54 protein-coding genes and 1 tRNA gene (2 of these 55 only partly in view) are annotated in these 57,671 nt (G+C 45.8%); 22 read left to right on the forward strand and 33 right to left on the reverse strand.

Annotated elements, in window-relative coordinates; genetic code table 11:
- On the reverse strand, positions 1 to 366 hold the beginning of the coding sequence (locus tag CSH92_RS01655; RefSeq protein ID WP_100655860.1) for a CheR family methyltransferase. 471 nt of this gene lie to the left of the window's left edge; the window shows 366 of its 837 coding nt (coding positions 1–366); the start codon lies at positions 364 to 366; its stop codon lies off the left edge, out of view.
- A 15-nt stretch (positions 367 to 381) separates the two neighbouring features.
- Entirely contained in the window at positions 382 to 1,302 is a 921-nt protein-coding gene (locus tag CSH92_RS01660) for a chemotaxis protein CheV (RefSeq protein ID WP_100655861.1), read from the reverse strand.
- Between the two features lie 159 nt (positions 1,303 to 1,461).
- On the opposite strand from CSH92_RS01660, the gene flgA reads away from it, so the two are divergent.
- The 3 genes from flgA (at position 1,462) to flgN (ending at position 3,091) form a co-directional block, all read left to right on the forward strand.
- The gene (flgA, locus tag CSH92_RS01665; RefSeq protein WP_100655862.1) at positions 1,462 to 2,178 is read left to right on the forward strand and encodes a flagellar basal body P-ring formation chaperone FlgA; all 717 of its coding nucleotides are present in this window, start codon (positions 1,462 to 1,464) and stop codon (positions 2,176 to 2,178) included.
- A gap of 120 nt (positions 2,179 to 2,298) precedes the next feature.
- A complete protein-coding gene (flgM, locus tag CSH92_RS01670) occupies positions 2,299 to 2,634 on the forward strand; it encodes a flagellar biosynthesis anti-sigma factor FlgM (protein WP_100655863.1) in 336 nt (111 codons plus the stop codon).
- Between the two features lie 22 nt (positions 2,635 to 2,656).
- Positions 2,657 to 3,091, forward strand: coding sequence for a flagellar export chaperone FlgN (flgN, locus tag CSH92_RS01675; protein WP_100655864.1), 435 nt, complete (start codon positions 2,657 to 2,659; stop codon positions 3,089 to 3,091).
- A gap of 72 nt (positions 3,092 to 3,163) precedes the next feature.
- Here flgN and htpX read toward each other — a convergent pair whose 3' ends face one another.
- The gene (gene htpX, locus CSH92_RS01680) at positions 3,164 to 4,036 is read right to left on the reverse strand and encodes a protease HtpX (RefSeq protein WP_100655865.1); all 873 of its coding nucleotides are present in this window, start codon (positions 4,034 to 4,036) and stop codon (positions 3,164 to 3,166) included.
- 139 nt (positions 4,037 to 4,175) lie between these two features.
- A complete protein-coding gene (locus CSH92_RS01685; RefSeq protein ID WP_100656286.1) occupies positions 4,176 to 4,637 on the reverse strand; it encodes an LPP20 family lipoprotein in 462 nt (153 codons plus the stop codon).
- A gap of 385 nt (positions 4,638 to 5,022) precedes the next feature.
- On the opposite strand from CSH92_RS01685, the gene CSH92_RS01690 reads away from it, so the two are divergent.
- Positions 5,023 to 6,225 carry a flagella assembly protein FlgT gene (locus CSH92_RS01690; protein ID WP_240612704.1) on the forward strand — a complete coding sequence of 401 codons (1,203 nt, stop codon included), beginning with the start codon at positions 5,023 to 5,025 and terminating at the stop codon, positions 6,223 to 6,225.
- A gap of 44 nt (positions 6,226 to 6,269) precedes the next feature.
- Positions 6,270 to 6,345: transfer RNA gene (locus tag CSH92_RS01695), tRNA-Arg, on the forward strand.
- A 6-nt stretch (positions 6,346 to 6,351) separates the two neighbouring features.
- Here the strand turns inward: CSH92_RS01695 and CSH92_RS01700 are convergent.
- On the reverse strand, positions 6,352 to 7,752 hold the full coding sequence (locus CSH92_RS01700) for a sugar porter family MFS transporter (protein ID WP_100655866.1): 1,401 nt from the start codon (positions 7,750 to 7,752) through the stop codon (positions 6,352 to 6,354).
- Between the two features lie 122 nt (positions 7,753 to 7,874).
- Here CSH92_RS01700 and smrA point away from each other — a divergent pair, with 122 nt between their 5' ends.
- On the forward strand, positions 7,875 to 8,486 hold the full coding sequence (gene smrA / locus CSH92_RS01705) for a DNA endonuclease SmrA (protein WP_100655867.1): 612 nt from the start codon (positions 7,875 to 7,877) through the stop codon (positions 8,484 to 8,486).
- Between the two features lie 3 nt (positions 8,487 to 8,489).
- Here smrA and CSH92_RS17085 read toward each other — a convergent pair whose 3' ends face one another.
- On the reverse strand, positions 8,490 to 8,654 hold the full coding sequence (locus CSH92_RS17085; protein WP_164084628.1) for a hypothetical protein: 165 nt from the start codon (positions 8,652 to 8,654) through the stop codon (positions 8,490 to 8,492).
- A 193-nt stretch (positions 8,655 to 8,847) separates the two neighbouring features.
- Entirely contained in the window at positions 8,848 to 12,738 is a 3,891-nt protein-coding gene (purL, locus tag CSH92_RS01710; RefSeq protein WP_100655868.1) for a phosphoribosylformylglycinamidine synthase, read from the reverse strand.
- Between the two features lie 151 nt (positions 12,739 to 12,889).
- On the opposite strand from purL, the gene mltF reads away from it, so the two are divergent.
- Positions 12,890 to 14,308, forward strand: a complete 1,419-nt coding sequence (mltF, locus tag CSH92_RS01715; protein WP_100655869.1) for a membrane-bound lytic murein transglycosylase MltF — start codon at positions 12,890 to 12,892, stop codon at positions 14,306 to 14,308.
- A gap of 360 nt (positions 14,309 to 14,668) precedes the next feature.
- On the opposite strand, the gene tadA is transcribed toward mltF, so the two are convergent.
- Entirely contained in the window at positions 14,669 to 15,181 is a 513-nt protein-coding gene (gene tadA, locus CSH92_RS01720; RefSeq protein ID WP_100655870.1) for a tRNA adenosine(34) deaminase TadA, read from the reverse strand.
- A gap of 212 nt (positions 15,182 to 15,393) precedes the next feature.
- Between tadA and CSH92_RS01725 the strand changes: the two genes are divergently transcribed.
- Positions 15,394 to 15,642, forward strand: a complete 249-nt coding sequence (locus tag CSH92_RS01725; protein ID WP_100655871.1) for a hypothetical protein — start codon at positions 15,394 to 15,396, stop codon at positions 15,640 to 15,642.
- 82 nt (positions 15,643 to 15,724) lie between these two features.
- Here the strand turns inward: CSH92_RS01725 and CSH92_RS01730 are convergent, their stop codons facing one another.
- The gene (locus CSH92_RS01730; RefSeq protein ID WP_420807486.1) at positions 15,725 to 17,668 is read right to left on the reverse strand and encodes a monovalent cation:proton antiporter family protein; all 1,944 of its coding nucleotides are present in this window, start codon (positions 17,666 to 17,668) and stop codon (positions 15,725 to 15,727) included.
- Between the two features lie 183 nt (positions 17,669 to 17,851).
- Between CSH92_RS01730 and CSH92_RS01735 the strand changes: the two genes are divergently transcribed.
- Complete coding sequence (locus tag CSH92_RS01735) at positions 17,852 to 18,784, forward strand: GGDEF domain-containing protein (protein WP_100655873.1); 933 nt, start codon at positions 17,852 to 17,854, stop codon at positions 18,782 to 18,784.
- Between the two features lie 5 nt (positions 18,785 to 18,789).
- On the opposite strand, the gene tilS is transcribed toward CSH92_RS01735, so the two are convergent.
- The 17 genes from tilS to rpsB form a co-directional block, all read right to left on the reverse strand.
- Positions 18,790 to 20,205: a tRNA lysidine(34) synthetase TilS gene (gene tilS / locus CSH92_RS01740; protein WP_100655874.1), complete on the reverse strand. Its 1,416-nt coding sequence runs from the start codon at positions 20,203 to 20,205 to the stop codon at positions 18,790 to 18,792.
- On the reverse strand, positions 20,192 to 21,148 hold the full coding sequence (gene accA, locus CSH92_RS01745; RefSeq protein WP_100655875.1) for an acetyl-CoA carboxylase carboxyl transferase subunit alpha: 957 nt from the start codon (positions 21,146 to 21,148) through the stop codon (positions 20,192 to 20,194). Before accA ends, tilS begins: the two co-directional genes overlap by 14 nt.
- A gap of 41 nt (positions 21,149 to 21,189) precedes the next feature.
- Positions 21,190 to 24,609 carry a DNA polymerase III subunit alpha gene (gene dnaE, locus CSH92_RS01750; RefSeq protein ID WP_420807487.1) on the reverse strand — a complete coding sequence of 1,140 codons (3,420 nt, stop codon included), beginning with the start codon at positions 24,607 to 24,609 and terminating at the stop codon, positions 21,190 to 21,192.
- An 81-nt stretch (positions 24,610 to 24,690) separates the two neighbouring features.
- Positions 24,691 to 25,278: a ribonuclease HII gene (rnhB, locus tag CSH92_RS01755; protein ID WP_100655876.1), complete on the reverse strand. Its 588-nt coding sequence runs from the start codon at positions 25,276 to 25,278 to the stop codon at positions 24,691 to 24,693.
- A gap of 3 nt (positions 25,279 to 25,281) precedes the next feature.
- The gene (gene lpxB / locus CSH92_RS01760; RefSeq protein ID WP_100655877.1) at positions 25,282 to 26,472 is read right to left on the reverse strand and encodes a lipid-A-disaccharide synthase; all 1,191 of its coding nucleotides are present in this window, start codon (positions 26,470 to 26,472) and stop codon (positions 25,282 to 25,284) included.
- Between the two features lie 3 nt (positions 26,473 to 26,475).
- Complete coding sequence (gene lpxA / locus CSH92_RS01765; RefSeq protein WP_100655878.1) at positions 26,476 to 27,249, reverse strand: acyl-ACP--UDP-N-acetylglucosamine O-acyltransferase; 774 nt, start codon at positions 27,247 to 27,249, stop codon at positions 26,476 to 26,478.
- The gene (gene fabZ / locus CSH92_RS01770; protein WP_100655879.1) at positions 27,250 to 27,696 is read right to left on the reverse strand and encodes a 3-hydroxyacyl-ACP dehydratase FabZ; all 447 of its coding nucleotides are present in this window, start codon (positions 27,694 to 27,696) and stop codon (positions 27,250 to 27,252) included.
- Positions 27,697 to 27,840: 144 nt separating this feature from the next.
- A complete protein-coding gene (locus CSH92_RS01775) occupies positions 27,841 to 28,356 on the reverse strand; it encodes an OmpH/Skp family outer membrane protein (protein ID WP_100655880.1) in 516 nt (171 codons plus the stop codon).
- Positions 28,357 to 28,414: 58 nt separating this feature from the next.
- Positions 28,415 to 30,895: an outer membrane protein assembly factor BamA gene (gene bamA, locus CSH92_RS01780; RefSeq protein ID WP_100655881.1), complete on the reverse strand. Its 2,481-nt coding sequence runs from the start codon at positions 30,893 to 30,895 to the stop codon at positions 28,415 to 28,417.
- Positions 30,896 to 30,939: 44 nt separating this feature from the next.
- Complete coding sequence (gene rseP, locus CSH92_RS01785) at positions 30,940 to 32,292, reverse strand: sigma E protease regulator RseP (protein ID WP_100655882.1); 1,353 nt, start codon at positions 32,290 to 32,292, stop codon at positions 30,940 to 30,942.
- The gene (gene ispC / locus CSH92_RS01790; protein WP_100655883.1) at positions 32,285 to 33,472 is read right to left on the reverse strand and encodes a 1-deoxy-D-xylulose-5-phosphate reductoisomerase; all 1,188 of its coding nucleotides are present in this window, start codon (positions 33,470 to 33,472) and stop codon (positions 32,285 to 32,287) included. The genes rseP and ispC overlap by 8 nt, the downstream gene beginning before the upstream one ends.
- A complete protein-coding gene (locus CSH92_RS01795; RefSeq protein WP_100655884.1) occupies positions 33,472 to 34,335 on the reverse strand; it encodes a phosphatidate cytidylyltransferase in 864 nt (287 codons plus the stop codon). Before CSH92_RS01795 ends, ispC begins: the two co-directional genes overlap by 1 nt.
- Entirely contained in the window at positions 34,329 to 35,096 is a 768-nt protein-coding gene (gene uppS, locus CSH92_RS01800) for a polyprenyl diphosphate synthase (RefSeq protein ID WP_100655885.1), read from the reverse strand. The genes CSH92_RS01795 and uppS overlap by 7 nt, the downstream gene beginning before the upstream one ends.
- Before the next feature lie 17 nt (positions 35,097 to 35,113).
- Positions 35,114 to 35,671, reverse strand: a complete 558-nt coding sequence (gene frr / locus CSH92_RS01805; protein ID WP_100655886.1) for a ribosome recycling factor — start codon at positions 35,669 to 35,671, stop codon at positions 35,114 to 35,116.
- 15 nt (positions 35,672 to 35,686) lie between these two features.
- Positions 35,687 to 36,424 (reverse strand): UMP kinase, encoded by a 738-nt coding sequence (gene pyrH / locus CSH92_RS01810; RefSeq protein ID WP_100655887.1) that lies wholly within the window; start codon positions 36,422 to 36,424, stop codon positions 35,687 to 35,689.
- A 151-nt stretch (positions 36,425 to 36,575) separates the two neighbouring features.
- The gene (gene tsf / locus CSH92_RS01815; RefSeq protein WP_100655888.1) at positions 36,576 to 37,448 is read right to left on the reverse strand and encodes a translation elongation factor Ts; all 873 of its coding nucleotides are present in this window, start codon (positions 37,446 to 37,448) and stop codon (positions 36,576 to 36,578) included.
- A 95-nt stretch (positions 37,449 to 37,543) separates the two neighbouring features.
- Positions 37,544 to 38,275 carry a 30S ribosomal protein S2 gene (gene rpsB / locus CSH92_RS01820; protein ID WP_100655889.1) on the reverse strand — a complete coding sequence of 244 codons (732 nt, stop codon included), beginning with the start codon at positions 38,273 to 38,275 and terminating at the stop codon, positions 37,544 to 37,546.
- 353 nt (positions 38,276 to 38,628) lie between these two features.
- On the opposite strand from rpsB, the gene map reads away from it, so the two are divergent.
- Genes map through dapD form a run of 3 tightly spaced genes read left to right on the forward strand, consistent with a single transcriptional unit; the run spans position 38,629 to position 42,919 of the window.
- Positions 38,629 to 39,420 carry a type I methionyl aminopeptidase gene (gene map / locus CSH92_RS01825; protein ID WP_100655890.1) on the forward strand — a complete coding sequence of 264 codons (792 nt, stop codon included), beginning with the start codon at positions 38,629 to 38,631 and terminating at the stop codon, positions 39,418 to 39,420.
- 12 nt (positions 39,421 to 39,432) lie between these two features.
- A complete protein-coding gene (gene glnD, locus CSH92_RS01830) occupies positions 39,433 to 42,102 on the forward strand; it encodes a [protein-PII] uridylyltransferase (RefSeq protein ID WP_100655891.1) in 2,670 nt (889 codons plus the stop codon).
- A complete protein-coding gene (gene dapD / locus CSH92_RS01835) occupies positions 42,092 to 42,919 on the forward strand; it encodes a 2,3,4,5-tetrahydropyridine-2,6-dicarboxylate N-succinyltransferase (RefSeq protein ID WP_100655892.1) in 828 nt (275 codons plus the stop codon). Before glnD ends, dapD begins: the two co-directional genes overlap by 11 nt.
- A 56-nt stretch (positions 42,920 to 42,975) precedes the next feature.
- Here the strand turns inward: dapD and CSH92_RS01840 are convergent, their stop codons facing one another.
- Positions 42,976 to 43,419 (reverse strand): flavodoxin, encoded by a 444-nt coding sequence (locus tag CSH92_RS01840; protein ID WP_100655893.1) that lies wholly within the window; start codon positions 43,417 to 43,419, stop codon positions 42,976 to 42,978.
- The gene (locus CSH92_RS01845; RefSeq protein WP_100655894.1) at positions 43,416 to 44,177 is read right to left on the reverse strand and encodes a pseudouridine synthase; all 762 of its coding nucleotides are present in this window, start codon (positions 44,175 to 44,177) and stop codon (positions 43,416 to 43,418) included. The genes CSH92_RS01840 and CSH92_RS01845 overlap by 4 nt, the downstream gene beginning before the upstream one ends.
- Before the next feature lie 60 nt (positions 44,178 to 44,237).
- Between CSH92_RS01845 and CSH92_RS01850 the strand changes: the two genes are divergently transcribed.
- Positions 44,238 to 45,311: a DUF3549 family protein gene (locus tag CSH92_RS01850; protein WP_164084629.1), complete on the forward strand. Its 1,074-nt coding sequence runs from the start codon at positions 44,238 to 44,240 to the stop codon at positions 45,309 to 45,311.
- Complete coding sequence (locus CSH92_RS01855) at positions 45,308 to 45,613, forward strand: DUF3301 domain-containing protein (protein WP_100655896.1); 306 nt, start codon at positions 45,308 to 45,310, stop codon at positions 45,611 to 45,613. The genes CSH92_RS01850 and CSH92_RS01855 overlap by 4 nt, the downstream gene beginning before the upstream one ends.
- Before the next feature lie 685 nt (positions 45,614 to 46,298).
- Here the strand turns inward: CSH92_RS01855 and CSH92_RS01860 are convergent.
- Positions 46,299 to 46,940: a GNAT family N-acetyltransferase gene (locus CSH92_RS01860; RefSeq protein WP_100655897.1), complete on the reverse strand. Its 642-nt coding sequence runs from the start codon at positions 46,938 to 46,940 to the stop codon at positions 46,299 to 46,301.
- A 145-nt stretch (positions 46,941 to 47,085) separates the two neighbouring features.
- Positions 47,086 to 47,454: a DUF3192 domain-containing protein gene (locus CSH92_RS01865; protein WP_100655898.1), complete on the reverse strand. Its 369-nt coding sequence runs from the start codon at positions 47,452 to 47,454 to the stop codon at positions 47,086 to 47,088.
- A gap of 333 nt (positions 47,455 to 47,787) precedes the next feature.
- Between CSH92_RS01865 and CSH92_RS01870 the strand changes: the two genes are divergently transcribed.
- On the forward strand, positions 47,788 to 48,117 hold the full coding sequence (locus CSH92_RS01870) for a hypothetical protein (protein ID WP_100655899.1): 330 nt from the start codon (positions 47,788 to 47,790) through the stop codon (positions 48,115 to 48,117).
- On the opposite strand, the gene syd is transcribed toward CSH92_RS01870, so the two are convergent.
- Complete coding sequence (gene syd, locus CSH92_RS01875) at positions 48,118 to 48,660, reverse strand: SecY-interacting protein (protein ID WP_100655900.1); 543 nt, start codon at positions 48,658 to 48,660, stop codon at positions 48,118 to 48,120. It abuts the gene before it with no gap.
- A gap of 66 nt (positions 48,661 to 48,726) precedes the next feature.
- On the opposite strand from syd, the gene queF reads away from it, so the two are divergent.
- The 7 genes from queF (at position 48,727) to CSH92_RS01910 (ending at position 56,413) form a co-directional block, all read left to right on the forward strand.
- Positions 48,727 to 49,572, forward strand: a complete 846-nt coding sequence (queF, locus tag CSH92_RS01880) for an NADPH-dependent 7-cyano-7-deazaguanine reductase QueF (protein ID WP_100655901.1) — start codon at positions 48,727 to 48,729, stop codon at positions 49,570 to 49,572.
- Positions 49,573 to 49,662: 90 nt separating this feature from the next.
- On the forward strand, positions 49,663 to 51,195 hold the full coding sequence (locus CSH92_RS01885; protein ID WP_100655902.1) for a GGDEF domain-containing protein: 1,533 nt from the start codon (positions 49,663 to 49,665) through the stop codon (positions 51,193 to 51,195).
- 12 nt (positions 51,196 to 51,207) lie between these two features.
- Positions 51,208 to 52,590, forward strand: a complete 1,383-nt coding sequence (ppnN, locus tag CSH92_RS01890) for a nucleotide 5'-monophosphate nucleosidase PpnN (RefSeq protein WP_100655903.1) — start codon at positions 51,208 to 51,210, stop codon at positions 52,588 to 52,590.
- A 63-nt stretch (positions 52,591 to 52,653) separates the two neighbouring features.
- Positions 52,654 to 53,028, forward strand: a complete 375-nt coding sequence (locus CSH92_RS01895; RefSeq protein ID WP_100655904.1) for a DUF3192 domain-containing protein — start codon at positions 52,654 to 52,656, stop codon at positions 53,026 to 53,028.
- 215 nt (positions 53,029 to 53,243) lie between these two features.
- On the forward strand, positions 53,244 to 54,689 hold the full coding sequence (locus tag CSH92_RS01900) for an HDOD domain-containing protein (RefSeq protein ID WP_164084630.1): 1,446 nt from the start codon (positions 53,244 to 53,246) through the stop codon (positions 54,687 to 54,689).
- Between the two features lie 103 nt (positions 54,690 to 54,792).
- Positions 54,793 to 55,800, forward strand: a complete 1,008-nt coding sequence (locus CSH92_RS01905; protein ID WP_100655906.1) for an isocitrate dehydrogenase — start codon at positions 54,793 to 54,795, stop codon at positions 55,798 to 55,800.
- A gap of 298 nt (positions 55,801 to 56,098) precedes the next feature.
- The gene (locus CSH92_RS01910) at positions 56,099 to 56,413 is read left to right on the forward strand and encodes a ComEA family DNA-binding protein (RefSeq protein WP_100655907.1); all 315 of its coding nucleotides are present in this window, start codon (positions 56,099 to 56,101) and stop codon (positions 56,411 to 56,413) included.
- Between the two features lie 196 nt (positions 56,414 to 56,609).
- On the opposite strand, the gene galU is transcribed toward CSH92_RS01910, so the two are convergent.
- Together galU and CSH92_RS01920 are read right to left on the reverse strand one after the other, a co-directional pair.
- Positions 56,610 to 57,506 (reverse strand): UTP--glucose-1-phosphate uridylyltransferase GalU, encoded by an 897-nt coding sequence (gene galU, locus CSH92_RS01915; protein WP_100655908.1) that lies wholly within the window; start codon positions 57,504 to 57,506, stop codon positions 56,610 to 56,612.
- Positions 57,503 to 57,671, reverse strand: partial view of a UDP-glucose dehydrogenase family protein gene (locus CSH92_RS01920; RefSeq protein WP_100655909.1) — the final stretch only. It continues 1,178 nt past the right edge of the window; 169 of the gene's 1,347 nt are visible here — the last part of the coding sequence; the start codon falls outside the window, past its right edge; its stop codon occupies positions 57,503 to 57,505. The genes galU and CSH92_RS01920 overlap by 4 nt, the downstream gene beginning before the upstream one ends.

Raw genomic sequence — 57,671 nt, forward strand, 5'->3', positions numbered from 1 at the left:
GGCGATTGAATAGGCTTCTTGTCCCGTTGAACATGCCGCACTCCATATCCGGAGTTTAGAAACGGAGCCAGCCAATTCAGGCAAAATGGAATGTTCTAGCAGTTTAAATGGGTAGGAGTCTCTGAACCATAAGGTTTCGTTGGTAGTCATTGCATCGAGCACACGCGTGCGCAACACCCGATCGCTCCCTTGCAGCGTAAGGTCAATGATCCCGTCCAATGACAACTCAGGATAATCGTGCAGTAACCCGACCAGTCTACTTCGCACCAGGTACTGTTTTGATTCTCCGAGGACAATGCCAGTTTCAGCTTCCAAAAACGCGCGAAACTTTTCGTAACTGCGTGGAGAAACTTCCCGATCGTTCAATCTGATTATGTTCCGTTAATCACGCAGCCATTTCTGCACGGCAGTGGCCAATTCATCAGGGTGGAACTTAGCGATAAAATCGTCCGCGCCAACCTTTTGCACCATTGCTTGGTTGAACACCCCACTGAGAGATGTATGTAATACAACGTTGAGTTTTTGCAGTTCAGGGGTATTTTTAATCTCCGCGGTAAGGGTATAACCATCCATTTCAGGCATTTCAATATCAGATACTAAAACCCCAACTCGGTCTGTTACATCTCCCGTTTCCGCAGCAATTTCTTTCAAACGATTAAGTGCTTCGAGACCGTTTTTGGCGGCTTCAATTTCCAACCCCAGTGCCGTCAGTGCCTTTTTAACCTGATTTCGCGCTACCGATGAATCATCAGCAATGAATATAATCTTACCTTCACTCTTACCAACATCAACATGACCGGCAACCTCCTCACTGACATCGGTGTTCAATGGAGAAATCTCATTGAGAATTTTCTCAACGTCGAGGATTTCAATCAGTTCATTGTCAACTTCGGTAACTGCGGTGAGATAACTCGCTCGTCCAGTACCCTGCGGCGGTGGCATGATCGCATCCCAATTGGTGTTGATGATACGCTCTACCGAACCAACCAAGAAGCCCTGAACCGAACGGTTATATTCAGCAATGATAATAAAGGCAGTCTTCAAATCCTCGATGCGTTTACCACCAGTTGCCATACTTAAGTCGATAACTGAAATGGTTTGCCCACGTATATGCGCAACCCCCCGAACAAGCTTGTTCAGCTTGGGCATTGAGGTTAATGGTGGGCATTGCAATACTTCTCGTACTTTAAATACGTTGATGCCAAAGCGCTGACGCCCATTTAATCTGAATAGCAGCAATTCAAGCCGGTTCTGGCCTACCAATTGTGTTCGTTGATTGACCGAATCAAGAATTCCTGACATACATCACCCCTTTGTCAAATTTAGGCACGATCGTTGCGTTACAGACCATATTATCGGTCGCAAACCCATAAGGTTTAAAAATGTGCCTGTAAATTGACACATGGTCAACCGAGTTACAGACATTATCTTTAATCATAGTCAAAATGCAGGATAGTGAACATGAAAAATACTATTAAAAGAAAAATAGTCGCAATTGCACTAATTTTCATCTCCACAGGCTCTACTACTTTAGCGGAGCCAAAGTTATCGCTGCACCAATTGATCGAGCAACAAAGTGAAGCATTTATTCAAAGTGTGGTAGAGCAGCAATTAATGGCCGAAAACGGCGCTGCTGTTTTTGTTGATGTGTTTCCACTTGATGAACGTGTGAATGTCGCAGAGTGCACTGCACCGTATACCTACGAATTGCCAGACAATGCCTTAAGCAATGGTTATGCTGCCGTTAAAGTCAGTTGCCCTGACAATTCTTGGTACCTGTTTATCAACGCAAAAATTGAATTGACCCAACCAGTAGTGGTTACCGCTGACTCACTGAGTCCAGGGACTATTTTGACTCAACAAAATCTGCGTATCGCCGATAAACCAAGCAAGTCTTTGCGGTTTAGCACTTTTGCCGAAATTGAGCAGCTGTTAGGCGCAAGAATTAAATACCGCGTCAGACCCGACCAGCCCATAAAACCCAATATGGTTTGCTTTGTCTGCAAGGGAGACCTTATCACCTTGAGCGCTCGCACGAGCGGCCTAAATATCAGTACCAAAGGCGTAGCGCAAGAAGATGGGAACGTCGGAGATACTATAGCGGTGATGAACCGACGGTCGGAAAAAATCGTTCTTGCCAAGGTTGAAGGTGTGGACCAAGCGATCGTAGAAATATAGGAATATCAGTCGGTTATAAAATACATGCAAGAAAAAAGATTTTTTTGCTAAATTTCGTTAAAGTATCAAGTGTGCTCGCCGATAACATGACTGAGGATATAAAGGTAGTGGATTTTTATTATGGCTATTAACAACATTAACAATGGGTTGCCGAAAACGCCCATTGACAATCAGAAGGTAGCTCAGCAGCAGACTCAAACCAACGGGAATGCGGCTCAGCAAGCTGCACAACAAGCGGCAGCGCAATCTGCACCGCGTCAAGACTCAGTGTCATTAACACAGTCTGCGCAGCAGCTATCGCAAGCGCAAAAGAAAGGTGCATCTGAAGCACCAGTAAATCAAGAAAAAGTTGATCGTTTGAAGAAAGCCATTCAGAATGGTGAGTATCGTGTGAATCCAGAAGTGCTGGCTGACAAAATCGCCAAACTAGAAGGGCAGATTTTTGGCTCCAGGTAACTGGTAAAACCAAAGTCAAAATATGCCTAATATAGAAGAAGCACTCGCAGAACAACTCCACAACCTCAAGCATCTTCAGCTTCTTCTTGAATCAGAACTCCATTTAATCAGCTCTCGCGATGCCGAGAGCTTGATTAATCTGCTCGACGAGAAGCAGCAAACTCTCGACGCTATCCAATCCAAAGACGAGCAAATCAACGTTCTGCATGCTGAACTAGAGAAAGCCGGTCAATTACCATTAAGTAATGTTGCAACCGCGCAACTCGAAGAAGCGCAAACATTACTTGAGCAATGTAAATTCCGCACATCGATCAATCAAAAAGCGGTCGAACAAGGTCAGCTCAAGTTAGAGCACCTACGACATCTATTGCTTGAAACTCGCGCCAAAGAATCGCTGACCTATGATCGTTCAGGGAAACCGCATGGCGGATCTAAAGGCAAAGGTATCAGTGCATAGGGCGCTGTGTCGAAATACGCCTTTAGTCTCGAAACGAACTAATCATCCTTTAAGGTTTGGCATGTACTGTCATTAGCGTTGTTGTAACGCGGCGATGCGCTCAGCTAACGGTGGATGACTGGCAAAGATTTTTTGGATCTTTCCTGCATTGATTGCAAACGCCGCCATATTCTCTGGAATTGCCGGTGCATCCTGTTCACGTTGCAGCGCCCGAAGCGCAGAAATCATATTCCCCTTCCCAGCTAACGCGGCACCACCGGCATCTGCTCGATATTCACGGTACCGAGAAAACCACATAACAATTGCCATAGCTAAAAACCCTAAGACAATTTCCGCCACAAATGAAACGATCCAAAATGCTGGCCCATGACCACGTTCAACCTTAAAAATGACTCGGTCGACTACATGACCAATGACCCGCGACAAGAAAATCACGAAGGTATTCACTACGCCTTGGATAAGCGCCAATGTAACCATATCGCCATTGCGTACGTGACTTATTTCATGCGCTAGCACTGCTTCAACCTCGGCTTTGTTCATGGCTTGCAATAAACCGGTACTAACCGCAACTAAGGCATTATTTTTGTTCCATCCGGTGGCAAACGCATTTGGTGAAGGGTGCTGAAAAACCCCGACTTCGGGCATCGCAATTCCTGCTTGCTCAGCCTGCCGCGCAACTGTTTCTACCAACCAACGCTCGGTCTGTGTTTGTGGCTGCTGAATAACCTGCACACGCATGCTTCGCTTGGCCATAAATTTGGATAAGAATAGCGAGATTAGCGAACCGCTAAAGCCAATAACTGCCGCATAAACTAGCAATGCAGAGAGGTCCAATGAAACGCCATTTTGCTGCAGTAAGCCATCAATGCCTAGTAAGCTAAAGGTAATACTGAGCAATGCCAAAATAGCGATATTAGTGCCGATAAACAGCGCAATACGTAACATATGAATACCTGGAAAGTTTGCCTATAAAATAATATATAGGCGCAATAACCTCGTCCCAAGGTATATGCACTCAATTATTTCACGTGAACTGCACAACTTTGGTCTAATTGAAGGTGCTAATGCCTGACAACAACTACTGTTAGTAGTATCTAACGTCTTTGATCCGCTTAGGCTTCGCCGTGGATAGATAGATGTCATAGACCTCTTTAAAATCCAACTCCATTTCTGTTGCATAAGTATCATCTCCTACAGGGTAGGATTTAACCACTCGCGCGCCGCGAATAACGCCCTCTACAGAGGACTGCAATTGAGTATCTGCAAGCACCAAGTTCTGCAACGACTGATTGCCATCCACTCTCTGACCGTATACCTGTTCAGCAAGTTCTCGATATGCCTCCAGCTTTGAAGCTTTAATCGCCATTAGCATTTTCGCTGAGTCAGTCGATGCTTGTTGAGCAGCAATTGGGGCATATCCTACCGCTCGGATCACGGGGTACTCATCCGGCTCAATCGTCTCCCACTCAACATGCTTGGTAAATAGGCTTGAGCAGCCAGACAACAGTCCGAGCGCACCCAGTAAAATGATCAGTCTGAAAAACATAAACTCTTTCACTTACCACCTCTTCCAACCGCCAAAACACTTTACTTTGTGAGTATTCTTGGCGTTGACGTTAATTGATTATTTGGTTTTATCTAAGCAGAATTTGCGCCAAGTTGGAGAAAATCGCATGAATTGTGTGGCGAGAATTCGTCTCTTGCTCGTTTCATTAATGTATTCACGAGCAACGCCAGCTTGGACTAGATAAGAAAGTTAAAAGTGCAGGTTAAAACACCATAACACCCGACAAGTTTCTGTGACGTGCTTTCATATTTATTGGCACAGGCCTTGAATAGATAACCACACAACAATTGAAATTAGTCATTTGTTTGACGCTAAATAAATAATTATCACCGTGAGTCGTCAAGTAAAAGATGAGGTTACCACAATGAAATCAGCTTGGTTGTCTATGTGTCTGGAGGTTACCCATGCCCAGAGATACTGTGCGAAAGCGCTGCTGACGTTTTTAACTATCTTATTAGTCGGCGTACACGGGCAAAGTTATGCCGCTTGGTATCAGGCCAGTGGTCAAGCACTGATCGTTGATGGTGATAAAGTTACTGCGAAACAGCTTGCCACGAAAGAAGCAATTAAGCAGGCGCTACTATTTGCCGGCGCGTCAGTTACCAGCATTCAACAACTTGCGAATGGACTGTTACAAGATGACCATTTAGAAATTCGAGCGATTGGCGAAGTCAATCAACTGGAGTTAATCGACGAAATCTATCACGACGACTATGTAACAGTTTCAATTCGCGCCGACATTTTCCCTCAACAAGTGCATTGCAGTGCATCGACTTATCGTAAATCAGTAGTGACTACATTAATGACCATCAATGCACCGCAACACACGCAAGATGGAAAAATTTACGCGCTTTCTCAAGCGATTCCAAATAAATTGCCAGCGCTATTTGCCGAGCAATCAATGCACCTGGGATTACAGCCCATTGTACCAACCCGCTTCAATTGGGAAATGTCTTCAATCCAAGCCCAAGCATACCAGCTAGCGCAAGACAATGATGCGCAGTACGTGTTGGCACTTTCTGCTGACGATCTGAGCGTGCATAGGCCTGAATCGACCTGGGCGTTTTGGCAAGATTCCGGCGCACAACGCCAGTTTAAATTGCGCGCACGAGTGTTTGACGCCATGTCTTCCACTGTAATAATGGATCAAACCTATTCAACCCAAGCGCCATGGAGCTTTGACAAATTCACCGACGTTGATGTGTTTAGCACCGAATTTTGGGAATCTCCATACGGCAAATCCATTCTGCAAGAACTCAACAATTTAGTTGCAGAATTGGATGAAGTGCTCAGTTGTGAACGCTCAATCGGTCGAGTTCTGCAAGTCGCTAACAATCAATTGCAAATAAACTTAGGTCAACAACATGCGGTGAAATCAGGCGATGAATTAGTGGTATTCCAAACCCGCCAGCTCGTGGACACATTTGGACAATCTTATCGCCAACACGTGCTGCACCCAACACCAGTTATTGTGCAAGCAGTGTTTAGTAAAACTGCTACAGTCGCTGCCGCAGATGGTTCTTTGTTGTCTGATATTCAACCAAATGACTTTGTGGTAAAACTTTAGGGGTTTTGATTTTGGCTTTGCTGCCGCATAATATTACAAGCAGCGTCCCCATAGTTTAACCGGATAAAACAAGAGCCTCCTAAGCTTTAGATCTGCGTTCGAGTCGCGGTGGGGACGCCAACCTAACTACCCCTGCATTTCTTCTAACGCTTTGCCTTTGGTTTCAAAAACTAGGCGAGCAACAAATAATATCGAGATCGCCGCACAAACCGCATAAAACCCGTAAGCGCCAGTAAGTCCGATTCCGGCCAACATGATGGGGAATGACATAGTGATCAAGAAATTGCTGCCCCATTGAGCCAAACCGGCGACAGCCAGTCCTGAACCCCGTAATTGATTTGGAAACATTTCTCCTAATAAGACCCACATAACTGGCCCCCACGAGAAGTTAAACAACATCACGTACGCGTTCGCAGCAAGCAGTGCAAGCGTGCCATAATCTCCGAGTGACAAAGAACCATCGGCAAGCGTCGTTGCGTTGGCAAAGGCAAAAACCATTAGCGCTAGGGTTAACGTCATACCTATCGAACCAATCATCAAAATAGGCTTACGACCAATTTTATCAATCAACAAGATCGTTACGACACAGGCGGCAATGCTAACGCCACCACTGAGTATATTAATCAGCAACGCGTCAGATTCAGAGAAGCCAACAGCCTGCCATAACACTGCACCGTAATAAAAAACCACATTGATGCCGACCAATTGCTGAAAAGTTGCTAACCCAATACCCACCCATACAATCCGGCGAACTTTGCCTACGCTGGGATCAATAAGGTCTTTTAGTTTCGGCTGTTGTTGTTGCTCCACAGTTTGGTTTATTTGCGCGAACATGGCTTCACTTCGCGTGCCATATAAACGTTGCAATACGGCTTTTGCTTTTTCAGTAGCCCCGGACATAACCAAAAATCGCGGACTTTCTGGGATCAATAATAGGCCGATGAAAAACAATCCCGCGGGTAACATTTCAACCCAAAACATCCAGCGCCATGCGGCATAGCCCAGCGCCAACTCTTGCATAGAACCACCGGCAATATCGGCGATAAAATAATTGCTGACAAACGCGATAAACAGCCCACAAATAATGGCTATTTGCTGTAAAGTCGCCAGCTTACCCCGGATCGCGGCTGGTGCGATCTCGCTAATATAAGCAGGAGTCATTACTGAGGCGGCTCCAACAGCAAAACCACCGAGGATCCGGTAGAGTACAAAACTAAATGAACTATCAGCGATGCCGGAGCCCCAAGCACTAAGGAAAAAGAAAACTGCAGCAACTAGGAGCATTTTTCGCCGACCATAGCGGTCAGCTAATCTACCCGCCAAAAATGCACCGACAGCACATCCGAGCAGCATGCTGGCCACGTTGAAACCAGTTCCAATGCTTTCCGACTGAAAGGCTTGTCGCAATCCATCAACAGTGCCATTAATAACGCCGCTATCAAAACCAAATAAAAATCCACCCAAAGTGGCAATAATGCTGATTAATATAATAAAACCGAGATTGTCTTGTACGTTGGGATCTTGCATGTTTACCCTTATATTAATTTAATTGCTACGTTCACTAGCAATCTTTATTGTTGGATTAAACGTAATCACACAATAACTAACTATCACCCGCTTGCACAGATAAAATACAAGGTAATTGACACTTGCTTCCTGACAATCAAGACAACATTTCTTTTGCCGAAGCACTCGGCGAGTCGCTTGACGATATAACCCCGCTTAAACAAAGTGATACGATCACTGCCGCCTTACGCCAACAGCGCCGGGACAACGAGTTACTCGCAAAAGAGTTAAAACGAGCAGCATTGATTGAAGTTGCAGACAATGACAATAATCCACTGAGTGTTTCATTGAGGCATGCGGTCAAACCCGACGATATGCTAAATTTCAAGCGATCTGGCATTCAAGAGGGTGTGTTCAAAAATTTAAGATTAGGTAAGTACGCGCTTGAAGGAGTGATTGATTTGCGCCAAAAGCGCATGGAAGAGGTTCGCTCACTGTTGTTTCGGGAGGTACAACGATTGCACCATGCAGGTGTCCGTGCGATTTTACTGAAACATGGCCGCGGGGCTCAAAGCCAGCCTATTCCTGCACTTTGTAAAAGTTACGTTAATCAATGGCTCGCTGAACTCAACGAAGTGATTGCATTTCATTCTGCTCAACCTCGGCATGGAGGTTTAGCCGCCACTTACGCATTACTCAAAAAACATCCTGAACAAAAGCTAATAAACCGCGAACGCCAACAAAAGCGGATTTAAAGATTAGTCTTTTAGGATGACTGACGTTGCATCTGCAGGGGTATGGGGAGTTACCACATTACTGATTTCATTAGAGCGTGCTGATGTGCTGAAGACTGCCATCACAATCATTGCTGCCACTGCGATTGCCACGCCGGTGAGGCCAAAACCTTTGCTTGAACGATTCATTTTCGTCTCTTATTGTTACGTTGTTAACTACTGACTTGTCAAAGACAACTCACGATATTGCTTCCAAGCGCACGTTCCATATTTTTTCTATGTTAGAACAAACGCTTATGAAAAAACAACCATAACATGACATTTTTTTGACAAAATCATCAAAAAAATGTCACTTTTCTGGTTTTAACAGCTTTTTTGCCGATTATCCTACGAACTTACGCGCATTTCGGAACATGCGCATCCAGGCACTATCCTCTTGCCAATCATCAGGATGCCAGGAATTAGCAACCGTTCTGAATACACGCTCTGGGTGCGGCATCATAATCGTGGCGCGACCATCGGTGCTAGTAAATGCAGTAACACCTTGTGGCGAACCATTAGGGTTTGCAGGATATTTCTCTGTTGGTTGACCGAAATTATCGACATAGCGGGCACTCACCAGTTGTTGCGCTTGTAACTGTGCAAGTGCAGAATCGACAGCAAATTCAGCTCTCCCTTCCCCATGCGATACTGCTATTGGCATGCGAGAACCCGTCATCTGATCAAAGAAAATCGATTTTGACTCAAGAATTTCGACCATTGAGAAACGCGCTTCGAAACGCTCTGAGCGATTGGTAACAAAGTGCGGCCATAGTTCCGCACCCGGTATTAGGGTCTTCAGATTTGACAACATTTGGCAACCGTTACAAACCCCAAGCGAGAATGTGTCCTCGCGAGCAAAAAACTGGGCAAACGCATCTCGCGCTAATCCATTGAATAATATAGATTTAGCCCAACCTTCCCCGGCACCAAGTACATCACCATAACTAAATCCACCACACGCGACCAAGCCTTTGAAATTTGCTAGGTCAACTCGCCCGGCTAAGACATCGCTCATGTGAACGTCTATCGCGCTAAACCCAGCACGCGTGAACGCTGCGGCCATTTCAACATGTGAGTTCACGCCTTGTTCGCGAAGCACTGCAAGTTGCGGTCGAACGCCGGTTACAATGAAAGGCGCGGCAATATCTTCGTTAATGTCGTAAGACAAAGCAGCGTGCAATCCCGGATCATTGTCATCCGTTTTAATGTTTAGCTCTTCTTCTGCACAAGCTGGATTATCTCTGAGCTTTTGCATTTCATGGGTGGTACTTGCCCATAATTTACGGAAGTATCCGCGAGAATTTTCTAATACCACATCACCATGTTGGCAAATTCTTATGTGATCATCAGTATTCAGTGTACCGATATCAGAAATGGCATCACCCAAACCATGCGTCGCAAACAACTCTTTCATAAGCGTATAATCTTGGGTTTTGACTTGAATGACGGCACCGACTTCTTCGTTGAAGAGCCAATTCACCGGATGTTGATTTTCCGCAATGCTTATGTCGATACCAACATGCCCAGCAAAAGCCATTTCAACAAGCGTAGTAAACAAGCCGCCGTCAGAGCGGTCGTGGTAGGCCAATGCCAATTGTTGTTCAACCACTGCCTGCATCGCATTGAAAAAACTGGCCAAACGCTTAGGATCATCGACATCGGCAGGCACTTCGCCTAACTGCGCATATACTTGCGCTAGACAACTCGCACCTAAACGCTGCTGTCCAGCACTTGGGTCAATCAACAACAAACGAGTCTCGCCGCGGTCGGTTCGCAATTGAGGCGTCAGAGTTTTACGCACATCTTTCACTGCACCGAATGCCGATATGACGAGTGACAATGGAGCCGTTACCGCTTTGGTCTCGTCTCCCTCTTGCCATTGAGTCTTCATAGACATGGAGTCTTTACCCACTGGTATAGTCAGACCTAACGCGGGGCATAGCTCTTCGCCAACGGCCTTCACTGCTTCATATAGTCCCGCGTCCTCACCAGGGTGGCCGGCAGCAGCCATCCAGTTGGCAGACAACTTGATACGTTTTAGGTCGCCTATGTTACTCGCGGCGATATTGGTAAGGGCTTCTGCAACAGCCATCCGAGCTGATGCTCCGTGGTTCAAAAGAGCGATGGGCGTACGCTCCCCCATCGCCATAGCCTCACCATGATAGGTATCCAGAGCCGTTGTTGTAACGGCAACATCAGCAACAGGGATTTGCCATGGTCCCACCATTTGATCCCTTGCCACCATTCCCGTAACAGTGCGATCGCCGATCGTTATTAAAAACGTCTTTTCCGCAATCGTGGGCAACTGCAACAAGCGCTCGGCTGCATCAGCTAAATCGATATTACTAACGTCAAATGTTTGTGGTTGTGCCTTAGCCGACTGGACATCTCGATGCATTTTGGGAGGTTTCCCCAACAACACAGACAACGGCATATCGATGGGATTATTGTTAAAGTGTGCATCACTGAGGGTAAGATGACGAGACTCAGTGGCTTCACCCACTATGGCATAAGGCGCGCGTTCGCGTGAGCATATTTGTTCAAATAATTCAAGGTTTTCTGGCGCTACCGCTAGTACGTAGCGCTCTTGTGATTCGTTACACCAAATTTCCAGCGGCGACATCCCAGGCTCATCACTAGCCACATTGCGCAATTCAAATTGACCACCGCGTTCACCGTCATTCACCAGTTCTGGGAATGCATTCGACAATCCCCCTGCCCCAACATCGTGAATAAATTGGATAGGGTTGCGGTCGCCCAACTGCCAGCATTTATCAATCACTTCCTGACACCGACGCTCCATTTCTGGATTGTCACGCTGGACAGAGGCAAAATCGAGGTCTTCGCTAGATTGGCCTGATGTCATAGAGGAGGCCGCACCGCCGCCCAAGCCAATATTCATTGCAGGTCCGCCCAATGCGATTAGTTTTGCGCCAACCGTAATTTCACCTTTTTGCGTGTGCTGTCGACGAATGTTGCCCAAACCGCCGGCAAGCATAATAGGTTTGTGATAGCCGCGAACTTCCTCGCCATTAAAGCTGGTAACCGCTTGTTCGTAGGTTCTGAAGTAGCCCAACAAGTTCGGACGGCCAAATTCGTTATTGAAAGCTGCACCACCCAGCGGACCATCCAGCATAATATCTAGCGCACTCACGATCCGAGCTGGTTTGCCATATGCCTGCTCCCAGGGATGCGTTAACCCCGGCAGCTGTAGATTAGATACGCTAAAACCAACTAATCCCGCTTTCGGCTTTGAGCCTCGACCAGTCGCCCCTTCATCTCGAATTTCACCGCCCGAGCCAGTCGCAGCGCCGGCAAACGGCGAGATAGCAGTAGGATGATTATGGGTTTCAACTTTCATCAATATATCGATGTTCTCATGATGAAAACTGTATTCGTGAGAGTCTACATCAGGAAAGAATCGGCCCGCTTCCCACCCATGCATAACCGCTGCGTTATCTTTATACGCTGAGGTCACAAAGTCAGGATGCATTTCATAGGTATTTTTGATCATCTTAAACAGCGATTTTGCTTGCTTCTCGCCGTCTATGGTCCAATCCGCATTAAAAATTTTGTGTCGACAGTGCTCAGAATTTGCTTGCGCAAACATATAAAGTTCAATGTCATTGGGGTTTCGCCCTAATGCAGTGAAACTGTCGAATAGATAATCAATTTCATCCTCAGCCAGCGCAAGACCCATATCGACATTTGCTTGCATTAACGCCTGTTTGCCTAAACCTAAAATATCTATACTTTTCAGTGGCGCTGGTTCAGCCGATTGAAACAAAGCGGAAGCATCATCTATGTCAGCGTGCACGGTTTCTGTCATACGGTCATGCAGCACTTGCTTTACCGCATCTCGTTGCTCTGCGGTAAGATACTCGTCTGCTCCAACGTAATAAGCGCATCCACGCTCGATCCGGGTAACCTCAGTAAGACCACAGTTATGGGCGATGTCCGTTGCTTTTGACGCCCAAGGTGAGATAGTTCCCAATCTAGGTGTTACAAAAAACAGTTCACCTTCACGATTTATTTCCGCATTTTTTGGTCCGTACACCAGTAACTGTTTGAGGATCCGCATATTATCCTCAGTCAAATCATTAGCAACGTCGACTAAATGCACCCATTCGGTAGCTAAAGATGTTACATTGATGCCGAGGTTTGCGAGTTGCTGAATGATTTTTTGCAACCTAAAATCGGAAAGTGCTGGAGCGCCGTGCAGTACTAACATACAGTGGTTTCTCTGACAGTTTGGTACATATACGGCCCATTAGTTAGCCGAAATATGCAGCCTTTGGTGATAACGAGTAAAGTAGGCGCGGAGTATAGCCGATAAGGCGTTTGTTGATAAGAGTGAAGTCGCAAAGGATAGAAAAAAATCAATGCTACATGTAGTCGGGAAGCACAAACTATTGCTATTGATAAGCATCGCAATGCTTATCATATCAGCCTGTGCAGAACCGCCACATGTATCTTCATTACAACGCATCTTAGATACTGGCGTATTAAAGGTTGGCACTAATTATGGCCGCACTACGTACTATAACGGCGTATCAGGCAAAGAAGGTTTTGAGTATGAACTGGCGAAAGGATTTGCGGATTATCTAGGCGTTGAGTTAGAAGTCTACCCTTACTATTCAATTGACGATCTATTTCCACAGCTGGCAAATGACCATATTGATGTTGTCGCTGCCGGCATTAGTATGACCCCCCGGCGCTTACAACAGTTTGACTTCGGCCCAGCTTATCAAGACGTGAGTCAGAAACTCGTTTATCTGCAAGGGAATACGCGCCCTCGCGATATTTCCCAACTCAATGGCGAGTTAGTTGTGGTTCAAGGCAGTAGTCACGCCGAAACCCTAGCAGAATTGGATTTGCCTGAAACTCTGCAGTGGCAACAAACGGATGAACGCGATGCAGAAGAATTGCTTGAACTCGTTGCCCAAGGCTTACTGGATTACACTATTGCAGACTCCAATATTCTTGCCATCGTAAGGCGGCGTTACCCGCAGATCAGTATTGGTTTCACCATTGCACAAGAGCAAGGAATTGGGTGGGCGATCAATGCAGATGGAGATGATGCGTTGCGCGCTGCCATGATTGATTATTTTGGCACCATACGTAACAACGGCACATTTACCGTTTTAGAAGATAAATACTTCGGCCATGTACAAAATTTTGATTATGTCGATACGCGCGAATTTATTCGTGCTGCAGAAGATATCCTGCCACCACTCAAGCCACTTTTTCAACAATATGCCGGCAATTTAGACTGGCGATTATTGGCTGCGATGAGCTATCAAGAGAGTCATTGGCAAGCGGATGCGACTTCACCCACAGGCGTCCGTGGCCTAATGATGCTCACTTTAGCCACAGCTGAAGACATGGGTGTTGATTCGCGACTTGATCCAGAGCAGAGCATTCGTGGCGGCGCGCAATACTTTGCTAGTCTACTGCGCCGCGTGCCCGCTCGGATCCAAGAGCCTGATAAGACGTGGTTAGCATTGGCTGCGTATAATGTTGGTTTGGGTCATTTAGAGGACGCCCGCGTGTTAACCCAACGTGCTGGAGGAAACCCTGACATGTGGGTTGACGTTAAACAACATTTACCATTGTTGCGACAGAAGAAGTATTACAAAACGACTCGCTACGGATACGCACGCGGTGACGAGGCAGTAAACTATGTCGATAATATACGCCGCTACTACGACACGTTGGTGTGGTTAGAGCAACACCAAGAAGACAAAATAGAACAAAGTCCTAGCAACAGCCTGGCTAAAGCAACATCACCAAACGAATAACGCTGACAGTTACGTTTTTCTGTCATGACCTGCCTGCAACAATACATAAGTTTGTCATTCCACTGTCACATACTCAACCCATATTGATAAGAACTTAATTCTCTGAATACGGTCTTATCAATTAGCTAAATAGGCACACTTGAAAGTGAAACCGTCAATCCCTACTTAAAGGATTGATGAAGATTGAGCGACAAAGATAATAAATAAGGAGATTTTCATTCTATGCGCAGAAACAAATCACTAAAACGTAAGACGTTGCAATCGAATACCAATCGCCGTTTGCAAATGTTTAAGCGAATGCGAAAAAAGATCCTACAGCGTCGGCGCGAATTTGTTCGGGCAGAGCTTGTACAGCAATGGTCAGTCGCGTGCTGAGTCGCTTTTCAGCCGCTGTTGCTTAAGTTGTTTCTGTTGCCGACGACGTTCACGAAAAAAGTCTGAAAGCAGAGTACTGCACTCACTTTCAAGCACCCCGCCGACTACCTCTACTTGATGATTTAATCGACTGTCCCGCGTTATATCCATGATACTTCCCGCGCAGCCTGTTTTATTATCAAACGCACCGAAAACCAATCGCGCAATACGCGCATGAATCATCAGGCCAGCACACATTGGGCAGGGCTCCAAGGTGACATATAACGTTGTGTCTGGAATACGATAATTACTTAGACGCAGAGCAGCCTGCTGGATTGCCATGACCTCAGCGTGCGCAGCAGGATTATGGCTTTGAATGGGCGAATTCCAGCCCTCGCTCAATAATTGATTATCTTTAACCACTACAGCGCCTACAGGCACTTCCCCAAGATCCCGAGCTCGACACGCTAACTGCAAGGCGTGTTGCATCCAGTATTCGTGGTCATTTTCTTTAATCATTAGTCAATTTTGCCAATTTCTTGTGGTTATTTTTACCAACACTCACGCCAGCTTACTGTATGTCATTGTTTTTATTTATTATTATTTATGGTAAGCGTTTTGCAAATTAGTAGTTCGTATCGAGTGAGTTGCGCACAATAGCACGAAGCCCAATTAGGCAAAATACTCGTTACCCACTAAACTGTATTTACAAGATGACGAGGGAATATCTCATGAACATGACTGCCATAGCGATTGTTGCAATTATCTGTTGGACCATTGTTTCTTTGACTGGTGCAAAGAAGACCAAGAAAAAAGAAAAGCATGATGAGTCAACTATCGCTGAAAATGCAGAGTTACGCGCTAAACTTGATGCCATGCAAGAACGTATCGAAGTGTTAGAGCGAATCGTCACTGATGATAAGTATGATTTGAACCGTCAATTCGAGAACCTGCGTAAAGATTCAGATAAAGCAGCATAACGCCGATTCTACACTTGCTGTAATTGAGAAAAGATGCATTTAGTTGGGGTTTACTGAGGCCAATCAATGACTAATGGTCTGGCTAGCCCCCTTCTAAAATAAAACGCTCAGCGCGCTCAACACGACGCGGTTTTCCGGCCACAATAAGCACATCTCCTGCTTGAACAACCGTGTTAGCGTCTGGCTTTTCGTATTCTGTTTGCTCACGCCGCAATCCCTTTAAGGTAACTCGGATCCTTGATAAATCTAACTCAGCGAGGGTTTTACCGTTGGCATAAGCATCAGGAGCAACAATAACTGGATGTAAAAATTCTAATTTATCTTGCGTGGCAGGATTAATTTCTGTGGTTTCCCCGGGATAAAAACCATGCATATGATCATAACGTCCTTTCCGTTCAGCTCGCACTCGTTTGAGGATCCGCGACATCGGGACACCTGAATAATGCAATAACTGCGAAATCAGCATTAAGCTGCCCTCTTGCAACTCTGGCACCACTTGGGTAGCGCCTGCGTCGTACAGCATACTTAATTGTTTATCTTTGCGCGTACGAACGATGGTTGTCACGTCGGGTTGCAGTTGTTTGGTCACTGCGATTAATTTTTTTGCCTTATCGGGTTGGTCAAATGTAATTAACACCAACTTCGCATGAGCTAGCCCTGCACTATTTAGAATATCTTTCTGAGTCGCGTCACCGAAAATAACCGGCTCTCCTGCTGCTCGACTTTCTTGCACACGGATAGGATCAAAATCCACTGCGATATACTTAATGCCCTCGAGTTTGAGCATTCGCGCACTACTTTGTCCAACTCGACCAAAGCCAATAATGATGACATGATTGGCGACGCCCGCAGTTATGGCATTTATGTCACCGCTAGTATTCAATGCAGATACCAAGTTGCGTTGACTCAGTCGCATAGCAACAGCCATACTTTTTTCAATCAGAAAAGGCGTCACTGCCATACTCAAAATGCCCACACTGACTAAAAAGGATGCCAGCTCACTAGAAATAACTTGATGGCTTACAGCCAAAGTCGCCAACACAAAACTAAATTCTCCCATTTGGCACAATTTGATTGCTGCCGCCCAACTGTCGCGCGAGGCGACTTTGAAAAACCAGGAAGCCAGCTGCATGAGGAGTACTTTAAGAACCAGCATCCCCGCGGTAGCAAGCAATATCCAATACCATTGAGCGAGCAAATAGTTAAGATTAAGTTGCATGCCAACTGTTACAAAGAAAAGCCCCATTAGCATATCCCTAAATGGGCGAATATCAGCTTCAAGTTGGTAACGGTATTGGCTTTCACTTAACATCATGCCGGCTAAAAAAGCTCCCAGCGCCATTGATAGTCCAAACCAATATGTCAAACCCGCAGCTAAAAGGGCTACCACGATAGTCGTTAAAACAAATAGCTCGTCAGTGCGGACTTGGGCAATTTCGCGGAATAAACGCGGCAAGCCCCACTTGCCCACCGACATAAGGATGAATACGACAACGATGCCTTTCAGCAAAGCGAAAGACATCGCTATTGCGAAGCCTCCCTCTGCAGACTCTGACATTAATGGGATTGCGATAAGGAAAGGCACAACTGCCAAGTCTTGAAACAGTAATACACTTATCGCGAGTTGGGTGCGTTGATTGTGAAGGATCCCCATTTCAGCCACTTGCTTTATCACAATCGCGGTCGATGACAAAGCTATCATCCCACCGACAACGATGGCGGCATTAAGCTCAAGACCAAGACCTATGGCAATTAAACTACAGGCCAATGTGGTTAAACCAACTTGCCCGATCCCAACGCCAAATACCATGTGGCGCATCGCGATTAATTTGGGGAGTGAAAACTCTAGTCCCAACGAAAATAATAAGAAAACAATCCCAATTTCTGCCAGTAAATGCATCTGCTCAGGGTGTGTAAACAGCGCAATACCGTTAGGTCCAGCGATAAGCCCAGCAATTAAGTAAGACAATATAGGCGGCAAGCCAATACGCTTTAGTAACCAAATAAGAGTTACCGCAATGACCATCAACACAATTACATTGATAAATTCAGAGGTCAAAACAGGAGCTCCTTATAAGGTTTGGCTTGCTTCTTGCTGACTACAAACTTGAGTTTACGTCAGGGCGAACGGCTGTCAATTTGCTGACACCTCTAGCGTATTGTATTGCCTGGACTAACACAATTGTAAATACCATTTTTGGAGTTGGCTGTGGATTTTACCTATTCTTCAAATCTCGAACGCAATGATAGCCTTGGAGCAAGCGCACTTAGCTCTGTGGCGAGCGTTGAACAGGATTACTCACAACCGCTAACCCATGCAATTGAATACACTGCGTTTCTTAACCTAATGTTGGCGAGTATTGAGCTCGACGAGCTGTGTGAAAACTATTATCAATATCTCGGCGGGAAATTGCCGCTTAAACGGCTAGCTTTCACCCAAGACAAAAACCTACACTGCTGGGGCACAAAAAGTGCGCAACACATAGATATTGTTTTACCCTGCGCGGCCAAAACTAAACATGCGGACGCAAAAGTCAGCGCCATTCAGTACACATTTGCACGTATCCTGAGTATTAGTGAGCAACAAGTTTTACACGACTTGCACACGCATTTTTGTATACCCTTAGGCCATGCCCTGGCCTATCAGCGTCTACTCAATCAAGCGACAACTGACGCGCTTACGGGCTTAACTAATCGTGCGGGGTTCGATCAACAATTACAACGTGCGTTTAGTCAGTTCGAGCGCCATGGTCTTGGATTTGGTTTGCTCGTGGTTGATCTCGATAATTTTAAACAGGTCAATGACCGCTTTGGTCATCTGCAAGGTGACAAAGTATTGCAAGAAGTAGCAGAGCAGCTGCGCGCTTCATTACGCGACGAAGACTTACCATTTCGTTTCGGCGGTGATGAATTTTGTTGTTTAATTAACGCGGCAGATAACGCCCAGCTAGAGCGCGTTGGACAGCGAATATTGAAATCGATGCGTCAATCAGCGCTACTCCACAAACACGGGATCACCGCCAGCATCGGTGGCGCTATCGCAACAGTAAGAGATAATTTAGAGTCATTGTTTTACAAGGCCGACCAAGCCGTATATCGGGTAAAAGCCAGTAATAAAAACGGCGTAGACGTTGCTGCGTAGCTAGTCTAATGGCTTTCGTTTGCCTGCCAATGCAGGTGAACTGTATCAGCATCAATCAGCACTGCTAACAATTGTTGTCCCGCAAAAACACCGAGCACTGACCTACGATGCCATGTGGGAACCTGCCACTCTTTAAACCAAACTTTTAACCGCTTTGCTTGCTGTTGCGAATTAAACGCAAAGTAATGCTCACCGATGTTACTGCGAACGTGCCATTGCACATTCTCGTCGGACATATTTTCAGGCGCACTCAATTGCACCTTTGCCGCTGTACCAGAGCTTAGTAACATTCCTCTTGAAGAGAGCTCGATATGCCACCTTAGCGCCCGACCAAGCGCATCCGTAGTTACCACATTCGCGTTATCTGCACAAAGTACATCGCAGTCTATCGCTTGATAACATTCAGCAAAAGCATATAACGAATCTTTAAACACCCTTACTTCATGGGTCCCCCAAGCGACATGCCCTTGACTATCATTTGAACCAGTCAGAAGTTGGCCAATTTGCAGAAGTACTGCATGACTTGGTAGCGCAATTTTTTGCTGATGTAACCAATAGCGCAGTAAATCATTTTCGAGCTGGCTAGGTAATGCGATAAGCTTAGAGCGATATAACGCACCATTAGCGCTGCTCAGCTCTTTGAGCTTTTCCTCCAACAATAATTCCAAGCTTTCCTGCTGTTCAGCACACAACTGTGCTGTACGCTGCATTGCGGCTTGCATCCCCTCCCAGCGTTCTCGCCAATGTTTTGCCATGACCGGGAACAACGAGTTGCGGATGAAGTTGCGGTCAAAACGCTCATCTTGATTAGATTCATCTTCTATCCAGTGCAAATCGCGTTGTGCTGCATACTCTTCTAGTTCTGCGCGGCTGACTGACAGCAGTGGTCTGCCAAGAAAAAGTGTTTGCGCGCTTAATGTGCGCGTGGTTATGGGTTGCATACCTGCCAATCCCTTCGGTCCACTGCCACGCAGCAGTCGCATTAGTAAAGTTTCGATTTGGTCGTTGCGGTGATGTGCCAGCAACAGCAGTCCATTATGGCTTACATGCTTGGCAAATGCTGCATAGCGCGCAACTCGAGCAGCCTCTTCAAGGCTTTGACGACCTTGGCGGGCGACATTAACCACTTCATTAATGATCGCCAATCCATTACCTCGAACCAATGTCTCGACGTGTTGCTGCCAATCATTTGCGTGTGGGCTGAGCTGATGGTTTATATGAATTATTTTGAGGGTTAGGCCTCTGGCTTTGGCCCAAGGTGCGGCGATATTAAGCAACGCAACACTGTCTAAGCCGCCAGAGCAACCTAGCCAAACTGTATCAACCGGTTCCGCGGTGGGACGCTGTTTAAGATAGGCATCGAAAACGCCTTCAAGATTTGCTTGAAGGCGTTGTAGGATTGATAAGTTAGCAGTATCCAAACGACATTAATCGCTCGTAGCGTTGCTCCAATAGCTCATCGGTGGACAATTCCAGCAATTGCGACAACTGTTGCTTGATTGTCGCTTTCAGATTCGCCGCAGCGCCGTCAAAATCCCGATGTGCTCCACCCAGCGGTTCATCAATAATGGTATTGATCAAACCCAACTCATGAATTTGCTGCGCGCTGACGCCCATCGCTTCAGCTGCGATTGGGGCTTTCTCTGCGCTCTTCCACAAAATCGATGCGCAGCCTTCGGGAGAAATAACCGAATACGTACTGTACTGCAGCATATTGACCCGATCTCCCACACCGATAGCCAAAGCTCCGCCAGAACCGCCTTCACCAATCACGGTGCAAATAACCGGCACTTTAAGCTCGGCCATTTCTTTTAAGTTACGCGCAATCGCTTCGCTTTGACCGCGCTCTTCTGCACCAACGCCAGGATAAGCCCCAGGGGTGTCAATGAAAGTAATAATCGGTAAACCAAAACGCTCTGCCAACTTCATCAAACGCAATGCCTTGCGATATCCTTCGGGTTTCGGCATACCAAAATTGCGTCTGATTTTCTCTTTAGTATCGCGCCCTTTCTGATGCCCAATAATCATGACTGGTTGACCATCAAGTTCAGCTAAACCGCCGACAATAGCCTTATCGTCTGCGTATGCACGATCACCTGCCAGTTCTTGAAAGTCACTAAACAGTCGCTTGACATAATCATGGGTGTAAGGGCGATTAGGGTGGCGCGCAATTTGCGAAATTTGCCAAGCCCCTAAGTTAGAGAAAATCTTTTTCGTTTGCTCTACATTTTTCTCTTGTAAGCGGGTGATTTCCTCTTCGATACTAACGTCGAATTCGCCGTCCTGGTTGACTAACTGCAACTCTTTTATTTTCGCCTCTAACTCGGCGATGGGTTGCTCAAAATCCAAAAAATGTGAGTTCATTCCAAATCCTGTTTTATCGTCGCGTCTTTAGCCTAAATCAGTTACCTAAACTCCAGCGCAATAGACGATTCGCCTACGCACTGTTTGAGTTCATGCAGTAACTGATCGTCTGGCGTGACATACCAATCGGCACCACAGGCAACCGTGACTTCTACGTCAGGGTGGTGCACCACAAAGTGGACTGGACAACTGCCGCCACGATAGTTATCTAATATCTTATGTAGTGTAGACACTGCGTCGAAATTACACCACTCGGCATCAACTTGCAGCGATATCGCGCCCAAATTCGTTTCTCTGGCTGCAACGATATCCATTACGTCTCTGGCGGTAATTGTATTGCCCCCAGAGAATTCATCAAAGCTGACCTGTCCTTTTACCAGCAATATTTTGTCATTTTCCAGCATAGATTCGTATTGTTCATACATATCGGGGAAAAATCGTACATCCATACGGGCACTTTTATCATCTAAGGTAACGATTGCCCAGCGTTTACCCTTTTTATTGGTCATCACCCGCACACCCAACACCAAACCAACGGCAGATGCAACTGCTTCACGACCTGTCGGCTTCAAGTCAACCAAACGACCATCGGTATAATGCGACAATTCTTCAATATATTGATTGATGGGGTGACCAGTAAGGTACAAGCCAAGGGTCTCTTTCTCGCCTTCGAGCCAAATTTTTTCCGACCATTGCGGGACATCAGCAAACGCTTGTTTGACATCATCCGGCTCAGTGGTCAGTAACCCGAACATATCAGATTGCCCATAGGATTCGGCCCGCGCATGCTGATCCGCCGCCGCTAATGCCTCCGGTAATGAAGCCATGATCGCAGCACGATGCGGTCCCAAATTGTCCATCGCACCGGATAACACCAGCTTTTCAAGCACCCGGCGATTTACCTTTTTAATATCAACCTTGGCACAAAAATCAAATAAATCAGTAAAACGACCATGCTTCTCGCGCGCAGCAATAATAGCCTCAATCGGACCTTCACCAACTCCCTTGATTGCACCAATGCCATAAACAATCCGACCTTCAGGATCGACCGTAAACTTATAGCGCCCGCTGTTTAGGTCAGGCGGTAAAAGCGTCAGTCCCATACGGTTACATTCATCGACCAAGGTCACAATCTTATCGGTGTTATCCATATCCGCCGACATAACGGCAGCCATAAACTGAGCGGGGTAATGCGCCTTTAGCCATAAGGTTTGGTAGGACACCAATGCATAAGCGGCGGAGTGTGATTTGTTAAAGCCATAACCGGCAAACTTCTCTACCAAATCGAAGATTTTCATCGCCAAATCAGGGTCAATGTTATTGTCTTTCGCCCCTGCAGCAAATACCTCGCGCTGTTTAGCCATTTCCTCAGGCTTTTTCTTACCCATCGCTCGTCGTAATAAGTCGGCGCCGCCCAGACTGTAACCCGCCATTTCCTGAGCAATCTGCATCACCTGCTCTTGGTATAGAATGATCCCATAGGTTGGTTCTAGGATTGGCTGCAAGCACTCGTGTTGATAGTTTTCATCTGGGTAGGAAATCGCTTCTCGACCATGCTTACGATCAATGAAGTTGTCGACCATGCCTGACTGCAACGGCCCGGGCCTAAACAGTGCTACCAAAGCGATAATATCTTCAAAACAGTCAGGACGAAGGCGTTTGATAAGGTCTTTCATACCCCGTGATTCAAGCTGAAACACCGCTGTAGTTTCAGCTCGCTGCAACATGTCAAAACTGGTTTTATCAACCAAGGGTATCGCGCTGATATCAATCTTTTGACCATCAACCTCACCAATCATTTCAATCGCCCATTGAATGATGGTTAGCGTTCTCAGACCAAGAAAGTCAAATTTTACCAGACCTGCCGTTTCAACATCGTTCTTATCAAACTGAGTGACGGGGTTGTTGCCCTCGTCATCGCAATACAAAGGAGCAAAATCAGTAATTTTAGTCGGCGCAATAACCACCCCACCCGCATGCTTACCAGCATTGCGGGTGACGCCTTCGAGTACGCGCGCCATGGTCATCAATTCTGCAACTTCATCGTCACTGGCTTCCAGCTCGCCTAAGCGCGGCTCTACGTCAAACGCTTTCGCCAGAGTCATGCCAGGATCGGATGGGATCAGTTTACTGATACGATCAACAAATCCATAAGGGTGGCCAAGTACGCGACCAACATCCCGTACAACGGCCTTTGCCGCCATGGTGCCAAAGGTAATGATCTGAGATACCGCATCGCGACCATACATTTGCGCCACGTGATCAATAACTTCATCCCGACGGTCCATGCAGAAATCGACATCAAAATCCGGCATCGAAACCCGCTCAGGGTTGAGGAATCGTTCGAAGAGTAAGTCAAATTCTAGCGGGTCCAGATCAGTAATTGATAACGCGTAAGCAACCAAGGAGCCCGCGCCCGATCCCCGCCCCGGTCCAACCGGAATATCATGATCTTTACTCCACTGGATAAACTCCATAACGATCAGGAAGTAGCCGGGAAATCCCATTTGATTGATTACATCTAGCTCAATTTGCAAGCGTTCGTCGTACTCAGGGCGCTTTTCTTTGCGAACTTGCTCGTCTGGAAACAAAAATTCCAGACGCTTCTCTAAACCCTCACGCGACACCTTGACCAAATAATCCGCATCCGACATACCGCCGGTAGGAAACTTAGGCAAAAAGTATTCGCCCAGCTTAACCGTTACGTTACAGCGCTTAGCTATTTCAACCGTATTTTCAATCGCTTCAGGAATATCCTCAAAAAGTGCCAGCATTTCTGCCGGAGAACGCAGGTATTGTTCAGAGCTGTAGCGCTTGGGTCGACGCTTATCATCAAGCGTGTAACCATCATGAATAGCAACTCGGATTTCGTGTGGCTCAAATCCTTCCTGATCGATAAAACACACCTCATTAGTCGCCACGACTGGCAGGTCCTGCTGTGCTGCGAAAGCGACGGCACTGTGCACATAATCTTCTTCCGACGCACGACCTGTGCGCGTTAGTTCGATATAGAAACGGTCGTTGAAATATTGCTGGTAAAACCCAGCGATTTGACTCGCTAGACTTTGATTGCCCTTAACTAAGGCAATACCTATATCGCCTTGCATTCCACCGGACAATGCAATGATGCCTTGGTTATGATCAGCTAACCACTGCTGATCAATTACTGCGCGGTTATGCAAATAGCCGCGTTTATAGGCTTCTGAGATCAGGTGAGTGATATTTTTATAGCCGGTTTCATCCATCGCTAACAACGTTAAACGGACTAACTGATCCGGCATAAAGGGGCTATTTAACCAGGCATCGACACCGATAATAGGCTTTAATCCCAGCGCATGTGATTCGGAATAAAACTTCACCAGCCCACACATATTCATTTGGTCGGTGATCGCTATCGCTGGCATTCCCATATCTTTAGCTCTGGCCAAAATCGGTTTGACCTTATTGAGGCCATCCATCATGGAAAAGTCACTGTGTACACGAAGATGAATAAAGGACGCTGTGGTCATTGCCTGCGACTGTTCTTCGGCCTGCGTCATGAATTACGTACCTGCTGTAAGTTTGCTAAGGATGGATTGTACTGGTTTAAAACTTTTTCGGTAGCAGTCTAATACACCATGTTGTTCAATGGCAGCAAAATGCGCTTTGGTGGGGTAGCCTTTATGTTTATCAAAACCAAATTCCGGGTGTTTTTCATGCAGTTCCAACATCTCTGCATCACGGGTTACTTTAGCTAAAATTGACGCCGCACCAATTTCCGCATGAATCGCATCGCCTTTCACTACTGCTTCGCTTGCATAGTGCCATTGTGGCAGTCTATTTCCGTCCACTCGCACCCATTCAGGCTGGATGGGTAATGCCTCTACGGCACGCTGCATAGCCAGCATTGATGCGTGAAGAATATTTAAATGGTCGATTTCTGCAGGAGATGCTCTGCCGATTGCCCAACTTAACGCGTGAGCTTTAATTTGCTCAGCCAAAACAATACGCTTTTGTTCAGAAAGTTTTTTCGAATCGGTCAGCCCATCGATGGGATTGTCAGGATCTAAAATAACTGCAGCGGTTACCACATCACCCACCAATGGTCCTCTTCCGACTTCATCAACACCTGCAATACGCTGGTATTCCATCGTTTATAACTCCTCAGCGTTGCTTTGTGTCGGCATGTTCGCCAAGTTCAGAACCGCGGTCGCTGCCTGATGGTCGGCATTGCACTGTAGACTCTGATGAATACGCGTAAACGTTTGTTTTAGCGTGTCACCCTGTGCGCCAAATAGCGGCAATAAGTGCTGCGCCAAATTTTCAGGATTCACATCAGCTTGCAATAATTCAGGCACAAGCGCTTCATCGGCCAACAAATTAGGAAGTGAGAAAAACGCCGGTTTATACAAATACCCCATGATAAAACGGGTCAACTTCGCCATTTTATAAGCCACCACCATTGGACGTTTGCATAACATGGCTTCCAGCGTTGCAGTGCCTGATGCAATGAGCACCGCGTCTGCTGCAAGCAGGCATTCTCGTGATTGCCCATCCACAATGCGTATGTCTAGTAATGAGGTTTCTCTTCCCTGCGTAAATTTGTCTACGATAGCCTGGATCTGTTGATACCTTGCATCATTCGCAGCAGGGATTAAAACCGCAAGCGGCTTATCCAAATCTAACTGGCTCGCCACCAGAAGTGCGGTGGATAAAAAATCGTTGAGTAATGCATTTACCTCACCTTGGCGCGAACCTGGTAATGCCGCCAATACAGTTGCGTCACTTGTCACGCCTAAAATCTTACGCGCGGGTTCTTGCTCAGCATTTAACGGGATAGTATCAGCGAGTGTGTGACCCACAAATTGGTAGGGCACGTTATATTGCTGATATATACCCGCCTCAAAAGGAAATAAACCAAGCACCAAATGGGTGGCCTTAGCAATTTTATGAATGCGCTTCTCACGCCATGCCCAAACCGTAGGGCTAACATAATGGACGGTCTTTATACCTACTTGCTTGAGTACGGTTTCGATGCGTAAATTAAAATCGGGGGCGTCAACGCCAATGAAGACATCCGGTCGGTCATCGGTAAAATGCTCTATCACCTGCCGCTTTACTGCCAGTAAACGCCTGATACGCGACAAAACTTCGACTAGCCCCATAACCGAAAGCTCTTCCATATCGACCAGTGAGTGCATGCCCTGTGCCAGCATGTGACGGCCACCGATACCGCTAAACCGGATGTTGGGGTGTTGAAGTTTGAGCTCGCGCATTAATCCAGCAGCAAGCACATCCCCAGACGGCTCACCGGCGATAATACCGATATGCAATGACGCTGACATTGATTAACGAATAATGCCGCGTTCAGACTGTTCTATAAAATCAGCTAACAAGCCGACTTCTGGAGTTTGCGTCGCCATTTCTTTTAGTAGAGATATCGCCTGATCGGCAGTGTTGCCATCGCGATAGATGATTTTGTAAGCGCGTTTGATTTGCATGATGGTTTCTTTGCCATACCCACGACGACGCAGGCCTTCAGAATTGATACCTTGCGGAATGTGTTTAGTCCCACTGATCATGACAAAAGGCGGAATATCACGCAGAATAATTGCACCACCGCCGGCAAAACTGTGCGAACCTACTTTGCAAAACTGGTGAATGGCCGCCAAGCCGCCTAATATTACGCTGTTACCCACATGCACATGGCCTGCTAAAGTCACATTATTGGCGAAAATATTGTCATCACCAACCACACAATCATGGGCAACATGGACATTAACCATTAACAGGTTATTACTGCCTATTTTAGTTAACTCTTGATCTTGTACTGTGCCACGATGCACAGTGACCGACTCACGGAAAATATTATTATCGCCTATCTCTAGACGCGTCGGTTCACCGGCATATTTTTTATCCTGACAAGCCTCGCCGATACTTGCGAATTGATAAAAGTGATTACCCTTACCGATTTTACTTGGACCTTTGATAACGACATGAGATTCAATAACGCAATCATCACCTATCTCAACATCGTTACCAATATAGCTAAATGGACCAACAGAAACGTTATTGCCCAATTTGGCACCAGGTTCAATGATCGCAGTGGCGTGTATTGTCATTTAAATAGCTCGCATTGCACACATAAATTCGGCAGAACAGGCCTCCTCGCCATCAACACTGCCCACACCGTGGAATTTCCAGATCCCGCGTCTTTCTTTAATTAGCTTAACGTCAAAATCAAGTCTGTCACCCGGCGTAACCGGACGCTTAAAACGCGCCTTATCAATCCCTGCATAGAGATAAAGCTCATCACTTTTCCCCTTCGTCTTAAAGCCTAGCACACCAGCCGCTTGCGCCATAGCTTCCAAAATCAAGACGCCAGGGAAAATCGGATGGCCAGGAAAATGGCCCATAAAACAAGGCTCATTAAAGGTTATGTTCTTGTAGGCTTTGATACTCTCGCCTGATTGAAAATCAGTTACGCGATCGATCAGTAGGAACGGATACCGATGAGGAAGTAAATCCAAAATTTCTTGAATTTCAATGGGATTTAATGAGTTGGCCAAAGTGCCTCCGCTGCATAGTAACGCTCTTACCACATAGGTTAGCGTCAGTGTTTAATTTTGGCTGCCAACAATACGCGCAAAAAGCCAAAAAACAAATCAGACCAAACAGCTAAGTGTTTGGTCTAACTGTGTTTCATCGACCGTTTAGTTTAACTTATTAACGTTTTCGAGTACTTGTGCAGAAATATCAAATTTCGGCTTGGTAAACGAAACTGCGCCGGCATCGATGACCATATCATAGTTGCCATCTGCTGCGACTTTATCAATTGACTGACGGATCAAAGCAATCAACTTGTTGCGCTCTTCTGCCTGGCGACGCTGAATTTCTTGTTGTAATGGCTGTGCTTTTTGCGCGTACTCTTGACGAGCTGCAAGGATTTTCTCCTGCATTTCCGCTTTTTCTTGCTCGCTCATGGTCGCCGCATTACGCTGCAAACTTTCAGCATAAAACTGCATGTCACGCTCAAGTTGTTGGATCGCTTCAATGCGATCTTTGAATTCATTTTGAATTTGCTCTGCAATAGCCGCAGCTTCAGGCATAGCTTGAAATACTGACTGCGCATCAACGACAGCAATATTCATTTCAGCTACTGCTGGTGCACTGATAACGGCACTGCTGAGCAATGCACTTGCGACGATATGTTTAGCGAATGTTTTCAATTGAAACTCCTTTATTCACAAATTTGTTAGCCACTGACTGCGTCAGCGTGAATTATTATTAAAATGTTTGTCCGATGTTGAAGGTAAAGAATCTCGCATCATCACCTTCACGCTCGCGGATGGCTCTGGAGAAACTAAATACCATCGGCCCCATGGGTGATAACCATTGTACCGAAATACCCGCAGAAGCGCGATACAGCTTCCAGTCACTGTAATCTAACAGTTCATCAAAGTCGTTTCGCCCTGCGCCTGCATTGGTTAGCCGTGCGTATTCGTCGTAATCAAATTCAGTATCCCACACGTTACCAATATCAAAGAACACACTTGTGCGTACCGAATTATCAAAATCTTCTTCTACAAATGGGGTCGGAACAATCAATTCCAAGCCCCCAAGTGCCATCGCATTACCACCCAGACTACGATTTGACAGCAAGTAGGAATCATTCTCTGGGCTGCCTGGTATGATATTGCCATCAGGCCCTACGATTTCGCCTTGTGAGAAACGCTGAACACCGCGCGGACCAACCGTATTGTTTTCGAAACCGCGCAATGTGTCCGCACCACCCGCAGTGAAGTTTTCAGTGAACGGAAGAATTTGTTCATTGCCATTTTTATCACCATAACCGTTACCATAACCCAAGCGTAAGCGAGCTAAAAACGACCAACGTTGATCACGGGATAGCGGGAAATAGAACTTAGTATCAAAAATTGTCTTGAAATAGTTCACGTCAGAGTTCGGTGTGGTAATGCTAAACGATGCACTTTGCGACGAACCCGCGGTTGGAAATACCCCACGGTTCAAGGTAGTCCGACGCCACGAGATCGATGCTTGGTAACTCTGGTATTTGATAGAAGCATCTGGATCATCAATGTCCAAGAATTGATTATAGAAGCGGTCGGTTTGCTCGTACTGCGAACGGTTGAATAGCTCTACATTTGAATAGGTTAAACCAAAATTGATACGGTTAAACTCATCAATCGGGTAACCGATATTAGCACCTACTTTATACTGCTTACTGTTGAAGCGAATAACGTTGAAATCTTCGCCGTCAAACTCGCTGTAGCTAACCACACCACCTAAGCTAATGCCGTCAATAGTAAAGAAAGGATCTTGATAGGTAATCTGCGCCGACTGTTGGTAAGATACCGTGTTGAGACTAATACCCACTTGCTTACCGGTACCCAAGAAGTTGTCTTGCTGGATACCCGCTTGCAGACTCAACTTGGTGCGGTCGCCGTAACCGATACCGGCGTTAAAGGAGCCTGATGGCTGCTCTTTAACGGTAAAATTGACATCAACTTTATCGTCTTCCCCAGGAATACGCACAGTATCAAATTCGACCTCTTCCATATAGGTCAAACGCGACAGAGAGTTCTTCGAGGACTCCAACAAAGCATTTGATAACCAAGTGCCTTCCATTTGACTGACGTTTTGACGTAATACGTTATCTGCGGTAATCACATTACCCTCGAAATTTAAGCGACGAACATAGATGCGCTTACCAGGGTCAACCGACAAGGTTAACTTAACCGTTTTGTCTTCGTCATTAATTTCCGGCACTGTAGTAACCGTTGGGTAAGCATAACCAAAGCGACCAAGATACTTACTAATAAACTCTTCGGTGTAAGTCACTTCTGCCTGGTTGTACATTTCGCCCGGAGTTAGCGGTAACACAGTTTTGATGTATTCTTCGTGGCCAATCACATCACCGACCAATTCTACATCAGAAATGGTGTATTGCTCACCTTCAGAGACGTTCATAGTGATGTAAATACCCGTCTTTTCTGGAGTCATTGAGACTTGCGTGGATTCTACGGCGAAACGCAAATAACCGCGGTTCTTGTAGTAATTTTCAATGGTTTCCATATCGCCAGACAACGTCTGTTGCTGGTAGCGAGTCTCGGATAAGAAGTCCCACCATGGGGTATTAAATTGCAGTTCCATTTGCTCGAAGAGTTCAGCATCAGAAAATACGTCATTACCAACAATATTGATTTGTTGGATTTCTGCCGCATCACCTTCTTCAAACAACAGTTTTAACTCAACCCGATTACGCGGTAATGGCGTGATAATCGCGTTCACATCAGCACTGTACTTACCAATGCTGTAAAAGAAATCTTTTAAACCATTCTCAATCGACGTTAGGACGGTTTTATCGAGTGGCTCACCAACCCGGATATTATTCCCGTCCAAGCTATCTTGGAGTTGCTCATCTTTAATATCATCATTGCCTTCAAAAATGATATCGCTGATGGTGGGACGCTCGGAGACTCGAACCACAAGAGTGTTTCCGTCACGTAAAATCTCAATGTTCTCAAAGTGCGTCGATGAGTACAGTGAACGAATAAGCTGCGAAACCCTAAAGTCGTTTAACTCATCACCCACTTGCACCGGCAAGTAAGTTAATGCCGCACCGAGAGCCACTCGCTGGAGGCCTTCAACTCGGATATCTTCGACGATGAATTCGCTTTCATTTGCAGAGGCAAGGTGAGCAGCAGACAAAAACAATCCTGCTACAACATACTGTCTAAACTTCATTTATTACTATTCTTCCTGCGCACGTTTGCTAACGTTATTTATATTTATGCTAAGCGGGCAATATCATTAAATATTGCTACTCCCATCAGAGTTAACAGCAATAAGCCCCCAATTTTAAAACCAAGTTCCTGAGTTTGCTCAGACACCGGTTTACCCGTGATCGACTCAACCAATAAATAGAGTAAATGACCACCGTCTAACAGCGGAATGGGCAAAAGGTTTATTATGCCCAAACTTACGCTAATAATCGCCAAAAAACGTAAAAATTCGACGATTCCATATTCCGCACTTATCCCAGCACCTTGAGCTATCGAAATTGGCCCACTTAAATTTTTAACCGAGACATCACCCGTAAAGAGTTTGGCTAACATATCCAAACTCACTGTGGTGTAACGCCACATGCCATCGATTGCATTACTGACGGCGGCAAACACCCCATACTGGTGTATAAAGACAATACCTTCTGGCCAAGGTTCAACTCGCGGTGCCATTCCTAAATAACCGCGACTGCCCTGCTCGGTAGCAACACTGTCTAGAGTCACCACAAGAATCTCTTCGCGTCCATCACGGCGCACAGTCACAGACATGGACTCACCCGGATTTGCCGTAATAATTTCTACCGCTTGCTGCCACGAATCAATCCTTTGTGTACCAAGCTTCAACAGCGTATCACCTACAGCTAATCCGGCTAAACTGGCAGGACTATCTTCAGCAACTGTGGCGACCTCTAGTGTTACATCAGGACGAAAAGGAATGAGCCCTAAACTGCGCCATGCTGACTCAGTTTCAGGATCAAATTTCCACGTATCAATCGGTAACACTAACTGCTGAGTCACACCGCTTTCGCGCTTAACCGTAATCGGAAGGCGTGCTTCACCGATATAACTCATAAGTTCTAAATTGACTGCTGACCAATCTACAGTTTCGCGCGTGCCGACTTTAACAATTTCATCGTTCGCCGCCAGTCCCCCCTGAGCGGCAAAACTCCCTGCGGGAACCTCACCGAGAACCGGTTTCACCGTTTGTACGCCAATTAAATACATTAAAAACAAGGCAAATATGGCGAAAATAAAATTCACCCCTGGGCCCGCGGCAATGATTGCCATGCGCTGCTTTACTGTCTTGCAGTTGAAGGTGTGATTTTTAAACTCTGGAGCTACTTCATCAACGCGCTCATCCAGCATCCTGACATAGCCACCTAGCGGGATTGCTGCGACCACATACTCAGTGCCCTGTTTATCTCGCGTGCTCCACAAAGGTTTACCAAAACCGATGGAAAACCTGAGTACATGAACACCACAGCGACGAGCGACCCAAAAATGCCCCCATTCATGGACTGCAACCAAAATGCCTAAGGCAACAATAAAGGAGCCCAAATTCCATAAAAAATCAACCATAACAGTGCGCCTGAATTACCTTTTGTGCCTCGCGTCTGGCTAACTGATCAATATCAAGAACCTGTTGGATAGAAGAAACCTCTTTTGGTTCCAATTGTTTCAAGGTCAACTGATTAACTCTAGCAATATCACTGAACTTTATTTGCTTAGCTAAAAAGGCTGCCACGGCAACTTCATTCGCAGCGTTCAATTGCGTGGTGGCATACTGCCCAGATTTGCAGGCTTCAATTGCCAAAAATAAATTCGGATAACGCTCAGGACACGGTGTTGTAAAAGTAAAATCACGCAGCTGAGAGAAATCTAGATAATCAACCCCAGCATCAATCCGCTCGGGATACGCCAAACCATAAGCAATGGGCGTACGCATATCCGGTTGTCCTAGCTGAGCGATGACTGAACCATCAATGTACTGCACCATTGAATGGATAGTGCTTTGTGGATGCAAAACCACTTCTATGTCATCCGCACCTACACCAAACAGCCAATGCGCCTCAATAAATTCCAGGCCCTTGTTCATCATTGTCGCAGAGTCAACCGAAATCTTTTGCCCCATATCCCAATTGGGATGGGCACAGGCTTGCTCTGGGGTGATGTCATCGAAACTGGATAACGGACTATGTAAAAAGGGCCCGCCAGATCCGGTCAATAAGATTTTGGCAATACCATTGCCCGCCATATCACCGTATTGATAATTCTTTGGCAACGCTTGGAATATCGCATTGTGCTCACTATCAATCGGAATGATTTCAGCGTGGTATTGAGACGCCGCTTGCATAAACAATTCACCGCTCATAACCAAGGATTCTTTGTTGGCCAGCAAGACTCGCTTACCTGCCTTGACCGCTGCCATTGTCGGTAATAATCCAGCTGCACCCACAATAGCCGCCATAACACTGTCTACAGCACGGTCGCTTGCGACAAAAGCCAAGGCGTCTTCGCCAAATAAAATTTCAGTTTCGAGCGCTAAAGATGCGGCGAGTTTACGTGCCTCTTCAAACGAGTCAGGGTCAGTGAGTACCGCATATCGTGGCGCAAACAAACGCGCCTGCTCAATCAGCTTTGCTACTTGTCGGTGGGCCGTGAGCGCGAACACGCGATACCGGTCAGGGTGACGATTAATAACATCAAGTGTATTGCAACCTATCGAGCCGGTTGCACCCAATACTGTAATTGTTTGCACTATGCCATCCAAGTCACGTAACAGAAGGCAAAAACCGGGAATGCAGCCGTTAGGCTGTCGATACGGTCCATCACACCACCATGGCCCGGTAAAATTTTACCGCTGTCTTTTATGCCCGCACAGCGTTTAAACATACTTTCATTGAGGTCACCCAACGCCGAAACGCCCACGGTTAACGCTCCAATAACAATATGTAACCAAATCCGCGAGGGATCGACTTGATAATGTAAAGCTGCAAAAGCAATTATAGCGATTGATGCAGTGACGCCACCAAGTAACCCTTCCAAAGTTTTGCCTGGCGATACATTGGGCCGTAACTTATGTTTACCAAATTTAACCCCAACAAAAAACGCGCCGATATCGGCCGCCCAGACGATCCCAAGTACATAAAAAATTAACGACGCACCGTAAAAAGGGTCAACTTCATATAAACTTGTGCGTAGTGAGACGACGGCCACCCACGTGGGGATGAGGGTAAATAAGCCAAAAATTGCGCGAATAACGATACTGTGCTTCCAGAAAGCACTAAAGCGAGGGTAAGCAATAATCATTGCCAAAGAGAATAGCCACCATACACAGGCCACCCCAAGTATGTAACGATAAACGGCATTCAGCTGGCCTTGATACCAAATCAAATTCTGCTCAACCACTTGGGCAAAGAAAATACAAATGGTCAATGCTAGCAGGGTGTAGACAGCCTTATACATACGACTGTTGAGTCCAGACATTTTTGCCCATTCGTAAGCACCGATTGAGACCACACCAGCAATAGCAATCTGAAACTCAAAGACCGGCAAAAACAAAATCGCGATTAACGCGAGAGGTGCGAGGATAAGAGCAGTGATGATGCGTTGTTTCAACATGACACTTGCTCACCAGTTAGGCCAAAACGCCGTTGCCGTTCATTAAAGTCTTGCACCGCCGCGGCAAAAGTTTCTTCATTAAAATCTGGCCATAACGTAGTGGTAAAATAAAACTCTGCATAGGCACACTGCCACAAGAGAAAATTACTGATACGGTGTTCACCGCCGGTGCGAATAAGTAAATCCAGTGGTGGCAAATCTGCCATTGAGACGAATTGACCAAAACTATCTTCTGTTATTTGATCCGGCTGAAGACTACCTTCAGCAACCTCTTGAGCGATTTGTTGAGCAGCTTGCACAATGTCCCAACGGCCACCATAGTTGGCTGCAATATTGAGTGTTAGTGCGCTGTTCTCAGCTGTCAGGGCTTCAGCCTTATGGATTTTCTCAACCAGCTTGTCGTCAAACCGACTCAAATCACCTATCACCTTCAGCCGTACTTGATTTTTATTGAGTTTTTTAACTTCACTGTTTAACACCAGATTGAACAAGTCCATTAATACACTGACTTCCTCTTCTGGCCGCTTCCAGTTCTCGCTGCTGAATGCAAACAGGGTTAATACTTCGATGCCATGCGTACGGGCATATTTTACTGCGGAACGCACAGCATCAACGCCAGCCTTATGGCCAAAGGTTCTGATCTTTCCCTTTTTCTTTGCCCAGCGACCATTACCGTCCATGATAATTGCCACGTGACGAGGAAGCGCCCCGTCTTTCGCTGCAGTATCAAGGTTACTCGGCATAGAGTCGCTGTTATCCATGAAATTATCCAAACGCGTTACACTTCCATCAATTCTTTTTCTTTGTCAGCTAACATGCCGTCAACTTTCTTCACAAACGAATTGGTTAGCGTTTGAATATTTTCTTCCGCCGCTCTGCTTTCATCTTCACTGATTTCTTTTTCTTTCAATAGCTCTTTTATATCGCTATTAGCATCACGACGCACATTGCGGATAGCCACTCGCCCTTGCTCAGCTTCGGCGCGCACGACCTTAATTAAGTCTTTGCGGCGTTCTTCTGTTAGTGGTGGCATAGGAATACGAATAATTGCACCCGCACTCATCGGATTTAAGCCTAAGTCTGATTGCATTATGGCTTTCTCAACGGCTTGGATAGCACTTTTATCAAATACCGTTAACGCTAAGGTACGATTATCTTCTGCTACTACGTTAGCCAGCTGACGTAATGGCGTATCAGCACCGTAATAATTAACTTGAATTGAATCAAGTAAACTTGGATGGGCACGTCCTGTTCTGATCTTACTAAATTGAGATTTCAACGCAGAAATGCTTTTTTCCATACGCTGTTCAGCATCTAATTCAATTTCATCTATCACAATTATGTCCTGTTGTTAGTCTTGTTCTGGGTTTGCAATAAGGGTTCCGTCAGACTCGCCCATTACTACGCGTTTAAGGCAGCCCGGTTTATTCATGTTAAATACACGGATCGGCAAGTTGTGGTCACGTGCTAGTGTAAACGCCGCTAGATCCATGACCTTTAATTCTTTCTCTAGCACATCATTGTAGCCGATTTGGTCATATAATACTGCGTCTGGGTTTTTAACTGGATCTGAATCGTAGACACCATCCACTTTGGTCGCTTTAAGTACCGCATCAGCTTCTATTTCAATACCACGGAGACATGCAGCAGAGTCTGTCGTGAAAAATGGATTCCCCGTTCCCGCAGCAAAAATCACCACACGTCCTGATTTAAGTAGGCTTATCGCTTCCGCCCAGTTATAGGCATCGCATACTCCATTCAGTGGGATTGCAGACATTAAGCGAGCGTTGACAAACGCACGGTGCAACGCATCCCGCATCGCCAAACCATTCATTACTGTCGCCAACATGCCCATGTGGTCCCCGACAACGCGATTCATTCCAGCTTTCGCCAATCCTTCGCCGCGGAAAAGATTACCACCGCCAATCACCAAGCCGACTTGAACACCAAGTTCAACCAGTTCTTTAATTTCTTGCGCCATCCGGTCAAGCACTTTGGCATCGATGCCAAAGTCTTCATCCCCCATCAAGGCTTCACCACTTAATTTTAAAAGAATTCGCCGATAGGCTGATTTTGACGATACGCTCATGAACGATGGTTTCCTTTTGAAAACGGGTTACTCGCAATGCAAGGTGCGAACGATTAGAAAATAATTAAATCGCACTCACAAAAAGGGCACCTGTATGTAGGTGCCCGTAGTTTATCTGACAATCACTGGATGCAAAAGTCGAGAAGCTGAATTATTTCTTCGCAGCTTCCATTTGCGCAGCAACTTCTGCCGCAAAGTCTTCAGACTTCTTCTCAATACCTTCACCCACTTCAAAGCGGACGAAGTTAAGCACGTCAGCACCTTTAGACTTAAGTAACTCACCAACCGACATTGATGGGTCTTTAACAAAAGGTTGACCTGTTAGGCTGATTTCGCCAGTGAATTTCTTCATGCGACCAACAACCATTTTTTCTGCGATGTCTGCTGGCTTGCCTGATTGAACCGCGATCTCAACTTGAATTTGCTTTTCTTTTTCCACAACGTCAGCCGGTACATCTTCAGGCTTAACGTACTGTGGGCTAGCTGCCGCAACGTGCATCGCAATGTCTTTCGCCAAGGCTTCATCGCCACCTTGTAGAATTGCAACAACACCAATACGACCACCGTGCACGTATGCACCTAGTACATCGCCGTCAATGTTGATAACACGACGAGGGCTGATGTTTTCACCAATTTTAGCCACTAATGCGTCACGAGTTTCTTGTACAGTAGCTCCATCTAGGTCTGCTGCGTTAAGCTCGTCGATGCTATTGATGTTGTTTTCAGCTGCAACGGCTAGAATTTTCTTACCGAAGCTTAGGAAACCTTCGTCACGAGCAACGAAATCAGTTTCACAGTTTAATTCCATCATTGTCGCGCGGTTACCTTCGATAGTAGTTAAGATAACACCTTCAGCGGCAATACGTCCGGCTTTCTTAGCCGCTTTTGCCTGACCTGATTTACGCATATTTTCAATCGCTAGCTCGATATCGCCGTCTGTTTCAACAAGGGCTTTTTTACAATCAAGCATACCAGCGCCAGTGCGCTCACGAAGCTCTTTTACCAGTGCTGCAGTCACTGCCATGGTTAAAATCCTCAATAAATAGTAAGTTATAAGCTAAAGGGGCTGTTTAGCCCCTTCATTTAGATTCGTATAAGGCGATTAAGTACGCCTTTGAATTATTCTGCGGCTTCTACGAAGTCGTCTTTCTCAGCTTGAGCTTCGATATTGTTATCGCGACCTGCATTAACTGCATCAGCTGCTGCATTCAAATAAAGCTGGATTGCGCGGATCGCGTCATCGTTACCAGGGATGATGTAATCAACACCATCTGGGTCAGAGTTGGTATCAACCACACCGACTACAGGAATACCCAAGTTACGCGCTTCATTTACTGCAATGTGCTCATGGTCAGCATCGACAACAAAGATACAGTCTGGTAGACCGCCCATGTCTTTGATACCACCTAGGCTGCTTTCTAACTTTTCCATTTCACGCTGAAGCATCAACGCTTCTTTCTTGGTTAGTTTTTCGAAAGTGCCGTCAGTGCTTTGCTGCTCAAGGTCTTTCAAACGCTTGATTGATTGACGAACCGTTTTCCAGTTTGTCAACATTCCACCCAACCAACGCTTGTTAACGTAGAATTGGCCACAGTTAAGTGCTGCTTCTTTTACTGCTTCACCGGCTGCGCGCTTAGTACCTACGAAAAGGATTTTACCTTTTTTCGCAGAAACACCTGAAAGGTAGTTCAACGCTTCGTTGAATAACGGAACTGTTTTTTCTAGGTTGATGATATGAACGCGGTTACGAGCACCAAAGATGAAAGGCTTCATTTTTGGGTTCCAGTAACGTGTTTGGTGACCGAAGTGTACGCCAGCTTGTAGCATGTCGCGCATTGATACGTTTGCCATTAAATTGTCCTCATTTGGGTTAGGCCTCCATACATCCCCAATACCGACTCGCATCATCTGCGAGCACCCCGGGATCAGTGTCGATGTATGTGTGTATTTAATTAAATTTGCTCTTCACCTTCGAAAAGCGCGCGCTTTATATCACGACTCGCCGCCTCACTCAAGTTTTTAGCTATCTTTTTCGGCTATTTTGTTCGTTAGTTTCGACTCATTAGCCCATATCGCTAAACTAATAAAAGCTTACAGAAACGTATGACTTATGCGTTATTGTTGTGTTGATCACCTGTACAGGCCCTCCTGATAACGCTAACATTCAGCGCTGAATAAAAAATCACAGACAGGATAGATTCGTTTTGGGCGCGATTATCAAAACTTCTGAAGAAATCGAAAAAATGCGTATCGCCGGCAAACTCGCCGCCGAAGTGTTAATGATGATCACACCACACGTTAAAAAGGGTGTGACAACAGATGAACTTAATACCTTGTGTCATAACTATATCGTCGATGTACAGGGCGGTATTCCTGCACCTTTAAATTACGGGCATCCACCGTTTCCAAAATCTATCTGTACATCGGTTAATCATGTCATTTGTCATGGCATTCCGTCGGATAAAAAGTTAAAAGACGGCGACATTGTTAATATCGACGTAACGGTTAAGAAAGATGGTTATCACGGTGACACCTCTAAAATGTTTGTCATCGGTAAACCCTCGATCATGGCTGAGCGGCTGATCCGCGTGACTCAAGAAAGCCTTTATAAAGCCATCAAAATAGTGAAGCCTGGCGTACGTTTAGGAGATATTGGGCACATCATACAACAACACGCAGAAGCGCATGACTATTCTATTGTCCGCGAGTACTGCGGGCATGGCATCGGTGCAACATTCCACGAAGATCCTCAAGTCGTACATTACGGTCGGCCAAATACCGGTGACGTCTTGGAAGCCGGCATGTGCTTTACCATTGAGCCCATGGTAAATGCAGGTAAACGTTACTCTAAAATTTTGCCTGACCAATGGACAGTAGTAACTAAAGACCGCAGCTTGAGTGCTCAATGGGAACATACTCTGTTGGTAACCGAGAATGGTGTTGAAATTTTGACCCTGCGCGAAGAAGAAACCATTCCACGTATTATCGAACATTAACATCGAGGTTTTATGACGGCGGTCGAAGCACACTCAGTAGCGACATTGGAAGAGCTCATTGACGACATTTTGGCTATCGATGATCGCTACAATATCGCCGCATTTAAACAGACGGTTAAAAATAGCTACAGTTGGTTAAAACACGCTTTTTCTACTTCAGTGGTAGACGAGCTGGTATCTGGCCGTGCGGTTTTTGTCGATAACTTACTTCAGCACCTATGGCATTTATACGGCCTAGATGAAGTTAAAGACTTATCGCTCGTGGCCGTGGGTGGTTACGGACGCGCTCAGTTGCAGCCCTACTCGGATATCGATCTACTTATCCTGTCAAACAAGGCACCAGATAAAACCACACGGGAAAAAATCGGCGAATTCATCACTCTGCTTTGGGATATCAAACTGGATGTTGGGCAAAGTGTACGCACGATTAAAGAGACTGTCGCCCTAGCTAAAGGCGATATCACAATTGCCACCAACTTGGTTGAGAGTCGTCGTCTGGCGGGCTCTGTTGACACCTTTGCAAAACTGGTACAAAGCGTTAATGACAAGAAAGTCTGGACCAGTGACCGCTTTTTTGTTGCCAAGCTCGAAGAGCAACAAAATCGCCATGCTAAGTTCCATGGTACCGCGTATAACTTAGAGCCTAACGTGAAGGAAAACCCCGGCTGTTTGCGCGATATTCAAACCATCGGCTGGGTCGCTAAGAAGCACTTCAAAGAATATGATGGCTGGAGCTTAGTTGGGCACGGTTATTTTACCAAACAAGAGCATGCTGAACTTATTGAGTGTCGCTCTCATTTATGGCGCATGCGATTTGCATTGCACATTATCGCTGGACGCAGCGAAAACCGGCTATTGTTTGACTATCAAACTGATGTCGCTGAAATGCTCGGTTATGGTTCGGCTGGCAAAGCGTCAGTAGAAAGCATGATGAAGGCATTTTTTCGCACGGTGCGCCGCGTAAATGAGCTTAATCGCATGTTAATGCAACGCTTCAGTCACGACATCTTAGGTAAGCAAGACTACGGGAATACTGCGTTAAATAAAGATTTTGAGCTACATGATGGTTTAATTTCACCAACCCATGCCAAAGTGTTTGAAACACCAGAAGCAATTTTTGATTTCCTACTATTGATTGCTGAACGGCCAGAAGTCACCGGCTTAGATACCGACTGTATTCGCCAACTTCGCAATGCACGACGCGCATTCCAAGATACCTACCTGAATGAGCGCCCTGAGTGTCGTGAGAAATTTATGCAACTGATGCGACATCCGCACTTTTTTGATTTCGGCTGGGATATCATGCATCAATACGGCATTTTGCAGGCATATTTGCCCGAATGGAATCACATCGTCGGAATGATGCAATTTGATTTGTTCCATGCGTACACAGTAGACGAACACACCCATCGTTTAGTTAAACATGTGAATCACTATTTCAGCCCAGAAAATACCCGGTTTCCCCGTTGTGGTCGGATTGCGCAGAATTTAGATAAGCCTGAGTTACTTTATCTGGCTGCGATTTTTCATGATATCGGCAAAGGTCGTAATGGCGATCATTCTGAATTGGGTGCTGAAGATGTTCTGGCTTTCGCCAAATCACATGGCCTGAGTAAATCAGACACCGACATTATCGCTTGGTTAGTACGCAATCACTTACTAATGTCGGTTGTCGCCCAGCGCCGTGATATCTATGACCCCGACGTAGTCAATGAGTTTGCCAATAAGATCAGGAGCCACAATCACCTTAATTTGCTGTATGCGCTGACTCTGGCGGATATTCGCGCAACCAACGATAATTTATGGAATGACTGGAAAGCCTCGTTATTGCGAGAACTTTATTTACTCACGCAAAAAGCCCTCGACAACGGCTTGCAATGCCAACTGACGATTTTTGAAAGAGTATCAGAAAATAAGCATGCGGCGCGTAAACTACTGGCTGAAAGCCCCTTTTCTGATCATGCCATTGAAGCCTTGTGGTCTCGTTTCGATCATGACTATTTTGCGCGCTATAAGCCCAAACAAATTGCCTGGCACACGCAGGAAATTCTCGGCTTTAAGCGCGAGCATGACGATGATTTATTGGTCAAAGCTAACAACATGACTACCAAAGCTGGTACTGAGCTGTTTATCTACGGTAAAGACCGGCCCGCTCTTTTTGCGCAAGTCGCTTCGGTTATCGATAGCCGTAATTTATCAATCCACGATGCCACCATTACTATCACAGCAGATGGATTTGTGTGTGACAGTATTATCATTCTCGATAATGATGGTAACCGGATTGACGCTGAGCAACGCTTAACGGCATTGCAGGATGCAGTTAAAACCCAAATGGCGACTCCGGGCCGAGCTCATACCAATGCGCGGAAGATCCCACGTCAATTGAAACAGCTCAATGTACCCACCAAAGTACGTTTTTATAACCGCTCAGAAGATGCAACGCTTGTCGAACTCGAAGCACTGGATGCGCCAGGTATATTAGCCAAGATCGGACATGCATTTGTGGATAGCAATGTCACCTTAAAGTTAGCCAAGATCACAACGATTGGTGAGCGTGCAGAAGACATTTTTATTGTCTCTAATGCTGATGGCTTAGCATTATCCCCGGACGAACAAGTTAAATTAAAAAAACAAATCCTAACCAACCTAGACCAACTGGAAGATATACAACATGACGCATGAGTTACAATCCATTATTGAGAGCGCGTTCGAGCAACGTGATTCAATTACTCCTACCTCCGGCCACGACGATGTTAAACAGGCCGTGCAGCAAGCGATTGATATGCTCAACACTGGTGCTGCTCGTGTGGCTGAAAAAATAGCTGGCGAATGGGTAGTACATCAATGGTTGAAAAAAGCCGTATTGCTGTATTTTCGTTTACACAACAATGCGCCGATGTCGGATGGCGTTAGCCAGTACTTTGATAAAGTTCCACTAAAATACAGTGATTATACGGCTGAACAATTTGTTCAAGATGGTACTCGTGTGGTGCCACCTGCAACGGTCCGCACCGGCAGTTTTGTTGGTAAGAACGTAGTATTGATGCCGTCTTACGTGAACATTGGTGCGTATGTTGATGACGGCAGCATGGTTGATACATGGGCAACTGTTGGCTCATGCGCGCAAATTGGCAAGAATGTGCATTTGTCTGGTGGCGTGGGTATTGGTGGTGTTTTAGAGCCGCTACAGGCTAACCCAACAATCATTGAAGATAATTGCTTTATTGGCGCTCGCTCAGAAATTGTTGAGGGTGTTGTGGTAGAAGAAGGCAGTGTTATTTCAATGGGCGTTTATATTGGCCAGAGTACACGTATCTTTGACCGCGAGACTGGAGAAATTCATTACGGACGTGTTCCCGCAGGATCAGTGGTTGTCAGTGGCACCCTGCCCTCAAAAGAAGGCTCTTGCAGTTTGTATGCGGCCATAATCGTAAAAAAAGTTGATGCCAAAACGCGAGCTAAAGTCGGCATTAACGCATTGCTGCGCGCCGCAGAGTAGCGTCTCAACGCAGCTGCAAATCCCACTCAGGTGGTTTGCAGCTGCGCTTTAAACACCTACATTTTATCTACTGCAGCTAACGCCCACGGCACCACTTCGCTCTCCGGCTCTAAGGTTTCAATGGCATCGACTTCAAGCATATCAACCACGGCATTACCTTGCAGTTCAGTTAATAACTCTTGGAACTGACGACCACCGCCACAATACGTATCACCATAACTACTGTCACCCAATGCAGCAACCGCAAAAGGCTTACCATCCATCAACGGGAATTGGTCGCGCAATTCAGAGTGGAAAAACTCCAAATTAGGTGGCACATCACCTTGCCCTGTAGTTGATGTGATCACCATTACCGCTTGGGCTTGCTTAAAGTCGTCCACACCAGGATCCTCAAACAGTTCAACGGCAATACCTTTTGCCTCTAGAGCTTGCTGTACTTGCTCTGCAACGTGCTGAGCATTGCCGTACACAGAGCCGGCGAATAGGGTTAGTTTCTTCATTCGTTTGTCTTCTTATGAATTGCTAAGTTAGGATTTTCTTCTGCTTCAAACACCTGCCAATTTGCCAACAACGCTGAAAATTCGGGTGCCAGCGGCGCCTGTAACTCAATTTGCTGGTTGGTGTGTGGATGTTCTAGTGCCATACAGGTACAACTTAAGGCCAATTGTTGAAAATTAAAGTGGTGGCGGAGAAATTGATTTTGTTTACCGTCTCCGTGAGTGGTATCACCCACAATCGGATGGCGAATATGCGCCATATGGCGCCGCAATTGATGCTTACGTCCACTGTGTGGCAGCAATTCAATATGTGAAAAGCGCGCCGAATTATAGCGCCCCGCTGGCAAAGGGATCGAAAAGCGTTGTATGCACCTGGTTTCGGTTCGAGCCGGTTGCGGCGGTTTATCTTGGCGCGCTTTACGGTCTGTTTTGCGATCCAGTATTTCACGTAAGGGATAGTCGATATCCCAGCGGACCGGCAGGTGACCACGCACAATAGCCTGATAGCTTTTTAGCACATGTCGCTGCGTAAACTGTTCGGTAAGTAACGCCGCAGTATTACTATTCAGAGCGAATAGTAATACGCCTGAGGTTGGTCGATCTAAACGATGTACGGGATAGACATGTTGATTGATTTGATCGCGCAATAGTTGCAACGCGAACTCGGTTTCACGTTTTGCGATCATACTCCTATGCACCAACAGACCAGCGGGTTTATCTATCGCAATCAAATACTCATCCTGATAGATCACATTCAGCATTACACGTTTCCCAGTCACTCAGCAGCATTGCTGTCGCTGTCTTTTCGTCGAGAGTGTATAATGCCAAAAATTTATTCATTGCGAGAAGTTAAATTGTCCAAAAGTATTAATTCCATAAGCGAATTCCTCCTTCACGCAGGCACCGATTATCGTGTATTTGATATGGGCCGTGGTATTCGTACATTAGATTCTCAGGATTTTTTAGACATAGAAAATGCGCAACGTCCAGCTCCATATCCTCGACAACAACATTTTTGGGTAGGGATCACTTATTGGAATCAACAGCTATCTGAACAACAGTATATTTGGTTCTTAAAGTTACCACTTGATGAACAAGGCAGGGTTGTCGACGCTGCGCGCAAACACTTTCTGGAATTAATCATTACCGCGCTAACGAAAGAAAAAAGTGACCCACAGCAAACATTAGACGCAACCAGCAAAGTCCATGATAACCCGTATATTTTCACCCCAAATCAACAAGTACTAGCGGACTTCAATGCGCTGTCTCGTAGAGCCAGCGGGCTGCATAAAGGCAAAGACTTCGAACCTGCTAAGCAGTATCTCAATGCTCCGCAAGTGATTGACTGGGAAACAATTACAGTACAAGGGATAGCGGACTGTGCGCATTTTTGCGATACCGACGAGTGGCTCATTTGGCTTGATAACTTACCCAACAAGTACCCTGAAATGGTCCAAAAACACTTACTCTGCGCTCTCGAAAACCGCGCCATAGATGCCACGTTAGCCAAGTCAATTTTTGCTCTTATGAACCAGCAACAAGCAGACTCTGAGTTTGCTTTGTGGTGCCTGCGCGCGTTGACGCAGACAACAGAGCATGATTTACGCGCTCAAGCAGTTGATCGATTACTAGCACTGCCAGAGCAGACCCAAGACCGGTTAATCGTTATTGCTGGTCGACACTGGCAAACCCTGCTGGATAGTCGCTTGATGCAGTTTTTAGAGCACACCGCAAAGTTAAGCCCAGAGCCACCGTTTTTCGTCAGTTTGTTTGCTGATCTAGCACAGTTACCCGATATTCGTGCACAAGTGCTAAACGCGATTAGAAATCCAAACCGTTCAGCACAACTTTCCAATGCAATAGGTTGGTTGTTTCAGCAAAAACCTGCAACATGAACCTCTATGATTTAATCATCTTGTTGGTATTGGTGGTTATTGCGTTGCAATTTTGGCAGATCCGCGCCATGACCGAACTTGCCAACCGCTATGCTGCAAGCTATTGCAAGCAGCATGGCCTGCAGTTGGTCAGTGTTGCAAGGGACAAAACTCGGATTGGAGTTTATCGCGGCAGGCCTGTGTGGCGATGCTGGTATGCCTTTGAATTTTCTGCCAATCGTGAATCGCTTAGTCAGGGCTGGTTTCTAATGCAAGGCAAGACCGTAACTAATATCGATGTACCTGCGTATCCGATTAATTAGACGTTCATTAAATGTCATTTTTGACTTTCGATGGAACCGATGGGCGTGATTTTAGGTGTATGTAATTAGCTTGGATATTGAATGCGAGACTTCAAGCAACAATGCCGCGTCAATAAAGTAAAAAGGCGAAGCTAAACAGCTTCGCCTTTCGAATTTCGAGCATCCTTCTCTGCGTTCCTTTGCGACTAAAATCTTCCCGATTAAAATCCTTATACACCCCTTTCCTTCTAATCTCACTCTTCCTAAGTGAGCTACTCATCCTGAGTAGGTCCTTTCCGTTATTCCTGCAATCCCATTCATCCTTGCAATGGGGGCCTCTTCCTGAGACTGTCCAATTAAATCCACGTCTTCCTGACTCACTCCATTTAAACAAATCTTCCTGACTTGCAGCTCCATTCCCTAGAGCGTCCTGAGCTATCCTTATGTCTTCCTGACATGTCGTGTTTCCTTGTGACAGTGAAACTATACGCCGATGGGAAAAATGTGGAGGATGTATTTCAATAGGAAAGATTAAATAAACGTAAAAAAAGCCCAACAAATAATTTTTATCATTAAATTACATGGGCTTACAAAATATCAGTGAGATTAATACCGAGGTAAAAAACCTCTATTGCCTACGTCCATGTAAGCGATCTCTTACAAAGAAAGAGACTTTTATTTAATGGCAGAGTTCTTTCCACAAGAATTACTGAGCACGCGAACGAAACATAATGTACCCAGTGATATGACTAAAGGTAAGTTCTTGGATATGCTCATAGTGTCCGCCCTTAAAAAATGATAGGCATTTCGGCAGAGTAACAAATACACCCACCCCCTGACTCTTTGGTTCTTCGAGCATTACACTATCTATCGCACTCATGAGAACATGACCCAGTCCTTGATCTTGATAGTCGGGATGCACACCAATAAATGACAGCATGTGATAATTCTCAGCGGGCATGCAACTACGCACTTTCTCTTCTTTGTCGATCATTTGCTTAGTGCCGAGAAAGCCAGCCGTTAGCAACATTTTTAGCCGCCAATGCCAATAGCGCCCAGCCCCAAAAGCGGCATCAGGGGCAATTAGACACGCCACCGCAATTAACCGCTTGTCGTCAAATAACCCAATGATGGGCTGTTTACCAATCCAAAATGCGTGGAGTTCTTCACGAATGGCTGAACGCAGACGGTTTTCATAACCTTCTCTTTCAGCCTCAAAAATATCGACAAATAACGGATCATCAATATAGGCGTTGTATAAAATTGAGGCTGCTACTTTGAGATCTTCAGCCGTAAGATAACTGGCTTTGACTTGTGCGGGGGAAAGTTTTACCGCTTGATGGCCCATCGAGTGCTCCTGACACATTGACAACTAATTTGACTAGTTTTCATACACTGGAGCTTTGTTAACATTTTGTAAAGAGTTAATACTGACAATTTGTAGATTTATTGCGCTAGCGCAATGAATTGGCGCTAGCGCTGCTGTTAGGTGGTTATAGATATTCGCGTAATGCGGTTTCACCCCATCCCACCAGTTGTCCGTTTTTGAAAACTAATGGTGTACATTCATCTTTGCTGGTAATACCGTCACCGTGCGACCGTTGAGTGCGATAATAAAGTACTCGATAATCTGAGCCATCGCGTTGATAAAACTCATCAAAATCTGCCATGCCCATGCGCGACGAAACCGCTTCCAGCGTCATTGATGTGTCTAAACGGCTAATGTGGCGACGATTATTGGCCTCACGCTTTTCCCAATCACCTTGATAATAGCCATCACCGTCCCCTCCAACAGAAACGACACAACCTGATAAAAACAATGGCGCGCAAAGTGCACAAAGCAGTAATGATTTTTTAAGCATGAGCAAAATTCCTTAATGTTGCTATTTAATGTTCAATCACAGCGTTATTTACAAAATGCTTGCCAAATTTATAAGTTAATGTTTTAAAATGATTTTTAGTAAAATGTAGATGGATCAACTCATCTACAGTAAGTCTTCTTGACTACTTTTTGGTGGATTTGACGAGAAACGCTAAATAATCGACCAGCGCTTATTCGTTCTTAAGCAAAGTCAAAATTTAAGGCTTAATCGGCATCTCATCTGAGTTTACACTGGATTGTCTTAAGCTAGTCGTTAGACCATGGCATATGTTACTTTAGCCGTCCTTTAACTTTTACCGGCAAATCGATCACAATGAAGTCTGATTTACACCAACTTTGCCTACAACTCTATGCGCAAGGCTTAGAACCAAGCACCAGCCTGTTGAGAGCGCGAGCCGAGAGTAAACCTTCTCTACCGCAGGCAATTGATGCTATCCGTTGGTGGCAACAACAAGATAAAGCCAGCCTTTTACAGCGCTATCAAACAGAAAATAAAGGCCTAACCAACACAGCAAAGTCTGATGAACCGTCAGAACTTGACCAGCATGATATGATTCATCAGGCACTTTCTCGAGTTGCCCAAATAGAACAAGAATTAACAGAACTTAAGCAACTGTTGCAGCAACTCGCGCAAAAAAACTGATCATTCTGCCAAGGGTTGTAGCGTAGCTAAAAACTCAGCTAAGTCTTGCGCTAACACTTGTTGGGCAGGTTTACCGACTTGTTCGAGTACAACTTGCCCTGAGGCATTATCCACACTGACGATAAAATCCTCTTCATCAGTCAATGCGAAAAATAAGGTTTCGGGTTGTTTTAGTTGCCGTTTCATCAGTACATGACCAATCAAGTTTTGTTGTAACCGTTCAGCATCATCGTCGTTCCAGATTTGCAATAGTGTTAACTTCCCTTGTGGCGCCTGTGCTTCAATGTGGTCGCTGTAATAGCGCGAAAAGTATGCTTTAAGCTGCGGATCTAGGGCCAATTCTAGCGCTTGTTCCATGTCCGCAAAACTCCGTGATTGAGATTGCAGTACCGGCCTCCACTGTGCCAGCTCTCCAGGTGCCAACGCCTCCAATAGACAGGGTGAGAGCCATTCAGGATCATATTCCGTTCGTGGGTCATTCGGCAGCGCAGTGAACCGCGTTATAAATTCATCCAATGCCTGATTTAATTTTTTTTCTGTCAATGTAAGCTCCTGTTCATTCTGCTGGTATCATATCGGAAACGATCCACCGTAGTAAGCATTACCGCTATGACAAAACAAACTTCAGAACAAGACGCTATGAGCTCGCTTAAGTTGGGTAAAGAGGTTGAGTACCAAGAGCATTACGCACCTGACTTATTGCAAGCAGTACCACGCCGTTTAAATCGCGCTGAAATCCAATTGAGCGATACTGCGCTGCCCTTTCATGGTGTCGATATCTGGAATGGCTATGAACTATCTTGGTTAAACCCCAAGGGCAAACCCTGCATTGCAATACTGCAGTGCTCAGTGCCTGCAACGTCGCCAAACCTTATCGAAAGTAAATCATTTAAGTTGTACCTAAATAGCTTTAATCAATCCGAATTTGCCACGCAAACTGAGGTGCAGGCGTGCATTCAACAAGATTTAACCGCTTGTGCCGGCGCCCCCGTAGACGTTACATTAATTTCTCCACGGGACTTTAATCAAGTTGCAATTCATCCGTTGACTGGGAATTGCATCGACGATTTAGACGTGAGCATTGAGCACTATGATTATGCGCCTGCACTTTTACAATATAGTGAAGCTGAACACGCAACCGAAACCTTGGTTAGCCACTTACTTAAATCTAACTGCTTGATCACCAATCAGCCCGATTGGGGCAGTGTTTTGATCCATTACAAAGGCCCCAAGCTAGTGCATGAAGCGTTATTGAAGTACTTAATTTCTTTTCGCCAGCACAACGAATTTCATGAGCAATGTGTGGAACGGATATTTCTTGATATTTATCGCTTATGCAAACCAGAAAGGCTCACGGTTTATGCCCGCTATACACGTCGTGGTGGCTTGGATATCAACCCGTTTCGCTCCAACTTTGAAGCCCCTTACGCGAACTGGCGTCTTGCTCGGCAGTAGACATGTAACAAAGGTTGTTTAAGCATTGACCTAACGGTTTTTTCGGGCAATGCTTAGACTATCGGGTGGACGCGCAACGAGAAGGGTCTCTTGGAGCAAAAGCAAATCGAGTCGCTCACAAAACATAATGAGCAACTGGCACAGTTTATCATTCGACTTTCCAAGTTCTATGAAGGTGCCAACAAACAAATTGACCATGAGTTACAAATTTTACGGGGGCATATTTCAGGTAGGCCAAATATTACGTTGGCTACCGTGAGTATTGGTAAACTAAATAAGTTACTGATGCAGAATGCCGATAGCCTTAAAAAACAAACCTCACAAACGATCAGCCGCCTGGAATCCGCTGTAAAACGCCTACAGGGTGTGGCATCAATTCCGCCCAATTTAAAAAGCGAAACAGCGCGCTTTCTTTCATCGTTGAGTATGCACAGCGGCGACATGTTCGCTTCACTACCGCAATTTGAGAAAGCGCTAGGGCTGTATCAGCAGGCGCTGGACAATTCGCAGTCCAATAGCGTCTCAGAACCTCAAGGAAAAACCGAAAAGTCAGTCGCAGCGACCGATAGCACGCCAATAGACAGTGCTTTGCATGCAACCATCAGTAAAGAATTACAACAACTCATTGAGCCCTACTATCAGAAAAATCCGGGCGATCAACGCCTCGAAGATGTGCGTAATAAGCTGATTAATGGTTTATCACCGAATGAACTCATGGAATGTTGCCTGATCTTTATTCGCTTGATAGTAAAAGAAGTGATTAAGGAAGCAGGAGTAAACGGCAAAATTGTCGACCAACTGCACCGGTCACTGGTCAAAATGAATAAAGAGGTCAGTTCAACCCTTAGTGTGGCTCAAGAAAAACTTAATCTGCGCATAGAAAAAGATAATTCACTGCAATCGCACATTGATGAACTGGGAGAAGTGGTAACTGACTCGAAAGACTTAGAACTACTGAAGCAACAAGCCCAACAGTATTTAACTAAGATGCAAACCTCGCTAAATGAACGTCAAGAAAGCGACAAGGAAGAGCAACAAGCCTTAATAAATCTGTTAGAAAACTTGCAGCGCGAACTCAATGCAATGGAAACTAAAACACTGCATTATCGCAAAAAATTAGAGGACCAGCGCGCCCAAGCGCATACTGATCCACTCACCCGAGTGCCCAATCGAATCGCATACAATCAGCGCATGGAGCAAGAATTCAATCGTTGGCAGCGCCACAATACTGGCCTTTGTGTGGCGATAGTGGATATTGACCATTTTAAACAAATCAATGATCAATACGGTCATGCCGCGGGTGACAAAACCTTACAGGTTATTGCCAAACACTTGCGCGGCAACCTGCGTAAAACAGATTTTCTCGCCCGCTGGGGCGGTGAAGAATTTGTCGTGTTATTCCCCGACAGTGTGCTCGGTGACATATTGCCCCCTTTACAAAAGTTGCGCGAAAAGCTCGCCGCGTTGCCGTTTAAATTTAAACAACAGCCCGTCAGTATCACTGCCTCCTTTGGCGTGGCACAATTTGTCAAAGGCGATACTGTAGAAAGTGTTTTTGAGCGTGCTGATGCTCATTTATATAAAGCCAAGAAGAATGGGCGCAACCAAATAATAAGTGATTAACTATTGAATACTATGACACGTGTACAACTCAATCCTGTTGGCTGGATCAGCCAGCTATCGCAAGGTGAAGTGACACTGCTTACCGACACAGCCAACAGTGAACTCTATGATATTTTTAGGAATTGTTGCCTAGCGGTTTTAAATAGCGGCGTCGATGAAGACGATTCCGAGGCACTATTCGCCCCATACGAGTCTTTTCAAGTTCGCCTGTTAAGGCGCGAGCGTGGCGTCAAAATGGAGTTAATCGACCCACCTGATGTTGCGTTTGTCGACGGACGTTTAATAGCTGGTGTCCACGAACACTTGTTTTCTGTGTTGCGCGATTTGCTTTACATGCATGTTAAATACAACGGCATCGCCGAATGTGAGCCGGCAGCAGTTCGTCGTTTATCTGATGTGACAGCCACCAGCATCACCGACATGGTGTTTGATATGTTGCGCCATGCTGATGCGCTAGAGGGTAATGATGATCTCAACACTGTGGTCTGTTGGGGCGGCCACTCAATTGGCACTGAAGAATACAAATACACCAAAGAAGTCGGCTATCAATTAGGACTTCGCGAAATGAATATCTGTACCGGCTGTGGACCTGGCGCAATGAAAGGGCCTATGAAAGGAGCGGCTATCGGTCACGCTAAGCAGCGTTATCGCAAAGGTCGTTACATCGGTATTTCTGAGCCGAGCATTATTGCTGCTGAGCCGCCCAACGCAATTGTTAATGAACTGATTATCATGCCGGACATTGAAAAACGCTTAGAGGCTTTTGTCCGAGCTGCCCACGGTATTGTTGTGTTTCCTGGAGGCGTTGGAACCGCAGAAGAACTGCTTTACATTCTGGGTATTCTATTGCATGAAAACAACGCCCAGCACCCTTTCCCATTAATATTGACAGGACCAGCCAGCAGTGCGGGTTACTTCGAGGCTATTGACGCGTTCGTTGGCGCCACATTAGGTAAAGCGGCTCAACAGCGCTATCAAATCATTATTGACGACCCACGCGAGGTCGCCCGTAGCATGAGTCTAGGCCGCGAAAAGGTTGAACAATACCGTCGCGCGGTTGGTGATGCATTTAGTTTCAACTGGTCACTCAAAATAGACACTATATTTCAACAACGCTTTGAACCGGATCATGCTGCAATGGCTGCACTTCCATTACATCGGGATCAACCCATTGCACAGCTGGCAGCAGTATTACGCCAGGCTTTCTCAGGCATTGTTGCAGGCAATATAAAATCGTCAACAGTCGCACAGATTAAACAACAAGGCCCATTTAACTTGTCAGGTGATCCTGAACTAATGAAAATGATCGATCAGTTGTTACAGTCCTTTGTGGATCAGCAACGAATGAAGTTACCTGGCAGTAAATACGAACCTTGTTACACAATTAATGTTTAACTTTTTAACAACACACTTTAAGCTTACCCAGTTCAAGAATTACGTGGAGTCGAACAGGAAATCATGAATAGCAAAGTCATCAAAATGGTCATCACCGGTTTTGCTCTTTATGCCGTATTTGTTTATTCCGTTGTATCTTTCTTTCCGGACAGCCCAGACGATATGGACTGGGAGGATCGCGAGCAATACAACAAAGTACAAATAGCGAAGCTGAACTTAGGTACTTCAAAGCAGGAGATACTGGCACTGTTGGGGTCGCCAGACATCACTGAAGCAAAGAAAACCCGTGAAGGTATGATGCAAGTGATGTTTTACCGTACCCAACACATGAAGTCGGATGGCATTACGACACAAAATGAGTGTACCCCTCTGCTTTTCGAAGACGATATCTTAATTGCATGGGGTGATGGCGTGTATCTAAACTTCCTTGAAGGATGACGCAGCCACTAGAGCTCAAAATTGATAGCCTGGTTCAAGCAAGCGTGGAGTTTCATCGAGCTTGCAATCAGGCTGTTTCTGCCAGTGCATCTATCCAGGAATCTTTAACACTCAGTGACCGTTACATGCGCGCGCTGCGCAGCAATCCCGTGTTATTTTTTCCCCACTGCGAACTGATTTATACAAAACATAAAACTTGCCAATGGTTAGCGAGATTGTCACTCACCCTTTTGTTGGGCAAAGCAAATCAAGTCAGTGATGCATTCATACAGCATTTAATTGCCGGGCAAATCCTCGCCGAGGCGCTAAAAAAACTGCGCGACCCCGCGCATAAAAAGCAGTTGGTTACAAAGTGCTTACAAGCTACCCAAAATCAACATTTTCAGGTTTATTTGTGGTCATTGCGCTTTGCCCTTACTGGCAGACTCCCACCTGTACCTGAAGCGCGAGTCCATTACAATACCAATTTATACTTGCTCTCTGATATCGCAGCACGTATCACGAAGCAAGTATTCAAGGTGCAACCGGACGCGGGAGCACTGTTTAAGGTTATTGGGCGACATGCCAAACAAGATAAGCACGTTTTTGCACTAGTAGAACCGCTGCTTGGTCCAGAATCCCCCTTATTTATGGGGCTTTTAGTCAAACAACAATCTGCTTATGTTGCTATCGCGGCATCATCTCGATCTGTCACACTAGCAGCGCTAAAGCCAAAGACTGATAGCAAAGAACCTATTCCAATTAAGCAGATCCCACATGCAGACTTCTTAGCCCAAGTTGTACTGACCCAGCGTGTTCCATTTTCACGTTTTTACCATCTTTATCAGCACCTTAAACTGCCTCCCCAGGCCAATACCCACTTTATTGCCAACTTCAGTGTCCAGCGCCCGCCACAAGACTTGTTGAGTGTACTGGATGCGCTAAGAAATCCCGACATAGAGCCAGGTGCGTTGGTCAAAGTCATCGAAGAAAACCCATTCTTCTGTGAAATTCTCAATCGTTCTGCCACACAACTAAACCGCCTCAATATAAATGTTAAGAGCCTAAAGCAGTCAATTATGACTCACGGTATGGAGCGCATCGCAGCCGTTCTAACCGAACACGTATTGTGGCAGCGTTTAACCGCGAATCAATTCCCGCTTGCAGCGCAGTTTAAAACGTTCTGCGTGCTATTTCGCAGCCTCGCTGCACAAGTAGCCGAACACTGTAAGATTGGTATCCCACAACAATATAGCCTGGCCGCCTTGCTACATGTTTCAGCTTTGTTTACTGTTGCACCATTACGTTTGCTGCATGAATGGCGTTATGACGAACACCAATTGTTTAACGCTGCCACGCTATTGACTACCGATATGCAAATTGATCATATAAAGCAAGCCCAGACGCTAGCACGTGCTTGGCATATCGATGCCGATATTATCCATGCATTTACTCCATCATCCCGCCGCTCATCTTCGACTCAATCCATGCTGGATTGTTTGCAAGTTGCTCTCTATCTTGCCCGACAATGGCTGCACCAAGGAGACATCAGCAACGTGCGAGTCCTAAACGAACTCAATGCAGAATGTAAACGGCTAGGTGTCACCGACGCTATTGTAGGCACGCTTCGTCTATCCCACAGTGAGCAAATGGTTTGCCCACTTAGCAAAACCATCGCTTAAACAGCCATTACACCGGTTTATTCGTAGATTAGCTCTGTTCCGAACCCCTGCAATCGAGTAAAATGCCGGGCTTTGATAGAATTGAAAGACAAGAGGAAATTACATGACACAGCAACGTATCACGGTGATCCGTGGTGACGGCATCGGCCCAGACATTATCGACGCGACGATCAAAATCTTAGAAAAAGCGGGCTGTGATTTTGTGTATGACTATGCAGATGCCGGCTTAATGGCATTGGAAAACCACGGCGAGCTACTTCCTAAAGATACTCTCGACCTAATCGCCAAAAACAAAGTAGCGCTTAAGGGCCCGTTAACCACGCCTGTTGGTGAAGGATTTACCTCAATTAATGTGAGTTTACGTAAACAGTTTAAACTGTATGCGAATTTGCGCCCAGTGCTGTCTTTTAAAGGCACTAAAGCACGCTATGAAGACATCGATATCATTACCGTGCGTGAGAATACGCAAGGTATGTATTCTGGTCTTGGTCAGGTAGTTTCAGAAGATGGTAACGAAGCAGAAGCAATGAGCAAGATCACACGCGAAGGTGCTGAAAAAATCGTGACTTTTGCTTATGAGTTAGCTCGCAGAGAAGGCCGCAAAAAAGTCACTGCGGTACACAAAGCCAATATTCTTAAATCTACATCAGGCCTTTTCTTGAAGGTCGCACGAGAAGTCGGTGAGCGCTATCCAGACATTGAGTCTACTGAAATGATCGTGGACAACTGCTGCATGCAGTTAGTCATGAATCCGCACCAGTTTGATGTCATTGTTACAACCAATCTGTTTGGTGATATTTTGTCAGACTTGTGCGCTGGTCTTGTTGGTGGGTTGGGCATGGCTCCAGGTGCAAACATTGGTGAAGATTGCGCTATTTTCGAAGCCGTTCATGGCTCGGCTCCTGATATTGCCGGAAAAAATCTAGCTAACCCAACATCGGTCATTTTAGCGGCCATTCAAATGCTTGAATACCTCAATATGGCTGATAAAGCAGACAAGATCCGTAATGCACTTAAAGATGTTATAGAGTCTGGTGACCGCACAACGCGCGACCTTGGTGGCGAGTCAGGCACTACTGAATTTACCGAAGCGGTATTAGAGCGACTGTAATATTCACCTAGTGGCTCAACATCACAATTGCTAGCTCGCACTTAACCAAGTAGTGGGCTACGGCTTATACTGCAGCCTTATATTCAATAAACAGCGCCCGGTTAGATTGCCGGGCGTTGCTATTTTCAATGAGATAAAAGTCTTTATCTTTGACCGAACTGGCCAAAACCTGATCTCGCCAGTTTATGTGCGATGACCTAAGCTACGGCAACAATATTATTCACTGTTGGGCGTTCCACCAGCAATAATATTGGGCATCAGTATATGCCATCGATTACATCATCAAACGGAGATTGATATGAAAAATACACTTGTTATTGTTAGCGCTGTAGCATTGGCAGCCATCTTCAATGCATCACCCGCTCTTGCAGCTCCCCCCCCTTCTAACGAAACAGTAGCCTCTACTAAGGCTTCAATGCAAAGCGCATTGGACCTCAATACTGCGACGGTAGAGCAATTGTCAGCACTTAAAGGGATAGGCCAAGCAAAGGCTCAAGCGATTATTGATTATCGCACCAGTGTGGGTAAATTCCATCATGTGGATCAACTGACTGAAGTTCGGGGTATAGGCGATAAGTTACTGGCTAAATTAAAACCGCAACTAAAAGTTTAGCTGGCTTTCAGTAATAGAGTTCCTGTGCCTAATTTTTAACGCACACAGTATTTATTTCGCGTTACGCAAAAAGGCCCTATTGCAGGATAAATGTAATAGGGCCTTTTTAAATGCTTTAAAAACCATTCAGTCTAGCGTCAATAAGATACTCAAATGCACTATCACCAAATATACACACTAAGCGAATTGCTGAGTGTTACTGCTTTGCCATCGCTTTAATAAACGCTTTAAAATCGTCCTTTAACTCAGGATGCCGAATCGCATACTCAACATTTGCCATCATGTAGCCGAGCTTGCTACCACAATCATGACTTTTGCCTTTCATATAATAGGCGTCCACTTGCTCTTTTTGCATTAACCCTGCTATTGCATCGGTTAATTGAATTTCATCACCTGCGCCTGGAGGCGTAGCTGCTAAGCAATCCCAAATCCCCTCTGACAACACATAACGACCGACAACAGCCAAGTCAGAGGGTGCTTCCTCCACGGGAGGCTTCTCAACCATGGCATAAATCTTACCCGACTCTCCGGCTTTCAGTTCTAGACCTTCAAGATCAACCACACCGTACTTATTCACTTCCTCGTGCGGCACCTTTTCAACCATGATCTGACTAACGCGACTGGTATTGAACTTGGCCACCATATCCGCCATGTTTTCTTTCTTTAAATTTGACGCTGCGTCATCAATAATTACGTCTGGCAGCACTACCGCAAATGGCGCATCTCCTACCATTGGACGCGCACACAAAATAGCATGACCAAGCCCTTTAGCTACACCTTGGCGAACATGCATAATAGTGACATCGGTTGGGCAAATTGATTGCACATCAGCTAAGAGCTGGCGTTTTACCCGCTTTTCAAGAGTCGCTTCTAATTCAAATGACGTATCAAAATGGTTTTCAATGCTGTTTTTACTCGCATGCGTAACCAAAATGATTTCTTTGATGCCTGCCGCAACACATTCTGCAACAACGTACTGGATCAATGGCTTGTCAACCACCGGTAACATCTCTTTAGGTATGGCCTTGGTTGCAGGCAACATACGTGTTCCGAGACCTGCGACCGGGATAACTGCCTTTTTGACTTGACTCATGAATTTGTTTCCTTCACTGATAATCCTCTTCCAATCCCATAGTAATGCAATCCGTATTCCAGCATCAACTCTGGTTCGTACAAGTTGCGCCCATCGAAAATCACGGCATTGCGCAGCTTCTCTCTCAACATTGCGAAATCTGGGGCCCTGAACGCTTGCCATTCG

Source organism: Neoalteromonas flava, assembly GCF_002807685.1.
In the GTDB taxonomy this organism is placed as follows: Bacteria; Pseudomonadota; Gammaproteobacteria; order Enterobacterales; family Alteromonadaceae; genus Alteromonas_E; species Alteromonas_E flava.

What these genes read in the sequence shown, in the direction of transcription:
- pyrH (WP_100655887.1), bottom strand. Translation starts at nt 36,424, where the DNA reads ATGAGCGTATCGTCAAAATCAGCCTATCGGCGAATTCTTTTAAAATTA.
- mltF (WP_100655869.1), top strand. Translation starts at nt 12,890, where the DNA reads ATGCTACATGTAGTCGGGAAGCACAAACTATTGCTATTGATAAGCATC.
- accA (WP_100655875.1), bottom strand. Translation starts at nt 21,148, where the DNA reads ATGAACTCACATTTTTTGGATTTTGAGCAACCCATCGCCGAGTTAGAG.
- bamA (WP_100655881.1), bottom strand. Translation starts at nt 30,895, where the DNA reads ATGAAGTTTAGACAGTATGTTGTAGCAGGATTGTTTTTGTCTGCTGCT.
- uppS (WP_100655885.1), bottom strand. Translation starts at nt 35,096, where the DNA reads ATGGATAACAGCGACTCTATGCCGAGTAACCTTGATACTGCAGCGAAA.
- CSH92_RS01685 (WP_100656286.1), bottom strand. Translation starts at nt 4,637, where the DNA reads ATGTTTTTCAGACTGATCATTTTACTGGGTGCGCTCGGACTGTTGTCT.
- lpxB (WP_100655877.1), bottom strand. Translation starts at nt 26,472, where the DNA reads ATGTCAGCGTCATTGCATATCGGTATTATCGCCGGTGAGCCGTCTGGG.
- CSH92_RS01725 (WP_100655871.1), top strand. Translation starts at nt 15,394, where the DNA reads ATGAACATGACTGCCATAGCGATTGTTGCAATTATCTGTTGGACCATT.
- CSH92_RS01850 (WP_164084629.1), top strand. Translation starts at nt 44,238, where the DNA reads ATGCCAAAAATTTATTCATTGCGAGAAGTTAAATTGTCCAAAAGTATT.
- lpxA (WP_100655878.1), bottom strand. Translation starts at nt 27,249, where the DNA reads ATGACAATACACGCCACTGCGATCATTGAACCTGGTGCCAAATTGGGC.
- CSH92_RS01865 (WP_100655898.1), bottom strand. Translation starts at nt 47,454, where the DNA reads ATGCTTAAAAAATCATTACTGCTTTGTGCACTTTGCGCGCCATTGTTT.
- htpX (WP_100655865.1), bottom strand. Translation starts at nt 4,036, where the DNA reads ATGTTACGTATTGCGCTGTTTATCGGCACTAATATCGCTATTTTGGCA.
- tsf (WP_100655888.1), bottom strand. Translation starts at nt 37,448, where the DNA reads ATGGCAGTGACTGCAGCACTGGTAAAAGAGCTTCGTGAGCGCACTGGC.
- CSH92_RS01870 (WP_100655899.1), top strand. Translation starts at nt 47,788, where the DNA reads ATGAAGTCTGATTTACACCAACTTTGCCTACAACTCTATGCGCAAGGC.
- CSH92_RS01660 (WP_100655861.1), bottom strand. Translation starts at nt 1,302, where the DNA reads ATGTCAGGAATTCTTGATTCGGTCAATCAACGAACACAATTGGTAGGC.
- CSH92_RS01855 (WP_100655896.1), top strand. Translation starts at nt 45,308, where the DNA reads ATGAACCTCTATGATTTAATCATCTTGTTGGTATTGGTGGTTATTGCG.
- dnaE (WP_420807487.1), bottom strand. Translation starts at nt 24,609, where the DNA reads ATGATGGATGGCCTCAATAAGGTCAAACCGATTTTGGCCAGAGCTAAA.
- CSH92_RS01845 (WP_100655894.1), bottom strand. Translation starts at nt 44,177, where the DNA reads ATGCTGAATGTGATCTATCAGGATGAGTATTTGATTGCGATAGATAAA.
- CSH92_RS01795 (WP_100655884.1), bottom strand. Translation starts at nt 34,335, where the DNA reads ATGTTGAAACAACGCATCATCACTGCTCTTATCCTCGCACCTCTCGCG.
- flgM (WP_100655863.1), top strand. Translation starts at nt 2,299, where the DNA reads ATGGCTATTAACAACATTAACAATGGGTTGCCGAAAACGCCCATTGAC.
- purL (WP_100655868.1), bottom strand. Translation starts at nt 12,738, where the DNA reads ATGTTAGTACTGCACGGCGCTCCAGCACTTTCCGATTTTAGGTTGCAA.
- CSH92_RS01905 (WP_100655906.1), top strand. Translation starts at nt 54,793, where the DNA reads ATGACACAGCAACGTATCACGGTGATCCGTGGTGACGGCATCGGCCCA.
- CSH92_RS01730 (WP_420807486.1), bottom strand. Translation starts at nt 17,668, where the DNA reads ATGGTCATTGCGGTAACTCTTATTTGGTTACTAAAGCGTATTGGCTTG.
- rseP (WP_100655882.1), bottom strand. Translation starts at nt 32,292, where the DNA reads ATGGTTGATTTTTTATGGAATTTGGGCTCCTTTATTGTTGCCTTAGGC.
- dapD (WP_100655892.1), top strand. Translation starts at nt 42,092, where the DNA reads ATGACGCATGAGTTACAATCCATTATTGAGAGCGCGTTCGAGCAACGT.
- CSH92_RS17085 (WP_164084628.1), bottom strand. Translation starts at nt 8,654, where the DNA reads ATGAATCGTTCAAGCAAAGGTTTTGGCCTCACCGGCGTGGCAATCGCA.
- CSH92_RS01910 (WP_100655907.1), top strand. Translation starts at nt 56,099, where the DNA reads ATGAAAAATACACTTGTTATTGTTAGCGCTGTAGCATTGGCAGCCATC.
- rnhB (WP_100655876.1), bottom strand. Translation starts at nt 25,278, where the DNA reads ATGGAATACCAGCGTATTGCAGGTGTTGATGAAGTCGGAAGAGGACCA.
- flgN (WP_100655864.1), top strand. Translation starts at nt 2,657, where the DNA reads ATGCCTAATATAGAAGAAGCACTCGCAGAACAACTCCACAACCTCAAG.
- CSH92_RS01700 (WP_100655866.1), bottom strand. Translation starts at nt 7,752, where the DNA reads ATGCAAGATCCCAACGTACAAGACAATCTCGGTTTTATTATATTAATC.
- ppnN (WP_100655903.1), top strand. Translation starts at nt 51,208, where the DNA reads ATGACACGTGTACAACTCAATCCTGTTGGCTGGATCAGCCAGCTATCG.
- flgA (WP_100655862.1), top strand. Translation starts at nt 1,462, where the DNA reads ATGAAAAATACTATTAAAAGAAAAATAGTCGCAATTGCACTAATTTTC.
- CSH92_RS01690 (WP_240612704.1), top strand. Translation starts at nt 5,023, where the DNA reads ATGAAATCAGCTTGGTTGTCTATGTGTCTGGAGGTTACCCATGCCCAG.
- rpsB (WP_100655889.1), bottom strand. Translation starts at nt 38,275, where the DNA reads ATGGCAAACGTATCAATGCGCGACATGCTACAAGCTGGCGTACACTTC.
- CSH92_RS01840 (WP_100655893.1), bottom strand. Translation starts at nt 43,419, where the DNA reads ATGAAGAAACTAACCCTATTCGCCGGCTCTGTGTACGGCAATGCTCAG.
- galU (WP_100655908.1), bottom strand. Translation starts at nt 57,506, where the DNA reads ATGAGTCAAGTCAAAAAGGCAGTTATCCCGGTCGCAGGTCTCGGAACA.
- CSH92_RS01860 (WP_100655897.1), bottom strand. Translation starts at nt 46,940, where the DNA reads ATGGGCCATCAAGCGGTAAAACTTTCCCCCGCACAAGTCAAAGCCAGT.
- tadA (WP_100655870.1), bottom strand. Translation starts at nt 15,181, where the DNA reads ATGATTAAAGAAAATGACCACGAATACTGGATGCAACACGCCTTGCAG.
- queF (WP_100655901.1), top strand. Translation starts at nt 48,727, where the DNA reads ATGACAAAACAAACTTCAGAACAAGACGCTATGAGCTCGCTTAAGTTG.
- CSH92_RS01895 (WP_100655904.1), top strand. Translation starts at nt 52,654, where the DNA reads ATGAATAGCAAAGTCATCAAAATGGTCATCACCGGTTTTGCTCTTTAT.
- glnD (WP_100655891.1), top strand. Translation starts at nt 39,433, where the DNA reads ATGACGGCGGTCGAAGCACACTCAGTAGCGACATTGGAAGAGCTCATT.